The sequence below is a fragment of the Edwardsiella hoshinae NBRC 105699 = ATCC 33379 genome (assembly GCF_000474215.1).
GTDB lineage: Bacteria > Pseudomonadota > Gammaproteobacteria > Enterobacterales > Enterobacteriaceae > Edwardsiella > Edwardsiella hoshinae.
Genome location: NZ_BAUC01000031.1, coordinates 1 through 49,142 on the forward strand (window position 1 = coordinate 1; position 49,142 = coordinate 49,142).

Here is a 49,142-nt window from a genome sequence, read left to right on the forward strand (position 1 = left end):
ACCCCACAGATGAAGCCGCAGCCGTCGCAGGAAATACCTGCGGGGTTGGCGATGACCAGTTGTGCACGATCGCCGGCCACTTCCATGTAGCCGCGCAGTTGGCTCGGGTCGCTGGAGTTGACTTCGTTGAGGATGATGCGGGCGGTGCCGCGCGCCAGCCACGGGTTGCCTTGCACCCAGCCGCCCAACTGCGTCTGTGTGTTTATACGCGAATTGTTGAGGATGGCGCCTTGCGGGTCGACGTCGAATTGCTTGTAGGTGTTGCGCGAGATGCCAGCGGCGCTGGGCGTCTGGATATTCACCAGGGGGACTCCGTTGGCGGCCTCCAGTACCGTCGGGCGCTGATTCCCGGGCGCTCTCGGGTCGGCGACGACCTGGGCATGGGCCAGAGGGAGGATAACCGCCTGACCGAGCGCCAGCGCCAGCGCAAACCGTAAGGGGCTGACCGTGGCGAGGCACCGGCTGCCAGCAGCGGTGCTGCCGGCGCTGGCTCCTGGTCCGTTGCTGCGGACAATCTCGGCGACAACCTGGAACAGGCCCAACGCCCGGTTGAAAACGATGCGATAGAGGTTCTTGTTCATGTCGTCACATCCTTATGCTTGCACGAAATCAGTAGAACCAGCTGAGGCTGAAGCCAGTCGTGAGCGAGTCGCTCTTGAAGCCTCCGGGCTTGAAGAGCGGGGTGCCGGCGGAGAGATCCCAATAGAACCGCCTGGCACCGCCGCGCAGGCCGATGACCGAGCCGGCCAGGTTGCGCCCCCGGAGCCAGCGCGTGGACGGGCCGCCGACGTGGCCGTAGTCGGCACCGAAATAGAGCTCCTGACCGGCGCCAAGCAGCAGCCCCAGTTCGTTGCGCCAGACCCAGCCGCGCTCGCCCAGCAGGGTCAGTTCGCCGTCAAAGCCGCGGACGGTGTAGTGACCGCCGATGGAGAAGCGGTCTTGCGGGACGAGTGGCGTGCGCTCCCATTGCGCGCGCCAGCTACCGATGTAGCGGGCGCGTTGCGACCCGAGCGACAGGGGAACCATGAGCTGGGCGTCGGCGGTGATGACCTTCATCCGCGAGGTGCCTTCGCCGAAGTCCTCCTCGGGCGCCGGCATCGCGTTGAAAGCCCCCGTGCCGCGCCGGTAGGCCAGGCTCGCATCGAGCGTGCTTTCGCCCAGGTATTCGCGGTGCATCAGCCCTAGCTCCCAGCCGCCGGTGCGGCGGCGTTGGATCTCGACTTCGGTGTCGTCGATGAAGTTGTCGGACTTGCGCATCCAGCCACGCACGTAGAGGGTAGTCTTGCGCATGGCATCGCGATAGACGAGCCGCGACAGGCGCAGTTCGGCGTTGTCGCTGGTGCCGCTGTAGACATAGTCCTGGCTGTAGCCGGCGACGGTCTGCCGGTACTCGTAGCCGCTGATCGTGGCGCTGAGCGTCCAGTAGCCGTAGGGCACGCTGTAGTGCGCGGTGTAGCCCTTGGTGCCCTTGCTGTTGCCGTTGAAAACGTCGTGGTTGAGGTTGGCGTAGAACAGGTCGTTCCACATGAGGAGATCATCAAGCGAGACGGTCAGCTCGCCCTGGTGCTTGCCCGTCGCCTTGCTGCCGGTGTTATCCAGGGAAGCGGAAAGCCGGATCGGGGGAGAACGCTGCCGCCAGGCGATGACCAGGTCGCTTTCGCCGGGGCGGGCATCTTCGCCATCGGTCGGGACGATCTGGATGTCCGCCTCCACCGTCGGCACGCGCGTAAAGTTCTCCAGTGCCTGCTCGATGTCGCGCAGGTTGAGCAGATCGCCGCGCCTGGCCGGGACGGCGTTCCAGGCGGTGGCCTTGAGTGATGTGCCAGCGGCGAAGCGAATGGCGCGGATGCGGCCTGGAACGATCGTCAGGGTCAACGTGCCGGTGTTGAGATCCTGTGGCGCTGCCAGGACACGCGTGGTGATGAAACCGCGAGCGATGATGGCGTTCTGTACGCGAGCCATCACAACGTTAATTCCAGCGGTGCCCAGACAGCGACCGGTAAAAGGGTCGCTTCTCGGAGCCGCCGCCCTCAGCGCCCAAGAGAAGCGCTGAGCATCCTCGCCATCAAGCTGGATCTGCGAAATGCGAAAGCATGGCGTCTCGCCAGCGGGCAGGTGCCCAGGCGGCGGCGACGGCTCTGGCCACAACCGCACATCAGGCAACGCTTCCTGTTGCCCGCGCAGCACCCGCTCGCGCTCCTGCTGGCGCAGCACCTCCTGAACGGCACTGTCGTGCGTTTGCGCCTGGGCGACCGCCAACGGCGTGAACAGGCCCAACACCGTCCAATACGCTCGCCAGATCCAAGCCTCCATAGCCCATATCCCTTTGCAGCACATGCAATCAACCGCCCCGAATCCGGCCTGAGCCTTGCGTTCCGCCTGATCAGCACCGTTGTGGAGAATCGAGGATAGAAACGACCAGAGACGGCATGAAATGAGATAATTTTAAATATCGATACCAAAGCCAGATGTAGATATAACGCACTAGACGTCGGTGGTCAACTCTTGTACAAATCCTTCGCGCGCTCTTGGGCCAGGCGGGAGCCGTCGGAATTCGGTCACAGCGACCAATAGCCATGAGAGCCCGTTGGCCCATTCGGTTTCATCTGGCTCATGCCTTCTGGCGCTGAGCCAAGAAACCTCGTGGGAGAGAGACCATGACGCCGACCGTCCTCGTTGACCACCATCGTCCCGCTGGTGCCAGGCACCGATGAATTGGGCGCTTACAGAGGCGAAGTTATTCCCGTCTCCCAGAGACACGGCAAGCATTCGGGAGTCCAATTCTAGGGGATAGAGATGCGAACCAAGTTACTTGGATTAGTGATAGCACTTGGATCTATTACTTTTGCCAATGCTTCATCAACGCTGGAAATCACCGCTCCCTGGGCAGCGAAAATTGACAGTATTATCACACGTCCAATTAACGGGATGAAAACCGGAGATCGTGATGGGCAGATCGTGTTCCTATCCGAGATAGGATCAAACAACGCCCTTGGGCCGGCGTGAGGAGGGGATATCCCCCTGCCGACAGGATGGCAATGCTATCGGCCTCTGCGCGAACACGTGTTCAACCGCAAACGCATGCGTTCGGGTTGACGGCAGTGCGTATGCGGCAGCATCGCTGAAACCAACGTTACTGAGATTGCTGGCTGCCGCCAACAGCGCCTAAACTTCACCTCGCCGCTTCTGGCTTCGGCAGGAAACGTGGGATAGACATCGATCTAAGGAGAACCTCTCTGGCTTGCCCTAGAAAACGATAACAGAGACCAGGCCATGAGGCGCGCGAGTGATAGCCCCATTGTCATCGGTCTAGCTAGATGTTTTTCTGCGGCTTTACGCGGCCTATCCCAAGATAGGTCAGAGTCCTGGCATAGGCTTAGCGGCGACCTGAGGCGTCATACGCCTGGCTACACAACACAGTCGATTGATTGAAAGTCAGATAAGTCGAATTTTATTGGCAAGAAAATACCGAAAAAATCAATTAAATCGTTATGTGGTGGAAATTCAGCGGAGCACTGGAGAGGAGATTGGAGCGGGCGAAGGGAATCGAACCCTCGTATAGAGCTTGGGAAGCTCTCGTTCTACCATTGAACTACGCCCGCGATGTGCAAACCATTATAGTCACTTCCGCCGGCGCAGCAAGAGGCAATGATGCTAAGTGATGAATATTTCAGCATATATCATAGAACATCTCCGCATAGTCGAATTTATCGCCATGAACATCCCTATACGGCGAAGATAATCTGTCCTTAGCGTCGCCAACCGTCGTGCCCTGCCCTATCTATCGTTAAGCGCGGCTGCGATATCCGTCTGGCCTCGCTTGAGGAGACTAAATGGGATGAGGAGAATGGAAGCGAGCGCCCATGATGGTTAACCGCTGGATTCACGGATAAAAAAATCTATGGTCGCCCCCATTTTTGTAACACTGAGCGACGTTGATTGACGGGGTTAACTCTGATTCCAGCGCTGTTATTTGCTCAACAAGCTAAAATTAGCTTCGTGCCCGTGAATTTCTTCCGCAAAAGCGCCTTACCAGATTTATCCTGGCAGTGAACATGAAAAGGGGGTTTACTGAGATCGATACCAATAAGCGCAATGTGTTCCATGATGGCCTCTCCAGAAAGAAAAACACCCTGCCAGCGTGCCGCTCACAGGGTGGGGATGACCATCTCATTCGCCCCGGCTTGGCCGGGGCGGATACGCGCAGAGATCGACGCTTATTTCTGCGGACGCATCGCCGGGAACAGGATCACGTCACGGATGGTGTGGCTGTTGGTGAACAGCATCATCATACGGTCGATACCGATACCCAGACCCGCGGTCGGCGGCAGACCATGCTCCAGCGCGGTCACATAGTCTTCGTCATAGAACATGGCTTCGTCGTCACCGGCATCTTTGGCTTTCACCTGATCCAGGAAACGTTCGGCCTGATCTTCGGCGTCATTCAGCTCGGAGAAGCCGTTACCGATCTCACGGCCGCCGATGAAGAATTCGAAGCGGTCGGTGATGAACGGATTCTCGTCGTTACGGCGCGCCAGCGGGGAGACTTCTGCCGGGTATTCGGTGATGAAGGTCGGCTGGATCAGCTGGCTTTCGGCCGTCTCGTCGAAGATCTCGCACTGTACGCGACCCAGACCCCAGCTCTTCTCGATCTTGATGCCCAGGGATTCGGCGATCTTACACGCTTTCTCCATGTCATCCAGATCGGCAGAGGCGATGTCCGGACGATAGTGGCAGATGGCCTCTTTCATGCTCATCTTGATGAACGGCTTGCTAAAGTCAAAAGTCTGATCGCCGTACTGTACGACGCTGCTACCCAGCACATCCTGGCTGATGGTGCGGAACAGCTCTTCGGTCAACACGATCAGATCTTTATAATCCGCGTAAGCCATATAGAGTTCCATCATAGTGAACTCAGGGTTGTGACGCGGAGAGACACCTTCGTTACGGAAGTTACGGTTGATTTCGAACACCCGCTCGAAGCCACCGACCACCAGGCGCTTCAGATACAGTTCCGGCGCGATACGCAGGTACATGTCGATATCCAACGCATTGTGGTGCGTGATGAACGGACGGGCAGAGGCTCCCCCCGGGATCACCTGCATCATCGGTGTCTCGACTTCCATGAAGCCTTTGTTGACCATGAAGTTACGGATAGCCGCCAGGATCTTAGAGCGCGTACGGAAAGTTTCGCGGGAAGATTCGTTGGCGATCAGATCCAGGTAACGTTGACGGTAACGGGTTTCTTGGTCAGACAGGCCGTGGAACTTGTCCGGCAGCGGACGCAGTGCCTTGGTCAGCAGACGGATAGAGTGGCAGTGGATAGACAGTTCGCCAGTCTGAGTGCGGAACAGTTTACCACGCGCGCCGATGATGTCGCCCAGATCCCACTTCTTGAAGTGTTCGTTATATACGTCGTCTTTCAGATCATCGCGTGCGATGTACAGCTGGATACGACCGCCCATATCCTGCAAGGTAACGAAAGAGGCTTTACCCATGATACGGCGAGTCATCATGCGCCCGGCGACGGAAACTTCAATGTCCAGTGCTTCCAGCTCTTCCTTGCTCTTACCATCGTACAAGCTATGCAGCTTATCGGACGTGGTATCACGACGGAAGTCGTTAGGGAAAGCGACGCCTTCCTTACGCAGGGCTGCCAGCTTCTCGCGGCGAGTCTGCATTTCGTTGTTTAAGTCCAGAGCCTGTTCGGCGCCTTGTTGCTGTTGTTCAGACATAGTGTTTCCTCATAACCCGGCTTTTAAACTTGCCTCAATAAACCTATCCAGGTCGCCATCTAACACGGCCTGTGTATTACGTGTCTCAACGCTGGTACGTAAATCTTTAATGCGGGAATCATCCAGCACATAAGAGCGGATCTGACTGCCCCAACCGATATCGGACTTATTCTCTTCCATCTGTTGACGTTCAGCATTTTTCTTTTGCATCTCAAGTTCATAAAGCTTCGCTTTCATCTGCTTCATGGCTTGATCTTTGTTCTTATGCTGTGAACGGTCATTCTGGCATTGGGTCACCAGTCCGGTCGGAATATGGGTGATACGCACAGCGGACTCCGTCTTGTTGACGTGCTGACCGCCGGCGCCGGAGGCGCGATAAACATCGATGCGCAGATCCGCCGGATTGACATCGATATCGATATCGTCATCCACTTCAGGATAAACAAAGGCGGAGCTGAACGAGGTATGACGGCGACCGCCGGAATCGAACGGGCTCTTACGCACCAGGCGATGCACGCCGGTTTCGGTACGCAGCCAACCGTAAGCATAGTCGCCGCTGATTTTGATGGTGGCGGACTTCAAGCCGGCCACTTCACCTTCGGATTCTTCGATAATTTCGGTTTTGAAACCTTTGGCTTCTGCCCAGCGCAGATACATGCGCAACAGCATGCTGGCCCAATCCTGGGCTTCAGTGCCCCCAGAGCCGGCCTGAATGTCCAGATAGCAGTCGGCACTATCGTACTCGCCGGAGAACATACGGCGGAACTCCAACTGCCCCAATTTCACCTCGAGCTGATCCAGTTCGGCGACGGCCTCATTAAAGGTCTCTTCGTCGTCGGCTTCGACCGCCAGCTCCAGCAATCCGGCCACATCCTCCAGCCCCTGGTGCATCTCGTCGATGGTATTGACGATACTTTCGAGGGAGGAACGCTCTTTGCCCAGTGCCTGCGCACGCTCCGGCTCATTCCACACATCCGGCTGTTCCAGCTCGGCGTTGACCTCTTCTAGGCGCTCTTTCTTGGCATCATAGTCAAAGATACCCCCTCAGAACATCTGTCCGCGCAGACAGGTCCTGAATACGGTGTTTTACCGGATTAATTTCAAACATATGCTGTTATCTTCTATAAAAAGTACACTGGCCAGGAAAGAAAACTGCCACCCTACGCCCCGGCCAAGATGAAAAAACGTAAAGCAACGGGATATCGCACCATGTGATGGCGGATGGGCGGCATAATTGCCCCCGTTATCCCTACAGACTATAGCAACTCGTTTAGCGAAATGGCAGACCTTACGCAGAGATCCTGCACTGTTGCTATAAAATCCGGCACTTAACGCAACAGTTCAACGAATTTACTAATCTGTGCCCCTTCGTTATTAATTATGCTAATAAAATAAAGGGGTGATAAATATCACCCCTCTACAATACATGATTTTGTGCACACTGCCTCAACGCGGCCAGAGGTGCTCAATCATTAACTGTACACTGCGATTTCCACGGTACTCATTAACATCGAGGCGGTAGGCCAACTCCACCTCTCGTACACTCGCGTCCGGCCACAGTGTGGTGTCGACGTTAAAAGCGATGCCGTCCAATAACGGTCCCCCCGCCAACGGCTCCAACATCAACTTCAAGTGGCGCTCGCCCACCAGCCGTTGCTGGAGAACACGGAAACAGCCGTCGAAGGTCGGTTCAGGGAACGCCTGGCCCCAAGGCCCCGCCTCCCGCAACTGCTCCGCGACCGGCAGCGTCAGTTCCTCGCTGCAAAGCGCCCCATCCGACCAGACGACGCCTTCCAACTGCGCCGGGTCGAGCCACTCGCCGACCAAGGTCGCGAAGTGGCGGCGAAAATCCTCAAAGCGATCCGCCGCGATGGTGAGCCCGGCGGCCATCGCATGGCCGCCGAACTTCAGTAGCAAACCGGGATGCAACGTATCTAGACGCTCCAAGGCATCGCGCATGTGCAGTCCGGGCAACGAACGTCCAGAGCCTTTCAACAGGCCGTCCCCGGCCGGCGCGAAGGCGATCACCGGACGATAAAAACGCTCCTTGATGCGCGAGGCCAAAATGCCGACTACCCCCTGATGCCACTCGGGGTGGTACAACGCTAAGCCATAGGGGAGCTCAGTCAGGGTACGCTCCAGCGAGGCGCAGATCGCCAACGCCTCGCTCTGCATGCCCTGCTCTATCTCTCGCCGAGTCTGGTTAAGGTTATCCAAGTCACAGGCCAATGCCCGGGCTTGTGGCATATCCTCACTCAGCAGCAACGCGACCCCCAGTGACATGTCATCCAAACGCCCAGCCGCATTCAGACGCGGCCCCAGCGCGAACCCCAGATCACCGGCAGTGAGACGGGCGGCATCACGCTTCGCCACCTCGAGCAGCGCTCGAATCCCCGGGCGACAGCGTCCGGCACGGATGCGGCGCAACCCTTGGTGTACCAAGATACGGTTGTTGGTATCCAGCGCGACCACGTCCGCCACGGTCCCCAGAGCCACCAAATCGAGCAGCTCGGCCAGATTGGGCGCCGAGCACCCGCGCTGGGCGAACCAGCCCTGTTCGCTCAAATGACGCCGCAGCGCCAACATCAAATAAAAGGCGACCCCGACACCGGCCAGAGACTTCGAAGGGAAGGCGCAATCGACCAAGTTGGGATTGACGATAGCCTCCGCCGCCGGCAGCGTCGCACCGGGTAGGTGGTGATCGGTCACCAGCACGCGGATACCGCGCGCATGTGCCGCCTCGACCCCGGCGTGGGAGGAGACGCCATTATCGACAGTCATGATCACCTCCGCGCCCATCTCGGCAGCCTGGGCGACCACCTCTGGGCTAAGGCCGTAACCATCGTCGAAACGATTGGGCACCAGGTACTGCACGTGATCGCATCCCATGGCGCGCAGCGCCAACACCGATAAGGCGGTGCTGGTAGCCCCATCCGCATCAAAGTCACCGACGATCACCAGACGTAGGCGCTGTGTCAGCACCTGATACAATAACGCCACCGCTGCATCGATCCCCGTCAGTGACGTATAAGAGAGCAGTCCATTGACCCCACGCTCTAACTCCGCGGCGCTGCATACCCCGCGGTTCGCATACAGGCGGCGTAGCAGAGGCGGTAACGCATCCGGCAGGCGACTCTCTACCGCCGCCTCACGCCGGCATAGTCGTGTCTTGATCGCCAATGCCTTACCCTTTCTTCTGACTCATTTGCGCCTGGGCATCCAGCATCGCCAGCATCTCCTTCGGCCCCTGATAACCTGGAATCACCATCCCGTTACTCAGGACGATCGCCGGCGTCCCCTGAATGCCGAACTGTACGCCCAGCTCATAGTGGGACTTAATATTGATGTCACAAGTAGCCGGTGAGATCGCCTCTCCCTTCACGGCATCGTCGAAGGCTTTGCGACGATCGGCCATACACCAGATGGATTGCATATCTTTCTCGGCTTTCGAATCTAGGCCCTGACGCGGGAAAGCCAGATAGCGTACCGTGATCCCCAGATCGTTATACTCCTGAATCTGCGAGTGCAGCTTATGGCAGTAGCCACAGGTGATGTCAGTGAAGACCGTGATCACATACTTCTGTTTCGGTGCCTTATAGACGATCATCTCCGGCTCCAGCTTATTGAGACGCTGGAGCAATAGCTGATTGGTCACATTCTCCGGCACCGCGCCACTGACGTTATACATCGGCCCTTGCAGGATATACTTACCATCATCCGTCACATACAGCACGCCGCCCTCGGTGAAGACCGTCTTCAGGCCCGCTACCGGCGAAGGCTGGATCTGCGTCTGCTGGATCCCCAGCTTCTTCAACGACTGTTGGATAGTGGCATCGTCTGCCCGGGCCAGGCTGCTGACGGAGGCCGCCAGTAATGCCAACCAAATCACGCTTTTTTTCATAACCAATTCCTTTACATTGCCCTCCGCTCAAGCGCGGGGATGATGCTGTTGATGTAGCTGTCTGAGCCGCTCCGTCGCGACATGGGTATAAATCTGGGTGGTGGAAAGATCACTGTGTCCCAAAAGCATCTGTACGACACGCAAATCTGCGCCATGGTTCAACAGGTGGGTAGCGAAAGCATGGCGCAATACGTGCGGTGACAGGCGTTGCGTATCAATACCGGCCAACACGGCATAGTGCTTGATACGGTGCCAAAAAGTCTGCCGCGTCATCTGGCGCGCGCGGTTACTGGGAAACAATACTGCCACCGTCTGACCATTCACCAGCCAGGGGCGTCCATACTCCAGATAGTACTCGATCCAATAGATCGCCTCCTCCCCTAACGGCACCAAGCGCTCTTTGTTTCCCTTACCGATCACCCGTACCACCCCTTGGCGTAAGCTGACATCCTCCTGCCCCAAGCCCACCAACTCGGAGACGCGCAGACCGGTAGCGTACAGCAGTTCCAGCATCGCCTTATCGCGCAATTCCAACGGGTTATCGATCGCCGGCGCCTGTAACAAAGCCTCCACCTGTGCCTCGGAGAGATCTTTCGGCAGACGCTGCGGCAGCTTCGGCGCCGCCAACAACGCACTCGGATCATCGCTGCGCAACGTTTCACGGTACAGATACTGGTAGCAACGGCGCAGCGCGCTTAATAGGCGCGCAGAGCTGGACGCCTTATAACCGCCATCGACTCGCTGGGCGAAGAAATCCTGTAGATCCGTGTGCGACGCCGTCAGCAACGAGAGACCGTGATCGGCCAGCCACGCGGCGAGGGTACACAGATCCTGGCGGTAAGAGGACAAGGTATTTTCGGCCAGATTCTTCTCTAGCCACAGCGCATCCAAAAATTGTTCGATCAGCGCCTGATCCTGCTGCTGCACTCCGACTCCTCAATCCTCATGATGACCTTGCGCCGCGCCGCAGTACATGCGGCGCGGCATTGTCGGCCAGCCTACATGATGCCGGCAGTGGATTCAAATCTGTTACACTGACGTTATCCGCTCTAGCTAACCGGACAAATACACAATGAAAATCGGTCTTTTTTATGGCTCCAGCACCTGCTACACCGAGATGGCGGCAGAAAAAATTCGCGCTATCCTCGGTGCCGATCTGGTCACCTTACATAACATCAGAGACACATCAGTCACGGCGATGACCCAGTACGACATGCTAATCCTCGGTATTCCTACTTGGGATTTCGGCGAGTTACAGGAAGATTGGCAGGCGGTCTGGGATACCCTGCCGACCCTCGCCCTGCGGGGCAAGATTGTGGCGCTGTATGGCCTTGGCGATCAGTTGGGCTACGGAGAATGGTTCCAGGATGCGCTTGGGCTGTTGCACGACCAGTTGCTGCCCTTGGGCGTCAACATGGTGGGCTATTGGCCGACAACGGGCTACACGTTTAGCGCCTCACGCGCGACTTTAGATGAAGGACGGCTGTTTGTCGGCCTCGCCTTGGATGAGGCCAACCAATACGATCTCAGCGATGAGCGCCTACAGCAATGGTGCCAGCAAATCATGCTGGAGGCGGCGGAGCTGCTCTAACCTCCAGCGCTACGCGGCCCCGGGCGCGCAGCCCACAGTACGGGGAAAAAGAGGAAAGCCCCCCGAGCCATGCAGAGCACGCCCCGACGACTAGTCGTCTGCGCCGCGGGTGTTCAGTAATAGCGCGCGTAATTCACTCCACTCGTCGCGGCTCATGCTGTCTGCGGCCAACCACAGGCGTCGCCGACGCGCCGGCCCCGTACAGCTTTGCAACAGCAGCAACACCCCCATATCGCTGATCCACGGGCGGCGGGCTAGACGCCATTCACGCTGTTGCCAACGCCACTCTCCCGTCGCGTGGTATTGCAGCTCCCCACGATTGCGCGCGATCCGACGCTGGCTGCGGATACACTCGAAGATCACCGCCACCAGCAGCACCAGCCAGATGGCGCTGACGCCATAACTCTCCGGCCAAGGGGCCAAGAGAATCGCCAGCACCAACGCGCCATATCCCAGCAATGCGATCACCTGGGTACGCCAGGAGACATGGATATTACAGCACCATGGGGCCACGTGCTTTATTTCGCGTCTGAATCAGGGTAATCATTCGTGCCAGCTCAACATCCTCCGGTACGCCTTGGTTCATCAACCACTTGAATAACTCGGGATCGTCATAGCTCAACAGGCGGACAAACGTCTGCTTATCGGCATCGCTCATCGTCTCATATTCATGCTCGAAGAAGGGCATAATGGCGATGTCCAACTCCCGCATGCCACGGCGACATGCCCAGTGAACCCGTGCTTTATTATTGATATCCATGACTCATTCACTCCGGCTTAAAATTTAAATTTGCGCACTGATGGCAAAATACGGGGAAGGGGCCGCATTGTGCAGGCCTGATTTCACCCCGTCGCTAATCGTTCTCTATTCTAGCGTGAAAAAGAACTTCATTGCGGAAATCCCTTCACACTCCGTCATATTTTGCCGTACCTCAACGCGGCAATATTTGTTATCTGTGCGTTTTTCTTCTGAAGTTGTAATATGTTACGCAATACATCCGCCCGCGCTGACCGCATGCAGAGGTTATTCACGCGTGCTGAATCTCACGGCGGGGAGGCCGCCTCACGCGATGACAGCGCAACGCAATTATCCATTGGCATCGCATGCTGGCTCTCTTACCATGGACACGACTTCCGATATGACCTTACAGGGAACTATCATGAACCTTAACGCCCAATTCACCGCGCAGCCCGTGCTGGCCGCCGCCCAACTGCCCCTCACCCTGATGGCTCTCACCGACTGGCAACTGGTCAACGTCAGTGGCGTGGATGCACAGCACTACCTGCAAGGCCAGCTCACGCTCGATGTCCCAGCCTTAACGGCGCAGCAACATGCCTTGTGCGCGCACTGTGATGCCAAAGGCAAACTATGGAGTACGCTACGCCTATGGCGGCGCGGCGACGGCTTCGCCTATCTGCTGCGCCGCAGCGTGGCCGAACTCCAGTTGCTGGAATTGAAGAAATACGCCGTTTTCGCTAAGGTCACCCTCGCTAACGACCCGCAAGCGATCGTACTCGGTCTCGCCGGTGCGCAAGCCAGCGAGGCGCTGCGTGAGCTATTTAGCGATCTACCCGATGCCAACTGCCCGCTCCGCCAGGCTGCCCACAGCCAGCTGTTATTCTTCGCCGATCCTCAACCGCGCTACCTGGTAGTCTGCGACGATGAAGAGGAGGCGAAGCGCGTCATCCAACGATTGCGCGGCCGCGCACGCCTCAGCGACGGCGAACAATGGCTCGCATTGGATATCGAGGCGGGGTTGGCGATCATCGATGAGGCGAGCTGCGACCAGTTCCTGCCACAGGCGGTCAACCTCCAAGCCCTCGGGGGGATCAGCTTCACTAAGGGATGTTATAGCGGCCAAGAGATGGTGGCGCGTGCCAAATACCGTGGCGCCAACCGGCGCGCCCTGTTCTGGCTGCGTGGTAGCGCCGGGCGCTTGCCGCACGCCAGCGAGGATCTCGAACTGCGCTTGGGCGATAGCTGGCGCCGCAGCGGAACCGTATTGGCCGCGCAGCGTCTGGCCAATGGCGAGGTCTATATTCAGGCGGTATTGAGCAACGATCTTGCCGCTGACAGTGTATGGCGCGTCCGCGACGATGAACGCAGCCAACTGACGATCGCGCCCTTACCCTATACGCTAGACGACGCCGAGTAACGCCCTGACGCCCGCCGCCACCGGCGACGGGCGTGTCTTCTCGCTTGCGACTCACTCCCCGCGCGCGTAGGCCGCGGCTTGTAAGAATAACGCGTGCTCGGGCCGAATGCCGGTATACAAGACGAACTGTTCCACCGCCTGAATGGCGAACACTTCGGCACCGGTGATCACCGTCTTCCCTGCCGCGCGCGCCGCCTGTACCAAGGGGGTCTCGATCGGCTGCGCCACCACCTCGAAGATCGCACAGGCCTGGGCAATCCGCTCCAGGCTAAAGGAGCACGCGCTGGCAAACTCACTTCCCAACATACCGACAGGCGTGGCGTTGATCAGCAGATCAACCGAGGCCTCGGGAGGCAGCGTCTGACACCAGCGATAACCGTAGAGTTGCGCCAACTGTTGGCCGCTGTCGGCATTCTTCGCCACGATGTAGCCACGGCTAAACCCGGCATCCTTTAAGGCACAAGCGACGGCTTTGGCCATCCCGCCGCTACCATGCAGGGCAAAAGTCAGCGTAGGATCAAGGGCATACTGGCGCAACAACTGAGCGATTGCGATATAGTCGGTGTTATAGGCCTTGAGCCAACCGGCGCTATTGACAATGGTGTTCACCGAACCGATCCCCGCCGCCGAGGCGTCCATCTCATCCATTAGCGGGATCACCGCCTCCTTAAAAGGCATCGAGATGGCGCAGCCGCGCACGCCCAAGGCGCGCACGCCGCCGATGGCGGCCACAATGTCGTGTGTGGTAAACGCCTTATACAAGTAATCCAGATCGAGGGCGTCATACAGGTAGTTATGAAAACGCGTGCCAAAGTTACCCGGGCGTGCCGCCAATGACATGCACAACTGGGTATCCTTGCTGAGGTGTCGGGTCATGATTGCTCCTTGAAGAGGGAAAATGTGCGCTGTACGACGCCATCATCATCGCTTAAAACAGGTCGCGAAAAAACGGCTCGATTTTTTGCTGCGGTTCCTCTTTTTTCTTGCCGCGAGGCATAGACCGGCGGTGTTCCCCGCGCACGGTGCCCGCGCTTGCGCCATCCAGGCGCGCAAAAAGAACAGGCCCCGTCGAGACGGAGCCTGGATCACCGGAAATAGAGGAATTAGAAGTTGTATCCCACCACCAGGTAGTAACCCCAGCCGGTCGGATGCAGATCTTCACCCAGCGCCGCGCCCTCTTTCCACTGACCACCGTTATGGAAATAACGCGCCACCACCGAGTAGTGCCAATGGGTGTAGTTCAACGCCAGGATATGGCTGGAGGCGATGGAATTGTTGGAGCGCAGCTGATTACCGTTGGTGCCAGCGCCGGACTTATCGCCCAGACGAGAGCCGAAGTCGAAGTTGGTAAAGCCGATATAGCTCAGGTTACCGCCCCACAGCTCGGTCAACGGTACAAAGTATTTCACCTTGACGCGATAGCCGTCCCAGCTATTCTCGTTAGCCGCACCGTAGTTTTCCCACTGATATTTGCCGTACACGTTCAGTGACAGGCTCATCGGCAAGCCCGTGTCGATGTCCGTCCCCAGACCCATGTACCACGTGTTCTGACGATTATTGCTATTGTGTCCCATGTCGAAGACATAGTCGTTCGCGAAGTACCACTCCTTGAACGGACCAAAGCCCAGGTTCAGGCCGGTCAGCTTATCGATGGAGAAACGCGGCTCGATCTCCATAAACAACGGCGAACCTTTGTCCCATACCCCTTTATCGACGCTGTTACCGACACCGAAGAACTTCGGTACGTCGACATAACCATAGAAGTCGAGCCAATCTTTCTTGGCGAAGGCTTCGTACTCCAGATAGACATCATTGTTACGGAACGGCCCAAAACGCGTGTGATAACTGCCTACCACGTTGACGCTCTGGTGCCACCAATCAGAAAGATACTCGCCGTTGTTGTCTGCCGCCGTTGCATTCATGCTGGTGGTGGAAAGACAGGATAACAGCGCGCCCGCAGCTAAAATTGTTTTTTTCATATGAGTGCCACATACCTTAAAAAGCTCCCTACGCAGAGGGAGACAACGACAACATGTCAACATCGCCACAAATCAGCCATCACTCGCTCAGGTGCCTGCTCGCTGGCCACGCGCATTATAGAAATAAACGGATACAGAAAACTGTGATCCAGTAGGAGTTTTCCAAAAGCGTAATCGATTGCGTTCACGTTTGCGGAGAAATTCGCCGTAGAAATAATACAGTAATTGGGATTCCTATCAAATTAATAACTTGATGATTTTCTGTGCAAAATGTCTAACTTTTGGTTAAAAATCAGGTCAGTAAATTCAATGAGATAAAAATATTTCCGTTGAATAGCGGCTACCAGCCGCGCGCGCCCTACTCCTTCACACCGTATGCTGTTGTAAAAATAATAATCATGATGAATATCTGTGATTCTAGCCACATAAGGCAGCCGGCAGGATGGCGAGCATTCTGACTCTTTTTAGCGTACACGTGTACACTGGAATCATTCTCAGCTAACCTAGAGGAGTAAATTTTCAGCCGGTCAATCGCCGCCTAAAGCCGGTGAGCACTCTATGAGGTCAATAACGATGACAACGGTCAGCCCCCCCCTGCCGAGCTACTCTCTGGCGGAAGAGGTGGCGAATAGCATTAGCCACGGCATTGGGTTTATCTTGGGGATCGTCGGCTTGGTTCTGCTGCTGACGCACGCCATCGACAGTGGCGCTAACGCCACGGCCATCACCAGTTATAGTTTGTATGGTGGCAGTATGATCCTGCTGTTTCTCGCCTCAACGCTCTACCACGCCATCCCTCATCCGGCGGCTAAACGCTGGTTAAAGATCGTCGACCACTGCGCCATCTATCTGCTGATCGCCGGGACCTATACTCCGTTCCTGCTGGTCGGCTTAGACTCGCCGCTCGCACGCGGTCTAATGGTGGTGATCTGGTCGCTGGCGCTGGCGGGGATCATCTTTAAGCTGGCCTTCGCCCATCGCTTCAAGGTGCTGTCGCTGATCACCTATCTCACCATGGGCTGGCTATCGCTGATCGTCATCTATCAATTGGCGCTACGCCTAGCGGGGGGCGGGCTCATCCTGTTGGCCTTAGGGGGGATCATCTATACCTTGGGCGTCATCTTCTACGTCTGCAAACGCATCCCCTACAACCATGCCATCTGGCATGGCTTCGTCCTGGGAGGCAGCGCCTGCCACTTCTTCGCCATCTATCTCTATCTCTAACAACGACAACGGCGGCCGGGTTTCCCCGTCCGCCGTCTTCTTACCTCAACCTCACGACGATGAGAGTTGGCTTATTCTCCCTCCGTCGCCACTTCGCCATGACGGCGCGTCGTGATCTCACGCGTCAAGCGGATCACCACCGGTGACAACAGCAACAATGCCGCCAGGTTCGGCAACACCATCAGGCCGTTAAACATGTCGGCCATATTCCACACCAGCTCCACGTGGAAGAAGGACGCGATAAAAATAAAGACGATCACCAACAGCTGATAGACCCGTACCGCTTTCTGCGAGTTAAACAGATAACGTACGTTCGTCTCCGCATAGTAGTACCAACCGATGATGGTCGAGAAGGCGAAGAAGAACAACGAGGCCGAAATAAACAGGCTACCGAATTGGCCATAGACATAAGAGTAAGCCTGCTGCGTCACCGCGATCCCCTGGCCAGAGAAGACGCCTAAGAAAGAGGCTTGTGTCTGGCCGCCCTGCTGCCACATGGCCATCCCCGAGGTGATGATCACCAACGCCGTTAGGGTAACGATCACGCACACCACGAATACCCCCATCATCGCGATGAAACCCTGCTGCTCCGGGTGTTTCACCTTGGCTACCGCATGTGCGTGTGGCGTCGAGCCCATCCCGGCCTCGTTAGAGAACAGGCCGCGGGCGATACCGAAACGCATCGCCTGTTGAATGGCGATCCCAGCCCCACCGCCTAGCACCGCCTGCGGATTAAAGGCGGCGACGAAGATCGCCTTAAAGGCTGGCAAGATATAGTGGGCGTTCAAGCCCAAGATCAGTAATGCCCCGACCAGATAAAAGATCGCCATGGTCGGTACTACCTTTTCGGTGAAGGACGCGATACTACGCAGTCCGCCCATGATCACCCCGCCGGTCAGCAAGGCCAGCACCACACCGACGATCCAGCCCGGCACCCCTAACGATCCCTCAAAAGCAGCGGCGATCGAGTTGGATTGCACCATATTACCAATAAAGCCCAAGGCGAAGATGATCAGCACGGAGAAGAGCGCCGCCAACCATTTGCATTTCAGCCCTTGTTCAATGTAATAGGCTGGGCCACCCACCACCTGTCCCTGTTTATCGAAAGACTTATATTTCTGCGCCAGGATCGCTTCGGCATAGATGGTCGCCATACCGAGAAACGAGGAGACCCACATCCAGAAGATGGCGCCAGGACCACCGGCAACGATCGCTGTCGCCGGACCGGCTAAGTTACCCGTCCCCACCTGACCGGCGATCGCCGTGGCAACCGCCTGAAATGAACTCATTCCTTGCTTATCCGCCTTCGCACCGGATAACGACATACCGCCGAAGAGGGCACGGAAGCCGGAGCCAAAATGGCGGATCTGGATGAACCCCAGACGCAGGGTATAATAAATCCCCGTGCCGCAGAGTAAAAAAATCAACAGTTCATCCCACAACAGACTATTAATGCGATTAACCCACTGTGCCAAAAAGTCCATACCTGTCATTACCCGTTTTTATTTTACCTGTCGGTGGATAGGGCGTTTAACGGGGAATAGTCTGCCGCCGTCGCCTGATGAACGGGCGCGGTGATCTCAACCGAATAAACGCAGGAATTGTGCGTCGCCGCCGCCGTGCAGGAAGCCTCTACAGGAAATGGCAACAGCTCACGATGAGAACTCTATCACACTTTCCCGCGAGGAATAGTCGGGGAAATGAGCCAGTGATGCATGAATAAAAGTGATGATAAGCGAAAGTAATAACAGGCGATAAAAACGTAACACTTTGTTTTAAATTAACTTTACCGCAAAAAGCGTTATGCACACCGTTCGACGGCGAGAGAAGAATTAATTAGAAAATTTCATTCGAGAAAATCGTGCGCAGACTGAGCGAGAGGGAACCACGGGGCGTGAAACGACGCCCCTCAGGCGAATGAGGGGCGCAACCATAACACCGCTACGCCCCACAGGCAAATCAGCACGCGGCTTACCGTCCGAAGCCACGTGACGGTCGAGCAAATGGGTTGCCTCCCCGCTCACCTTACGCTTATGCCCAGTCACTCACCGGTGGGCAAGCACATTGCAAATGACGATCGCCATAGACATCATCCAAACGCTTCACCGCCGGCCAGTACTTATTGTCACGGCTCTGGGGACTCGGGAACACCGCCAGATCGCGACTATAGGGGTGCGTCCACTCGCCAGTGAGCTCCGCCTGGGTATGCGGCGCGTTGACCAGCGGGTTATCCTGACGCGGCCACTCGCCAGCCTCGACCCGAGCTATCTCGGCGCGAATAGCCAGCATCGCCGCGATAAAACGATCCAATTCGCGCTTATCCTCCGATTCCGTCGGCTCCACCATCAAGGTACCGGCGACCGGGAAAGACATCGTCGGTGCATGAAAACCATAGTCAATCAAGCGTTTGGCGATATCCATCTCACTGATCCCGCTGCTCGCCTTCAATGGACGCAGATCCAGAATGCACTCATGCGCCACATAGCCCGCCTGCCCGCTGTACAACACGGGGTAGGCGGCACGTAGACGCTGGGCGATATAGTTGGCGTTCAGGATCGCCACCGCGCTGGCCTGCCACAGTCCCTCTGCCCCCATCATACGGATATACATCCAACTGATGGGGAGAATCGAGGCGCTGCCGAACGGCGCGGCGCTGACCGCTCCCTGGCGCGTCGTCATGCCCGGGATATGCACCACCGGATGGCCGGGAACGAAAGGCGCCAGGTGCGCCTTGACCCCAATCGGCCCCATCCCCGGCCCGCCGCCGCCATGAGGAATGGCAAAGGTCTTATGCAGGTTGAGGTGTGACACATCGGCGCCGATATAGCCAGGGGTGGTGATGCCGACCTGGGCGTTCATGTTAGCACCATCCAGATAGACCTGCCCGCCATACTGATGAACGATCTGGCACACCTCTCGAATGGTCTCCTCATAGACGCCGTGCGTCGAGGGGTAAGTCACCATGATCGCCGCCAACGTCTCCCCTGCCGCCGCGGCCTGGCACCGCAGATCATGCAGATCGATATTACCGCGCTCATCGCAGGCCACGACCACCACCTCCATCCCGGCCATCTGCGCCGAGGCCGGATTGGTGCCGTGAGCCGACGCCGGGATCAGGCAGCGGATTCGCTGCCCCTCACCCCGGCTCTCATGATAACGGCGGATAGCCAGCAACCCGGCATACTCCCCTTGCGCCCCAGAGTTGGGTTGCAGGCAGACCGCATCATACCCCGTCAGTTGCGTCAGCCAGCCTGCCAGCTGATTCAGCAGGATCTGGTAACCACGTGCCTGCGCCGGCGGACAGAAGGGATGCAACTGTGCGAAGGCCGGCCAAGTGATCGGGATCATCTCGGCGGCGGCATTCAGCTTCATGGTGCAAGAGCCCAGCGGGATCATCGCCTGATCCAACGCCAGATCGCGCCGTGCCAGACGATGCATATAACGCATCAGGGCGGTTTCGCTGTGGTAACGGTTAAATACCGGGTGCGTCAAGATCGGCTCGCTGCGTAGCAACGCGGCGGGAATACTGCCTTCGCTCGCCTCCTGCGCCAAGATATCCAGCGTGTCGATGTCCAAGCCATGACCATCGCCAAGTAGGATGGCGAACAGCGCCGCCAGATCGTCGCGCGTGCTACACTCGTCGAAGGCGATGCCCACCGCACCGTCCAGATCACCGCGCAGGTTGATGCCGAAGCTCTGCGCCCGCGCCAACACCGCCGCCTTATCCGCCACGACAACCGTCAGGGTATCGAACCAACTGTGGTTACGCAGCGTCATCCCCTTCTGTTGTAGCCCCAACGCCAAGATGTCTGCCAAACGATGCACGCGCTCGGCGATGCGCCGCAATCCCTGAGGGCCGTGATAGACCGCATACATCCCGGCGATGTTAGCCAGCAGCACCTGAGAGGTACAGATGTTGGAGTTGGCCTTCTCGCGCCGAATGTGTTGCTCACGCGTCTGCATCGCCATACGCAGCGCCGGATTTCCGGCGGCATCACGCGCCACGCCAATGATACGTCCCGGCATGGCACGCTTGAATTCGTCCCGGCAGGCGAAGAAGGCAGCGTGGGGGCCGCCGTAGCCCATCGGAACCCCGAAACGCTGGGCCGAGCCAAACACCACGTCGGCCCCCTGCTGCCCCGGCGCCTGCAACAGCACCAGCGCCAGCGGATCGGCCGCCATGCAACAGATCACGCCTCGCTCACGCAGCGTCGCCATCAACGCGCGGTAATCGTGCAACTGCCCATCGCTACCGGCCTGTTGTAGCAGCACTCCGAACAGATCGCGCTGCTCGATGGCCTGGCGTGGATCGCCGATGATCACCTCGATCCCACAGCACTGCGCCCGGGTGCGGACCACATCGATCGTCTGTGGGTGTACATCCTGAGCGATAAAGAACACGTTAGCCTGCTTTAACCGGCTGGCACGGCGCGCCAACGCCATCGCCTCTGCGGCGGCGGTCGCCTCATCCAGTAACGAGGCGGAGGCCAGCGCTAGCCCAGTAAGATCCAGCGTCATCTGCTGAAAATTGAGTAACGCTTCCAGGCGGCCTTGGGATACCTCAGGCTGATAGGGGGTATAGGCGGTGTACCAACTGGGATTCTCCAGCATGTTGCGCAAGATCGCCGGCGGCGTCTTCACCCCGTAATACCCCATACCGATAAAGGATTTGTAGATCTGATTCTGTTCGGCGATCGCCTGCAATTCGCTCAATGCCTGTTGTTCGTCACAGGGCGCACCGATGGGGGGTGCGGCGGGCAGTTGAATGTCGACGGGAACCAGGCGAGCGATCAACGTCGCCAGATCCGGTGCGCCGATCTCCGCCAGCATTTGCTGCTGTTCAGCCGGCGTCGGGCCGATATGGCGGGCAATAAAAGCATCGCTGTTTTCCAGCGTAGAGAGAGTCTGCGTCATGGCTTATGCATTCCTTGGTCGCGCCGCTGCCCGGCGCCCGGCATCGCATTGATCGAGACCGCCCGCGCAGGACGGTCCGGGGGGAGGGACTACGCCTCCAGCGTGCGCTGATACTCATCGGCGCTAAGCAACGTCGCATAGTCGGCAGGGTCGTCCGCCCGGATCTTAAACAACCATCCCGCTTGATAGGGCTCGCTATTGACCAGCTCCGGCGCCTCCACCAGCGCCTCATTCACCGCCACGATCTCGCCGGCCAGCGGGCTATAGATGTCAGACGCCGCCTTAACCGATTCGGCCACGGCGCAGTCGGCGCCGGTTTCAACGTGCTCTCCCACCTCCGGCAGATCCACAAACACCATATCCCCCAATAGGGATTGGGCATGATCGCTGATGCCAACGCAAAAGATCCCCGCTTCCTCGGCGCGCACCCACTCGTGAGACGCGGTATATTTCAACTCTGTCGCTACATTGCTCATCGCCATCCTCTCCTGGAATTGAGTATTGTCTCGTTTGTTTGTCGACTGAGACGTCGGACGCCTCAGGTTAAATCAGACTGCGACCCTGGCGCACAAAGCCCGGTTTTACTAGCGTGACCGCGACCTCACGTCCACGAATAGTGATGCGCCCCTCGCTGCCGACCCCCTGCGGTACGCGGGCCAGCGCGATGCCACACCCCAAGGTCGGCGAGAAAGTACCGCTGGTGATCACCCCCTCCGTCCTCTCTCCCGACGCCGTCCAGAGGCTCACCGTCATGCCGGCACGTAACACCCCTTTCTCCCGCATCACCAAGCCGACCAATTGCGCATGGGGCTGATGGCGCTGACGCAATAATGCGTCGCGACCGATAAAATCGCGCGTCTCCGGCTGCCAGGCGACGGTCCACGCCATATTGGCCTCCAGGGGCGAGATCTGCTCATCCATCTCCTGACCATACAGGTTCATCCCCGCCTCCAGGCGCAGCGTGTCGCGCGCCGCTAAGCCACAGGGACGGACTCCGGCCTGCGCCAGGCGCTGCCAGAAGGGCTGCGCATCGGCCAGTGGCAAGGCGATCTCATAACCATCCTCCCCGGTATAACCGGTGGTGGCGATAAACAGCGTATCGATCTGACGGGCGAAGAAGGGCTGCATGTCGGCCAATGCCAGCCGTTGCTCGGCCCCCAACAATGACGCCACCCGTTCACGGGCGTGCGGCCCCTGTACCGCGATCAACGCCAGATCGTCGCGCACCCGCAAGACGATGCCGAAACGAGGGGCGTGCTCGCCGATCCAAGCCAGATCCCGCTCACGCGTAGCCGAATTGACCACCAGACGGAAATTGTTTTCCGCCAGAAAATAGACGATCAGATCGTCGATCACTCCGCCGCTGGCATTTAACATCGCGCTATACAGCGCCTTACCCGGCTGCGTCAGGCGCGCCACGTCGTTCGCCAGCAAGTGGCGCAAAAAGGCGCGTACATTGGGGCCGTGTAAATCCACGATGGTCATGTGCGACACATCGAACATCCCGGCATCGCGCCGCACAGCATGGTGCTCCTCCAACTGGGAGCCATAATTCAGTGGCATCATCCAGCCATGAAAGTCCACCATCCGTGCGCCATCGGCCACATGTTGCTGATAAAGCACTGTCTGTTTTGTCATTCTCATCCTCGACTGAGTAACGCGGCTTACGCCACACGCGCAGGAATGCCGCAAAAGGGCGGCTACGCAAACGATGACATCGCTCCGACGGTAGCACCGAAAAATGGGATTAACCATAAGATAAAATAGGTGTAACGCGCTCAGCGCACACGGAAGCACGCGATCGATGATGCAGAATATTTCGCCTTAAAAATGCGCACGGATGCACACAATTAACATTTGCGCTGCATTTTTATTGCCGATAAATAACCTTATCGGCTTAATAAGCCGCATAAAACGGCGCAGGAAAAGGGGGATATCGCAAGAAAAATTAATGCGAAAGTCGACATGACATTAGAATATTTCACGCGAGGGCGGCCGAAGCCGCCCCGTGTCTAGCGTATCTCGCTAGCGCCGGTCTGGAGGATCGCCGGCAAATCCGCCAACCCCATGGCATGGCGTACCAGCTGTGGCTTGATACCCGGCAGACGATCGGCCAAGGTCAGCCCCAGGTCTCGCAGCAGCTTCTTAGCCGGATTCGCGCCGGCAAACAGGTCATGGAATCCCTGCATCGCCGCCAACATCAGCGCCGCACTCTGCTTGCGTCGCCGCTCATAACGACGTAGGTAGAGATGATGACCGATATCCTTGCCCTGAGCCTGGAGACGCCGCAGCTCACCGGCCAACTCCGCCGCATCCATCAAGCCGAGGTTGACCCCCTGTCCGGCCAACGGGTGGATGGTATGCGCCGCATCACCCATCAGGGCCAGGCGGTGGCCAGCAAAGCTGCGCGCATAGCGTCCCCGTAGCGGGAACAGCTGCCGCTCGCTACGGCAATGACATAAGCCGAGACGATGATCGAAGGCGATGGTCAGCTCACGCTCGAACGCCTCGTCGTCGGCCGTCTGCAAGCGTTGTGCCTCGCTAGGCGGCAACGACCAGACGATGGAGCAGAGGTGGGCATCGCTCAACGGCAGGAATGCGAGTATCCCCTGCGAGCGGAAGATCTGCCGCGCGATCCCGCCATGCGGCTGCGCGCAATGAATGGTCGCCACCAAGGCATGCTGTTGATAATCCCAGAACGTCAGTGGCACATCAGCCAACTGGCGCAGTTGGGAGTGCGCACCATCAGCCGCAACGACCAAGCGCGCGCTGAGCATCATCCCATCTGTCAGCGTCAAAAACGCTTCATTCTCGCCCCAAGCCACCTGGGCCACGCTAGCCGGCGTCAACATGGTGATCGCCTTGTCTTGCTCGGCGCGCTGCCACAATGCCTGCTGCACCACCTGATTCTCGATGATGTGTCCTAGATGGGAGTGACCATAGGCGTCGGCGTCGAAAGCGATACGGCCAAAGCTGTCCGCCTCCCAAACCTCCATGCCGCGGCAAGCACTCGCCCGCTGCGCCAAGATCGTCGGCCAGACGCCGAGTTGTTGTAACAGACGCTCGCTGGCGATATTCAACGCCGAGACGCGCAGCCCCTCCGCCGCCGGCGGGGGGGGACGTTGCTCGACAACGGCGATACGCAGTCCGCTGCCAGAAAGGGCGTTGGCCAGCGCTAGCCCCACCATGCCGCCACCGACGACAATGAGATCGAATGATTGCATAACTTCCTGTCTTCCCAAGCAAAAAGGCTTAGCGCGCGACCTGGCCCAACATGCGCCGCACCAGCGGTGTACCCAGCGGCGGCAACAGTGCCAAGGCCATCAGGGCCAGATTACGCCCGGCCACCAGTGACGGCAGACGATTGGCAAATAGGCGCACCAGGCTGTCGGTCAACGCCACCGTCGCCTGACAATCGGGCTGACGACGGCGCTGATAGTCGGCCAAGGTCGCGTAACCGCCGGGATCCTGCCCCGATAGCCAAGCGCTACTCAGCGTCTCCGCCAACGTCATCACATCGCGCAGTCCCAGATTAAACCCCTGGCCGGCGATGGGATGCAGCGTCTGCGCTGCATTCCCCACCAGCACCAGACGATGGCTGACATGAGCCTGCGCCTGACGCAACGCCAGCGGATAAGCGTCACGTCGCCCACAGCGCGTAAAACGCCCCAAACGCCAACCGAATGCCTGCTGTAACCGCGCCAAGAACGTCGCCTCGTCCCACTGTGCCGCCTGCTCGGCCTGTTCAGGCGGCAGACACCACACCAGCGCGCTACGCCCCTCGCTCATCGGCAACAGCGCCAACGGCCCATCGGCGGTAAAACGCTCGAAGGCCCGACCGCGATGCGCCTCGCTAGTCGCGACGTTGGCAATCAACGCCGTCTGCGCGTAAGACTCACGATGCCAATGCATGCCGCACATCGTCGCCAACGCCGAGGCCGAGCCGTCGGCGGCCACCAGCAACTGACCGGACAGGCTACGCCCATCCGCCAACCAAGCCGTCACCCCCGCGGCCTGTCGCTCGACCCGCACCACCGTCGCCGGACAGTGCAACGTCACCCCGGCAGCCGTCGCCAACAGCCGGAATAACTGCTCGCCAGCCCGATGCAGCTCCACCACCTGCCCCAAAGCGGGCAGATCGTAGGACGCCGCATCCAGCCACAATGCGCCAGCATGACCGCGATCGCTGATCTGCACTTGATTGATGGCCGTCGCGTGCGCCGCCAAAGCGGGCCAGATACCGATCCGGGCCAACTGCTGGCAGGTGCCCTGTGCCAAGGCGATGGCGCGTGCATCGAAACCGGGGTGCGCCCCTGAGCCCGGGGCGATAGACTCCACCAACGTGACGGGACAACGCCCCGCGCTCAGCGCCGACAGCGCGAGAGCCAGCGTTGCGCCCGCCATGCCGCCTCCGGCGATGATGATGCTCATTCGACGCCGCGTGCCGCAGCCATCAATGCCTCGATCTCGTCGATCGACTTGACCACCCCCGCCGTCAGGATCTCACAGCCTGTTTCGGTGATCAGGATGTCATCCTCGATGCGCACCCCGATGCCGCGATAGGCCGGGGGAACGTCAGCATCCGGCGCGATATACAGCCCCGGCTCACAGGTAAGTACCATCCCCGCCTCAAGCACCCGGTCACGCGCCGGCGTGGCATAGTCACCGACATCATGCACATCCAGCCCCAACCAATGCCCTAGGCCATGCATAAAGAAGGCGCGATAGCGCTGTTCGTCGATCAGCGTCTCCACCTCACCCTGTAGGATGCCGAGTGCGACCAACCCCTGCACCATCACCCGCACCGCCGCCTCCTGGGCAAGACGAATGCTGCTGCCAGGACGATAATGCGTGATCGCCGCCGTCATCGCGTCCAGCACTAACTGGTAGATCTGGCGCTGGGGCTCACTAAAACGCCCGCCGACCGGGAAGGTGCGAGTAATATCCCCGGCATAGTGGCGATATTCTGCACCGGCGTCGACCAGCACCAGACTGCCATCACGCATCGGGCTTTCATTCTCGGTGTAATGCAGGATGCAGCCGTTTTCGCCACTGCCGACGATAGTATTGAAGGAGGGAGAACGGGCACCATGGCGGTTAAACTCGTGCAGCAGTTCGCCCTCTAACTGATACTCATACATGCCCGGGCGGCATTTCTCCATCGCTCGCGTGTGCCCTAGGGCGGTGATCTCGGCGGCGCGCCGCATCACGGCGATCTCCTCCGGCGACTTAAACAGGCGCATCTCATGCACCCAGGGACGCCAATCTGTCACCGTTGCCGGTGCCCGCAAATTCTGGCGCGCACCTCGCCGCAGCGTCTCCAGCGCGGCAAACACCAAGTCATCGGCGAAGGCATACTCGCCCTGGGCGTGGTACACCACATCCAGGCCGTTCAGCAACAGCGGCAACTGCTCCGCGACCTCGCCGTACGGCAAGGCCCGATCGATATTCAAACGCGCCGGCGCCGCCTCTTGTCCAAGCCGGCGTCCAAACCAGACCTCCGCCGTCACGTCACGCACCCGGTTGAACAACACGCTGTGGCTGTGGTTTTCGTCGCTCTTGATCAGCACCAACAGCGCCTCCGGCTCATTGAAGCCGCACAGATACCAAAAGTCGCTATTTTGACGATAGGGATACTCATTCTCAGCGTTACGGCAATGAACCGGGGCAGCAAAAAACAGCGCGGCACTGCCCGACTGCATCTTCGCCAGCAATGCCTGGCGGCGACGCTGATACTCTTGCGGGGTCATATCCATCTCCTGAAAATCGGCAAGTAAATGATACGGCTGGCACGCCGCCGACGCGGTGCGCCCCACGACACAAGCCAGTGACGGCCATGGGCTCAGTAAAGCTGTGCGTGCCATGGCGCCTCTCCGTGCGCGCGTGAACAATACGCATAAGCTCTAGACTACCACGAGAGGAAAAACAAAGGGTAAGGCAAATAGCATCGACGGCGTATGCTGTCGATAACCCGGGGAGTGCGCCTCATTGACTCGCTCGGACGCCAACATCGGCGTCCGAGCGAGTCATCGCGTCACGACACGAGGCCGTGGGCGCTAGGCGACGTTAGTGCAGTTGAGGCGCTAGCGGTGCCGCATCCGGCTGACGGAATTCGCCGTGGCACAGCATGGCGGCCATGCGTACATATTCGGCCACTTCTTCCAAGGAGTGGGCCAGCTCCTCCTGATCCTCGTCCTCATCGTAGCCCAACTGGGCGATGCTACGCAGATCGTCGATCGACTCGCCCACCTCGCCCTTCACCTGGCCCAGCTTGCTCTGCATCATCCCCAGTCCCAGTAGGAAGTGATTCACCCAGCCAGCCAACGCATCGGCGCGTTCGAACACCGTGGCCGCCTCTTCCGTCGGCAGCAGCAGTTGAAAGGCGAACTCATCCCCCTCTAAGGCATCGCGCGTCTGGGTATAGAGCGCCTGTAGCGGCTGGGCGAGCGACGCCGAGAAGGCCGTCCCCTCATTAGTCAAATCATGCACCAGCGTCAGCCAACTGGCGTCACGGTTGCCGCCACACAACACTCCGCTCACTAAACCATGCATCTCGGCGGCGGTCAGCGCCACCCCCTGTTGCTGTAGGGCCTGCGTCAGTACGGCGTAATCCGCCAAGCTATTCTCTGTAGACATACGTATTGGTCATCGTTGACAGGTAAAGTTCGTGTTATGCTACCACCAAGATGAGTCGCTATACCAGAAAGGGCCGTATCGCAAGCCGAGGGCTTGTCACTGCATAGCGGGGTAGATATAGTTAGCGCCCACAGCGTTCCCGGGGGGACGCGGCGCAAAATCGAGCGGGAAGGTAGTATGTCTGCACAGCCGGTAGATATTCAAATTTTTGGCCGCGCACTGCGTGTTAATTGTCCGCCAGAACAACTGGATGCTTTGAACCAAGCCGCGGAGGATCTGAATCAGCGGTTGCAAGATCTAAAAGTTCGCACTAGAGTCACCAATACGGAACAACTGGTCTTCATTGCGGCGTTGAATGTGTGTCACGAACTGGCACAGGAGCGGTTGAAAACCCGCGATTATGCCGCCAATATGGAGCAAAGGATCCGCATGTTGCAGCAGACGATTGAGCAGGCGCTGCTGGAGCAAGGACGCATTACTGAGCGTCCGGGTACTTCTTTTGAGTAAAAACTAACTTACTGATTATACAACAAAATTTACAAAGAAAAGCGTTCCATAAAATGTAAGTTGTGTTAGTATAATTAGTAAGAAAGCAGCAAGATTTCAAATTTCTCTGAGGTGTTCGTGCGCGGGCCAGTCCCCTGAGCCGATATTTCAAACCTTAAGAATGTAGCGCTCCACAACCGGTGAGCAGGCTCGGTCTCCGAGAAGCCTTAAAGTTGCGACGTTGCGTTCACCTTGAACCGCGGGTTCAAGGGTTACAGCCTGCTACGGCACCTCGGAGATTCCCTAATACGCTTATCCTGCCACGGAGCCGACTCCATGCCCCAGGAGCCTGCGTCGCTCTCTCGTCATCACATTCGGCAACAACAACGCGCGTTGCGGCGCTCACTCTCGCCGGCCCAACAACGTCACGCGGCTTTCGCTCTCCGGGATCGCCTACTGGCACAGCCTTATCTGGCACGCCCCTGCCGCATCGCCCTTTATCTGCCCTTTGACGGCGAACCCGATACGCGCCCGCTGATCGCCGCCTTATGGCAACGCGGTCACCAGGTGGTTCTCCCGGTATTACACCCCTTTACCCGCGGCCAACTGCTATTTCTGCGCTACACGCCGGAAACGACGATGCGGCGCAATGCCTTTGGCATCAGCGAACCCGACTTGGATGCGACGCGCGTCGTTCCCCTGACACGCCTAGATCTGATGCTGACGCCGCTGGTCGCCTTCGATGCGGCAGGCAATCGGCTGGGTATGGGCGGCGGCTTCTATGACCGGACCCTGGCCCAATGGCGCCAACGGCGGCAACACGGATTCGGCCCCTATCCCATCGGGATCGCACACGACTGTCAGCGTGTCGCGGCGCTAACCGCTGCCGACTGGGATGTTCCCCTGCCGGAGATCGTCACCCCCTCGGCACACTACCGCTGGCCACAGGCCGGGGCGCCGTGGCAAGCAGTACACGCCTCCCCATCACCTGGCTAGCCCTACAGGCCGTCCCTAAGAGACGGCCCGCAAACCTTAATACAGCAAACGTGCCCGTACGGTACCGGGAATGGCACGCATGCGTTGCAGTGCGGCCTCGGCACGCTCTACCTCCGTTTCGACGTCGATCACCACATAGCCGATGGTCGGCGTCGTTTGCAGATACTGCGCGGCGATGTTCACCCCTTCTTCGGCAAAGATCTGGTTGATAGCCTTCAGCATTCCTGGGCGGTTTTCGTGGATATGCAGCAGACGGCTGACATGCTCCTCATGCATCGGCAAGGAGACTTGCGGGAAATTCACCGCCGACAGGGTCGAGCCATTATCAGAATACTTGGCTAGTTTCCCGGCCACCTCCACCCCGATATTCTGCTGGGCTTCTTGCGTTGAGCCGCCAATATGCGGAGTCAGCAGCACGTTATCGAAACGGCACAACGGTGAGATGAAGGGATCGTTGTTGGTCGCCGGCTCCGTCGGAAAGACATCGACGGCGGCGCCGCTGAGATGACGGCTTTCCAGTGCCTGACATAGGGCATCGATGTCCACCACCGTACCGCGAGCGGCGTTGATCAGGATGGCGCCCGGTTTCATCCGCGCCAGTTCCGCCTCAGCGATCATCCGGTGAGTCGACGCCGTCTCTGGAACATGCAGCGACACCACATCGCTCATATTTAGCAGTTCGGACAAGTGGCGCACCTGGGTGGCATTGCCCAGCGGTAACTTGCCTTCGATGTCATAAAAATAGACATCCATGCCAATCCCTTCCGCCAAGATCCCCAGTTGGGTACCGATATGGCCATAGCCGATGATCCCCAGCTTTTTACCTCGCGCTTCATAGCAACCAGCCGCTTGCTTGTTCCATTCGCCACGATGGGCACGGGCATTGGCCTCGGGAATATTACGCAGCAGCAGCAGGATCTCCCCTAGCACCATCTCCGCCACTGAGCGGGTATTGGAGAAGGGCGCGTTAAATACCGGCACGCCGCGCTGCTGTGCCGCGGCCAGATCCACCTGGTTGGTACCGATGCAGAAACAGCCGACCGCCACCAACTTCTCTGCGGCGGCGAACACCTCTTCGCTCAATTGGGTACGCGAGCGCAGCCCAATAAAGTGCGCGTCGCGGATCGCCGTACGCAACGCGGCGCTATCCAGCGCGCCCTTATGGTATTCGATATTGTGATAACCGGCGGCCCGTAACGCCTCGACGGCGCTTTGGTGTACGCCTTCCACCAGCAAAAACTTGATCTTATCCTTATCCATAGAAACTTTTGCCATGATCTACCCTATTGTCCGAAAAAGCGTATGTGTTATGTCAGCAGTTTGTACAAACTCTAGTCAACATAACAAAATTTACCTCGGCGGCAAGCCATGGCGGCAGCGTACGCCCGACGAATACGCAGCACTAGATAGAGAAAAGTTGCGGAAAATTTTAATAAACAACGAGCTATCAGCGGGAAAAATTGAAGGACGGTAATTCTGTGATAGATGTCACCGAATTCTCGGCAGTAAGAAAAAAGCGCCCGCCGGATACGACGCCCCAGGGAGACGGGGCGCCGAGACGCAATCAGGCCGTCAGGGTTTTCACCCCATCCGCGCAGCCAACCAGCACCACATCGGCCCCCCGGTTAGCAAACAGCCCGACCGTCACCACACCAGCGATGGCGTTGATGGCGTTTTCCAGCTTGCACGGCTCCATGATTTGCAGATTGTGTACATCCAAAATCACGTTGCCGTTATCGGTAAGTACCCCCTGGCGGTATACCGGCTGACCACCGAGTTTCACCAACTCACGCGCCACGTAGGCTCGCGCCATCGGGATCACCTCGACGGGCAGCGGAAAATTACCCAGGATGTCGACCTGCTTCGAGGCATCGACGATGCAGATAAATTTCTTCGCCACGGCGGCAACGATTTTCTCGCGCGTCAGGGCTGCACCGCCCCCCTTGATCATCTGCATGGCGCCATTAATCTCATCGGCACCATCCACATAGATATCCAGCGTATCCACCTCGTTAAGGTCAAACACCGGGATACCTAGGCTCTTCAGCTTGGCACTCGACGCGTCGGAGCTAGAGACGGCGCCCTCGATCTGCCCCTTCATGGTCGCCAGCGCATCAATAAAATGAGAGGCGGTGGAGCCGGTGCCAACCCCTACAATCGTACCGGGCTGCACATACTTCAATGCAGCCCAACCCACTGCTTTCTTCAATTCATCCTGCGTCATACCGTATCCTATGGACTTTGCTACGAAAACGTGTGCGTATTATAGAGCAGCGCACGAAAATACCCCACTATGGGAGCGCAAATTTACGCCCACGTACTGTGTTTTTCCCGTTGCACCTCCCTATTTTATCCGCGACAAGCGGAAAAATGTGGCATATTGCGGTAACGGCAATGCCTCCAGCCGCCACGCGGCGCCTGACTAGAGCCTCTCTCTCGGCGAGGGGGAGCGTTCGCTTGTGCCGTTTTCCAACGTGAGCAATTGCGCTTTACCGATAACAAAAAATGGAACCAAGGGGATAAAGACCATAATGAAACGCCCGGACTACCGGACCTTGCAGGCACTGGACGCTGTCATCCGCGAGCGCGGCTTCGAACGCGCGGCACAGAAACTTTGCATCACACAGTCGGCGGTATCGCAACGCATCAAGCAACTGGAAAATCTCTTTGGCCAGCCACTGCTGGTGCGTACCGTACCACCGCGTCCGACCGAGCAAGGACAACGCCTCCTCGCGCTGCTGCATCAAGTCGAGTTGTTGGAAGAGGAGTGGCTGGGTAACGATAACAGCAGCGATGGCCCCCTGCTGCTCTCGCTGGCGGTCAACGCCGACAGTCTGGCGACATGGCTGCTGCCCGCGCTCAAGCCGGTATTGGCCGACTCGCCGTTGCGCCTTAACTTGCAGGTCGAGGATGAGAGCCGCACCCAGGAACGCCTACGGCGCGGTGAGGTGGTCGGGGCGGTGAGTTTGCAGCCTCAGCCGTTGCCCAGTTGCCTGGTGGATCGCCTCGGGGCCTTAGACTACCTGTTCTGCGCCTCGCCCGCCTTCGCCGCGCGCTACTTCCCCAACGGGGTAACACGCTCCTCCCTACTCAAGGCGCCAGCGGTCGCGTTCGACCATCTGGACGACATGCACCAAGCCTTCCTACAGCAAAACTTCGAACTGCCGCCAGGCAGCGTTCCCTGCCATATCGTCAACTCCTCCGAAGCCTTCGTCCAGTTGGCCCTCCAAGGCACCACCTGCTGTATGCTGCCGCATCTCCAGGTCGAACGAGAGCTGCGTGAAGGGGTCTTAATCGATTTGACGCCGGGAATGGTGCAGCGCCGTATGCTCTATTGGCACCGCTTCGCGCCAGAGAGCCGCCTGATGCGCCGCGTCACCGATGCCTTGCTCAGCCACGGCCGTAACGTCCTGCGCCAAGACTAAGCGGCCGCTCAAGGGGCTATACCCAAACGGGATCGCACGCGATCCCGTGTTCCCTGGCGATGCTTTATTGATTCAGATTGAACACCACCTCGACGCGATCATCGAAGTGAATGGTCTGCTGCTCATAGGTCTGCGCCGCCGACGTCTGGTTAGCGGATGGCGCAGCCGCATACATACGCGTCACCGGCTCCGGTTGGAAGTTGGAGACATGGTAACGAATGCTATACACCGGCCCCAACTTGACGCCAAATCCCTGCGCCAGTGACTCAGCCTGGGAGATGGCATTCTTGATCGCCATCTGGCGCGCCTGCTCGCGATAAACCTCTGGCTTGGCGACACCCAGCTCGACGGAGCGGATCTCGTTGAGATTCGCCTTGAGCGCCCCGTCCAGCAGGCTGTTTAGCTTATCGAGTTGGCGTAGCGTGACCTGCACGGTGCGCACCGCACGATAACCCTTCAGTTGGCTCTTACCATCCTTCTGGTAATCATATTCCGGCATGGTATACAGGTTGGCGGCGCTGATATCCTGCGTCTCAATGCCGTTACGCTTCAAAAAGTCGAAATATTTCGCCACCCGTTGGTCGACCTGCGACTTGGCACCGGCGGCATCCTTCGCACTGGCGCTGACCTGGAAGGTCAGGGTCGCCATATCGGGGACGGCGTCAACACTGGCGGTGCCCGACGTCACCACATGCGGACCTTCTGGCATCTCGGCGGCCTGCGCACTCAGCGCCACCCCACCGACACCCATCATTGCGGCCAAGGCCAATACTGTTAGTTTCACGCTTATCCTCCGCTTTACTGCCTCGTTGCCTGGGAAGCCGCCCTGCGCCACTCGCCGGCACCGCGTGCCTCCCGGCCATTTACCGCCACCCGTAGGCGGTATACTCTCCAGTAGCATAGCGCGCCAACGGCATGTCGGGTATCGGATAATTGCCTACTGTGGCCATCCCTGACGCGCCAATTCCAGCGCAATGAACCACATGACCGCACCGACCAACAGATTGATGGCCCGTTGGGCCCGCGGACGCTGCAACCAGGGGGACAGTCGGGCGGCTAGCAGCGCTAGGCTAAAGAACCACACCACCGAGGCCGTCACCGCCCCAAAGGCAAACCAACGCCGCGGCTCCGCCAACAACTGCCCGCCGAGGCTGCCCAACACCACAAAGGTATCCAGATAAACATGCGGATTGAGCCAGGTCACCGCCAGCAGAGTGATGATGATACGCCAACGCCCCTGCTGTAACAGGCTATCGTCCCGTTCGTTCGCCGCCGGACGCCAGGCCGCCCGCCAGGCACCCCAACCATACCACAGCAGAAACGCCACCCCACCCCAGGTCACGCCCTGCAACAACAACGGAGAGCGCAGTAACAGCGCGCTGCCGCCGAAGACGCCGGCACAGATCAACACCAGATCGCTTAAGGCACACAGGCTGGCAATGGTCAGATGATGATGACGTCGAATGCCATGATTGAGCACGAACAGGTTCTGCGGTCCCAAGGGCAAAATCAGGGCCGCCCCCAGAGCGAAGCCCTGAGCAAAGACAGAGAACATGGTTGATATTTCCTGAAAAATTGGCTGAAAGGCATCATAATCAGCCGCCGCAGCGAGGGGAAATGGGGATTTCTTATCGGGGATTAGATCGACTTATCGTCACTGGCCGAGGCTCGCCCAGCCAGTGACGGTGTAGATTACTCGGCGCGGGCCTTCGCGGCCGATGTACGGTACAGATGCACATCCATCTGCGGGAAAGGAATGCCGATGTCATTGGCATCCAACGCGCGTTTAAAGTTCTCCATCAGGTCAAAATAGATGGCCCAGTAGTCGGCGTTGTTGCTCCAGACACGCACCACAAAATTGAGCGAAGAGGCGGCCATCTCGTTCAAGCGAATGGTCACGCCATCGTCATGCAGAATGCGCGTATCTGCCGCGACGACCTCACCGAGCACGCGCTTAACCACGTCGATATCGGCATCATAGGCTACACCGACCGTGATATCGATGCGCCGCTTCGGTTCACGGGAGAAGTTGATGATGTTACCGGCGATGATCTTACCGTTGGGCACCACGATAATCTTGTTGTCGGCGGTTGCCAGAGTCGTCGAGAAGATCTGCACCTCACGCACCGTCCCCACCACACCGCCTAAATCCACCACCTCACCGGCGCGGAACGGACGGAACAGAACCAGCAGGACACCGGCGGCGAAGTTGGACAGCGAACCTTGCAACGCCAGACCAATAGCCAAACCGGCGGCACCGATCACCGCGATCACCGAGGTGGTCTGTACTCCGAGTCGCCCCAACGCGGCGATAATAGTGAAGGCCAAAATCCCGTAACGGACCATCGCCGCCAAGAAGTGCACCACCGTGACATCCAGACCGCGCGCCTTCAACAGACGGGTCAGCGTCGAGGAGATACCGCGCGCGACCAGTGAACCGACGATCATGATCACCACCGCGGCGACCAGATTAACGGCATAGCTCAACAGCAGATCCTGATTGCGCAGGAGCCAGCTGCCCGCGTTTTGGATCCCATTTACCACATCCAATTCTTTCATCGTATGCTTTAACCTCCAATCTTATTGTCTGCCCGCGGCCTCACTCGTCGACGGCACAGGCAAAAGCAGGCCACAGCTCGTGGCCAAAACCCATGCAGAGTAGCTAACAATCGCCAGAGACTCCACATTTCATTCACACCAATAATCTGAAAATAAAAAGCCATTAATGATGTTTTATTTACTCTCAGACTCCGCGCGCACACCATAAAAAAACCCCGCCGAAGCGGGGTTATTCAACGACATGGCAGGATTACAGCACGTCGATGCAGTTCAGCTCTTTGAACGCCAGTTCCAAACGCTCGATCATCCCGTTCTGGCCGGCACGCAGCCATACACGCGGATCGTAGTATTTCTTGTTCGGCTTATCGTCGCCTTCTGGGTTACCCAGTTGACCCTGTAGATAGCCTTCGTTCTTCTGGTAATACTTCAGCACGCCTTCCCAGGTTGCCCACTGGGTATCGGTGTCGATGTTCATCTTCACCACACCGTAGCTGACCGCTTCTTTGATTTCTGCTGCGGTAGAGCCGGAGCCGCCGTGGAACACGAAGTTCAGGCTGTTGTGCGGCAGGTTATGTTTCTTGGACACATACTCCTGAGAGTTTTTCAAGATCACCGGCGTCAGTTGCACGTTACCCGGCTTGTACACGCCGTGTACGTTGCCAAAAGAGGCGGCGATGGTGAAACGCGGGCTGATGGCGCTCAGTTTGGTGTAAGCGTAATCCACGTCTTCCGGCTGGGTGTACAGCGCGGAGTTGTCCAGGTGGCTGTTGTCCACGCCATCTTCTTCACCGCCGGTGCAGCCCAGTTCCAGCTCCAGGGTCATGCCGATCTTGGCCATGCGAGCCAGGTACTGAGAGCAGATTTCGATGTTCTCTTCCAGAGACTCTTCAGACAGATCGATCATGTGGGAGGAGAACAGCGGCTTACCGGTCGCGGCGAAATGCTTCTCACCGGCGTCCAGCAGCCCGTCGAGCCACGGCAGCAGCTTCTTAGCACAGTGGTCGGTATGCAGGATCACCGGAACACCATAGTGCTCGGCCATCTGATGCACGTGATGCGCGCCGGAGATCGCGCCAAGGATGGCCGCCTGCTGACCTTCCAGCTTCAGCCCTTTGCCGGCGATGAAGGCTGCGCCGCCGTTGGAGAACTGAACGATAATCGGGGCGCGTACTTTCGCTGCCGCTTCCATGACTGCGTTGATGGAATCAGTACCGACGCAGTTTACCGCCGGCAGCGCGAACTGGTTCTCTTTCGCTACCTGGAATACTTTCTGAACGTCATCGCCAGAGATGACACCCGGTTTAACAAAATCAAAGATTTTAGACATGTCTAATCGTCCTGTTTCGTGGGCGTGAGTGTTTTCCAATCGGAACAACATTACCGCGCGCCAGGGCGCGATAAAACAACGGGAGGCACGCGGGCCTCCCGTTAACGGGTATTACTGCTTGGCGCGCTCTTCGAGCATCACCACGGCCGGCAATTTCTTGCCTTCAACGAACTCCAGGAAGGCGCCGCCGCCGGTGGAGATGTAGGAGATCTTGTCAGCGATGCCGAACAGATCGATCGCCGCCAAGGTATCACCGCCGCCCGCGATGGAGAACGCGTCGCTCTCGGCGATGGCATTAGCCACGATTTCGGTTCCTTTACGGAAGTTCGGGAACTCGAATACGCCGACCGGACCGTTCCACAGGATGGTCTTAGCGTTTTTCAAAATAGCGGCCAACTGCTCGGCGGAGGCGTCGCCCAGATCCAGCACCTGCTCATCATCTTTGATTTCGCTGACGGATTTCATCGTCGCCGGCGCGGTTTCAGAGAACTCAGTGGCCACACGCACATCGGTCGGTACCGGGATGTCGCAGGTGGTCAGCAGTTTCTTGGCTTCCGGGATCAGATCGGCTTCATACAGGGATTTACCGACATTGTGGCCTTCCGCAGCGATAAAGGTGTTGGCAATGCCACCACCGACGATCAGCTGGTCGGCAATCTTAGCCAGGGAGTCCAACACGGTCAGCTTGGTGGAAACTTTGGAACCGCCGACGATGGCGACCATCGGACGCGCCGGATTGCTCAGCGCTTTGCCCAGCGCTTCCAGTTCAGCAGACAGCAGCGGACCGGCACAGGCGATCGGCGCAAACTTGCCCACGCCATGGGTTGAAGCCTGAGCACGGTGTGCGGTACCGAAGGCATCCATCACGAAGACGTCACACAGGGCGGCGTACTTCTTAGACAGTGCTTCGTCGTCTTTCTTCTCGCCCTTGTTGAAACGGACGTTCTCCAGCACCACCAATTCGCCCGGAGCGACATCGACGCCATCCAGGTAATCTTTAGCCAGACGCACCGGCGCGCTCAGATGATCGTTGAGGTAATTCACCACCGGCAGCAGAGAGAACGCTTCGTTGTACTCGCCTTCGGTCGGACGACCCAGATGGGAAGTCACCATCACGCACGCACCCTGTTTCAGCGCCAGCTCAATGGTCGGCAGGGACGCACGGATACGCGCATCAGAAGTCACTTTACCGTCTTTAACCGGAACGTTCAGGTCCGCACGGATCAGGACGCGTTTACCCGCCAGATCCAAATCGGTCATCTTAATTACAGACATGGTGAATCCTCTCATTGATTCTCTAAAAGTTGCTTTAAGCTGTGTCGCCGCGCACGGCTACGACGCAGTAGAAACTGCCCGGGACATCGCCAGCGTGGTATCCAACATCCGGTTGGCGAAGCCCCACTCGTTGTCACACCAGACCAACGTTTTAATCAAATGCCGACCACTTACCCGCGTCTGGCTGCCGTCCACGATGGCGCTGTGCGGGTCGTGATTAAAGTCGGTCGAGACCAGCGGTAATTCTGTGTAATCAACTATACCATGAAATGAGGTGGATGCCGCCTTTTGCAGCACGTGGTTCACCTCGTCGACCTGCACCGCCGTCCGCACATTGACGCTGAGATCGATGGCCGTCACATTCAGGGTCGGCACGCGCACCGAGATCGCCTCGAAGCGATCGCGAAACTGTGGCAACACGCGCGCGATACCGGCCGCCAGCTTGGTATCCACCGGAATGATCGAATGGCTGGCCGCGCGAGTGCGGCGTAAGTCCGGGTGATAGGCATCGATCACCGGCTGATCATTCATTGCGGAGTGGATGGTGGTCACCGCCCCCGATTCGATACCAAAGGCATCATCCAGCACCGTAATCACCGGGATGATACAGTTGGTGGTACAGGAGGCGTTCGAGACGATGCGATGACTCGCCTGTAGGCATGCCTGATTCACCCCGTACACCACCGTCGCATCAAGGTCATGGCCACCGGGGTGGGAAAACAGCACCTTCCTAGCCCCCGCCAGAATATGAGCTTCACCATCCGCCCGGCTGCCATAAACGCCGCTACAGTCCAGAACGATATCCACCTGCAACGCGTCCCACGGCAATGCCGCGATCTGCGCTTGATGCAACAGGCGGATACGATCGTCCCCGACCCATAACCAATCATCTTGCTGACGCACCGGCCACGCGAAACGGCCATGGCTGCTATCATACTGCAACAGATGCGCCATGCCTGCCGATGCCGCTAACTCGTTAATCGCGACGACGCGGATCTGCGCTCGCCGCCCCGACTCATACAACGCCCGTAGCACATTACGCCCGATGCGTCCAAACCCATTGATGGCGATACGTAAGGACATCTCACTCTATTCCTCATCCGGCAAAAGAGGCTCCAGAGTAATCGATGCCTGCGGCGCGGGGATGGCTTCTTGCAGCAAAAAACGCCGCTGTCCCCATCACTTCGTCACCACTCTCCCCATCAACTGAAACGCTTCAGCTAAGAATAAACCAAACCTCGGACAAAGAAAATACGGTAGGAGAAAAGGGCGTAGCTTGAGGGGAGATTTGGATGGAAACGTGCATCTCATCACAAATTTAGTCTGAAAAATAGCAAGAGCAACACGACGATGACCATAACGTCCCAAAAAAACGGGGCCGTAGCCCCGTCTATCATTAAACCGTGATGGCGAGGCCTTAGTTCAGCAGTGCGCGCGCCTTGGCCAACACGTTATCGACGGTGAAGCCGAACTCAACGAACAGCTGTTCAGCCGGCGCAGACTCACCAAAGGTGGTCATACCGACGATAGCGCCGTTCAGACCGACGTACTTGTACCAGAAGTCGGCGATGCCGGCCTCAACCGCCACACGAGCGCTGACGGCAGACGGCAGCACCGCTTCACGATAGGCGGCATCCTGCTTGTCGAACACTTCCGTTGACGGCATGGAGACCACACGCACCTGGCGCCCTTCTGCGCTCAGTTGGGCGGCGGCTTTCATCGCCAGTTCCACTTCGGAACCGGTGGCGATAAAGATCAGCTCCGGCTGGGCGTCACAATCCTGTAGGATATAAGCACCACGCTCGATGTTGGCCAGTTGCTCGGCAGTGCGCTCCATCTGCGTCAGGTTCTGACGAGAGAAGATCAGCGCAGACGGCCCATCCAGACGCTCGATAGCCTTCTTCCAGGCCACGGCAGATTCGACCTGATCACACGGACGCCAGGTGTTCATGTTCGGCGTGGTGCGCAGGCTCGCCATCTGCTCGACCGGCTGGTGCGTCGGGCCATCTTCACCCAGACCGATGGAGTCATGGGTGTAAACCTGAATGTTGCGGATCTTCATCAGCGCCGCCATACGCATGGCGTTACGGGCATATTCCATAAACATCAGGAAGGTCGCGCCATAGGGGATAAACCCACCATGCAGTGCGATACCGTTGATGATGGCGGTCATGCCAAACTCGCGCACGCCGTAGTGAATGTAGTTGCCCGCGGCATCGTCATTCAGCGCCTGGGAGCCGGACCACATGGTCAGGTTGCTCGGTGCCAGGTCGGCAGAGCCGCCCAGGAATTCCGGCAGCAGTTTGCCGAAAGCTTCCAGCGCGTTCTGAGATGCCTTACGGCTGGCGATCTTGGCCGGGTTGGCCTGCAACTGTTCGATGAACTTACGGGCTTCACTGTCCCAGCTAGCCGGCAGTTCACCGTTGATGCGGCGTTTGAATTCGGCAGCCAGCTGCGGGAACGCGGCCTGATAGGCGGCGAAACGCGCGTCCCAAGCCTGCTCTTTGGCCTGACCGGCTTCCTTGGCATCCCACTGCGCGTAGATTTCCTGCGGGATGACGAACGGCGGGTAGTTCCAGCCCAGTTGCTCACGGGTCGCGGCGATCTCGGCGTCGCCCAACGGCGCGCCGTGAGAGTCGTGGCTCCCGGCCTTGTTCGGCGAGCCGAAACCGATGATGGTCTTGCACATCAGCAGAGACGGCTTGTCGCTCACGCTGCGTGCCGCTTCGATAGCGGCCTTGATAGCTTCGCTATCGTGACCATCGACGTCACGCACCACGTGCCAGCCGTAGGCCTCGAAACGCTTGGCGGTGTCGTCGGTAAACCAACCGTCGACGTGACCGTCGATGGAGATACCGTTGTCATCGTAAAACGCGATCAGCTTGCCCAGCTTCAGGGTACCGGCCAGAGAGCAGACTTCGTGCGAGATGCCTTCCATCATGCAACCGTCACCCATAAAGGTATAGGTGAAGTGGTCGACGATATCATGCCCCGGGCGGTTAAACTGCGCGGCCAACGTACGCTCGGCAATGGCCATGCCGACGGCGTTGGCAATGCCTTGGCCCAGCGGCCCGGTGGTGGTTTCGACGCCCGGGGTATAGCCGTATTCCGGGTGACCCGGGGTCTTGGAGTGCAGCTGACGGAAGTTTTCCAGCTCGGACATCGGCAGATCATAGCCGGTGAGGTGCAACAGGCTGTAGATCAGCATCGAACCATGGCCGTTAGACAGCACAAAACGGTCGCGGTCGGCCCAGTGCGGGTTGGCCGGGTTATGGTTCATGTAATCACGCCACAGGACTTCGGCGATATCCGCCATCCCCATCGGGGCGCCCGGGTGACCGGATTTGGCCTTCTGCACCGCATCCATGCTCAGGGCACGAATAGCATTGGCAAGCTCTTTACGAGAGGACATGTTCTACTCCAAGTCGGATTGTATGAAAACAAGGGTTCGCCGTATTGTCTCAGACTCGGAGTGAAAACGGCAATCCTTATCGTGGTGCGGCCAGAGGGAGAGGCCACAAATCCACGATCAGGCGCGTTCACGCCGCCTCACAGAGAGACCGATGCGCTACGGCTTAGCATCGCGGCCTAGGGTAACATACCCGTCTCTCTCGCCAGACAGACAGCGCACCGTGATGGCGCTAACTCGGCATTTTATTGCGCTATCCAGTACCGTGCACCACGGTCGCTTTAGCTCCACGGCGTTATCTTGCGTCATTATTCAACAAAAACTTTCCTTTTCTTTTGATTGTACGTTATGCGATCACTATCGCGGTCAATCAATGTTTCAAATTGTTATCTTTGCTTTCGAACAATAAAAAAGGAAGCGATTATGTCTCTCTCACGACGCGAGTTTTTGCAGCGTACCGCCGGCGGGATCGCCGGCGTCGCCCTCGGCGCACCGGCGCTGGCTGCTGACGGTGCCACAGCTAACACATCACAGCGGGCGACGCCCCCGCGTAACATCGTCATCATCACTGCCGATCAGTTGGCGCGCCGCGCCGTCGGCGGCTATGGCAATCCGCAAGTCACGACCCCGGCCATCGACAGCCTGATCGCCCGTGGCACCCGCTTCGAGCACGCCTACTGCCCCTATCCGCTGTGCGCGCCATCACGCGCCTGCTACTGGACCGGGCGCCTGCCGCATCAGACCGGGGTGATCGCCAACGACAGCCCCAACATTCCACAAGACATGGTGACGCTGGGCGAACTGTTCAGCCAGGCTGGCTATGAATGCCGCCACTTCGGCAAACGCCACGACTACGGCGCACTGAAGGGCTTCGACTGCGCCGAACAGATCGAGTTACCCTACGACAGCCCCGCTGCCTACCCGGTCGACTACGATACCCGCGAAGACGTCTATTGCCTGCAAGAGAGCCTCAAGTATATCGATACCCTAAAGGGACGCAGCAGCGACCATCCCTTCATGCTGGTGGTCGAATTCAATAACCCGCATAACATCAACGGCTGGACCGGTGCCTTCGCCGGTCCGCACGGCGAGATCGAGGGACTGGGGCCTTTACCTCCGCTGCTGGATAACTTCGACACCGCCGCCGATCTGGCTAACCGTCCTCAGGCCATCCAGTACGCCTGCTGCACCCATAACCGTGTGATGCAGGCCGCCAACTGGAATGAGCTCAACTTTCGCCAGTACCTCAAGGCCTACTATCACTTCACCGCCCTAGCCGACGACTGCATCGGCCAGGTGCTGGCGGCACTGCGCGCCGGCGGCCACGGCGACGACACGCTGGTGGTTTTCTTCGCCGATCATGGCGACGCGATGGGGGCACACCGTCTGGTGGCGAAGATGAATTGGTTCTATGAGGAATCGACCAACGTCCCGTTGGTCTTCGCCGGCCCCGGCATCCGCCCCCAGGCCAGCAGCGATCATCTCACCTCGCTGTGCGATCTGCTGCCAACCCTGTGCGACTACGCCGGTATCACGCCGCCGCCGGGGCTGTATGGCCGCTCCCTGCTGCCGATCCTACGTGGCGAGCAGCCGCAGGCGTGGCGCGATGAGGTCATCACGCAATGGAATACCGACCGCAACGTGGACGTTCAACCGGCCCGCATGCTGCGTACCGATCGCTACAAGTACATCATCTATAAGGAGAATGAAGAGGAAGAGCTGTACGATCTACACCTGGATCCCGGTGAGACGCGCAACCTGGCTCACTCAGCGCAGCATCAGGAGCAACGGCGCGCCTTACGTGCGCGTTTCGACGAGTATGTCCGTAACCAGGTCGATCCCTTCTACAGCCAAGAGGCGATCATCGACCGCCGCTGGCGTAGCCATCCTGTCGGCTATCAGCACCATCAGGGACAGACCAGTATTCAGGTCTACCAGAAGGAAATCCGCCCGTTGATCATGAACAAGGAGTTCGAGAAGGCGCGCGAGATCCGCCTGGCGCTCTACCGCCAGGCCCGCGCCTCCTACGGCGGCGCAGGTTAACCGTTCCTGTGCCGCTCGCCGCCAGGGCATAAAAAAGGCCGGGCATCGCCCGGCCTCGACGCTTGCGGCGCGAGGATTACTTCTTCGCCGCCTGAATATACAGCATCTCCAGCGCCAGGGTCGCCGCCGCCAGGGCGGTGATCTCCGACTGGTCATACGCCGGCGCCACCTCCACCACATCCATCCCAACGATGTTCAGATCTTGCAGCCCACGCACCAGTTTCAGGGCGCGATCGGAGGTCAGGCCGCCGATCACCGGCGTGCCGGTGCCCGGGGCATGAGCCGGGTCTAAACAGTCGATATCGAAGGTCAGATAGACCGGCATATCGCCGACGATACGTTTCACCTCAGTCAGGGTCGCCTCGACGCCGCGATCGTTCACCTGAGCGGCATCCAACACGGTGAAGCCGTTATCCTGATCGTATTCGGTACGGATGCCGATCTGCACCGAATGCTGCGGATCGATCAACCCTTCATTGGGCGCATGGAAGAACATGGTGCCGTGATCGAACAGGCTACCGTGAGCATAGGTATCGGTATGGGCGTCGAAGTGAACCAGCGCCATTTTACCGAAGTGTTTGGCGTGCGCGCGCAGCAGCGGCAAAGTCACGAAGTGGTCGCCGCCGAAAGTCAGACAGCGCTTGCCACTGGCGAGTAGACGCTCGGTATGCGCCTGCAAATTGTCGCTCATCTCCTGGGCGTCGCCGAAGCTGAACACCACATCGCCGCAATCCACCACCTTCAGGCGATCGCGCATGTCGAAGTTCCACGGCCAACGCTTGCCTTCCCAGGCCAGGTTGGTGGAGACCTGACGGATCGCCGCCGGTCCGTGACGCGCACCGGCGCGGCCGGAGGTGGCCATGTCGAACGGCACCCCGGTGATCACCCAATCGGCATCGCCGTCATACGGCATGAAGTCCAACGGCAGACGCAAGAAACCGAAGGCGTTGGAGACCAAAGAGTTATCAGGTTTATGCCCGAGAGTACACATACTCGCTCCTCATATAAATCCCGCCGCCGTGGCTCAAGACCAGACGGACTGGCGGCGTCGCGATGAAAAAAAAATCCCTCCCGCGTCGTTGGCCCGACGAGGAAGGGATTATCTGTTCGCTTGACAGCGTATTGCCGCCGATTATGGCGGCAAGCCAGCGGGACTGCAAGCCCGCCAGCCATCTTGCGTTCAGCGGCGCACTCCTGTGGCGCTTACTCCTCTTCCAGGTAGGTGTACCCGTACAACCCCGCCTCGAATTCTTCCAGGAATTGCGCCTGTAACCCCTCATCCAACTGCGCGGCACGCACCTGATCGCGGAAGTGCGTCAGCAACACCTGCGGATCGAGCTGCACATACTCCAACATCTCTGCCACCGAGTTGCCGTCGTAGGATTCGTCCACCTCGACGCTGCCATCTTCAAACACATACACATCGACCGTGGCGGTATCGCCAAACAGGTTATGCATGTTGCCGAGGATCTCCTGGTAGGCACCGATCATGAAGAAGCCCACCAGCGGCGGATCCTGCGGATCATACTCCGGCATCGGCATGGTGGTCGCCACCCCGTCGCCATCGATATAGTGATCGATGGTACCGTCCGAGTCGCAGGTGATGTCCAACAATACGGCACGGCGCGTCGGCACCTTATCCAGTCCACTGAGCGGTAGCACCGGGAACAGCTGGTCGATCCCCCAAGCATCCGGCATCGATTGGAACAGGGAGAAGTTAACATACAGCTTGTCGGCCATCCGCTCTTGCAGTTCATCGATGATCGGGCGGTGGGCGCGATTACTCGGATCCAACTGCGTCTGTAGCTGATTACAGATGGCCAGGTACTGCTGCTCGGCCCAGGCGCGTTGGCTCAGGCTGAGTATGCCGTGGGCGTACTGGCTGTGAACGTCGTGCAGATCGAGCTGGCTGTCATGCAACCACTCACGCAGTGAACGGCGGCCGCCCGGCGTCTGCATCTCCTCCCAGGTCGCCCACAGGCTCTGCAAGGCACGCGGGGCATCGCTAGCCGGCGGCTGTGGCTGCGGAAATTCATTACGTTCCACACCGATGATGTTGGAGACCAACACCGTATGGTGCGCGGTCACCGCACGTCCCGATTCGGTGATCACCGTCGGGTGCGGTAGACCGTGTTCATTACAGGCATCGCCTATGCCCCAGATCACGTTGTTGGCGTATTCGTTCAGGCCATAGTTGACCGAGCAGTCCGACTGGGAACGCGTCCCTTCGTAATCGACCCCCAAGCCGCCGCCGACGTCGAAGCACTGGATATTCACCCCCAGTTTGTGCAGTTCGACATAGAAACGTGCCGACTCGCGCACCCCGGTGGCGATGTCACGAATGTTGGCCATCTGCGAACCGAGATGGAAATGCAGCAGTTGCAGACTCTCCAGGTGCCCAGCCTGACGCAACGTCTCGACCAGATGCAATACTTGGGTCGCCGACAGGCCAAACTTAGACTTCTCACCGCCGCTCGACTGCCACTTACCGGAACCCTGCGAGGCCAGACGCGCTCGTACGCCGAGGCGCGGCACCACGTTCAGGCGCTGCGCCTCTTCCAGCACCAGGTTAATCTCGCTCAGCTTCTCGATGACCAGATAGACCTTATGCCCCAGCTTCTCGCCAATCAGAGCCAGACGAATATATTCGCGATCCTTATAGCCATTGCAGACGATGACACTACGCGTCATGCCAGCATGGGCCAGCACCGCCATCAATTCGGCCTTCGATCCCGCCTCCAGCCCCAACGGTTCACCGGAATTGACCAGCGATTCGATCACCCGACGTTGCTGATTGACCTTGATCGGGTACACCAGGAAGTAATCCCCCTGATAACCGAATGCGGTTCGGGCGCGTCGGAAGGCGGCGTTGATCGAGCGTAAACGGTGTTGCAGGATCTGCGGGAAGCAGAACAGCGCCGGCAGGCGCTGCTGGCGATCGGCCTGGATCTGCAACGCCAACGCCGTCAGATCGACTCGTGCCTGCGGCACATCGGGATCGGGACACACGGAGATGTGGCCCAGCTCATTCACATCGTAATAGTTGCCACCCCAATAGGCGACGTTGTAGGTGCTCAGCATCTTGCTGGCATTACTATCGCTCATGGCGACCTCCTGCATGGAACGCAACGGGGAAGTATCGACCGCATCTTGCGGATACTGTGCAATCAGATCAGACACGAGCGACTCCTTCGATGGCAGTGTGGCTAACCTTTGCGCCCGTCACTATCGCAGCATCATCTGCATAGAACAACCCACACGCCGGGATTTTTGGCGTGACCACAAAGCTCAGCGCCGGACGAAATACCGGGCCGATATTAGTATAAGAACAAAACACGTCGTTCACTCCGTGGGTCGGGGAAACCGCCAGTAACGGCACACCCCCTATGAATACATGCCTGTAGCCGAACGCCACAGGTTACCCTGGTTCAGTCATCAGATGCCGTAAACGGCGCACGAATCCTGAGGTAGACCCAAGCCTTCATCTCAAGGATGAATAACATCGGGAAAAAGCAAGAAATGAGGATAAAAAGGAAGGAAGGCGCGTTGCGCAAAACGCGTCGCCATGACGCAGAACGCTGCCGGGAGCAGCACGTTTCACCACAGCCTCAACACGGATCATTACCTGAACCACCTCCATCGCTGCCATTTAGCACGACAGCACTTCAAAGTTAACAGCATGATAAAACTGACAGTATGGATACCCATACCCTCCTCGGCCGGAAGTGGGACACATAGCCGCCCCGAAATGCGCCGCCTGACGTCGCGATCGACGCCGAAAAGCAGCAACAAGCCGGTTAAAGCGTGATGTACCGGTAAGCCGCGCGCCGTTTATACCGACAACCGAGCAAAAAAGCAAAATGAAATTATTCTCCCTAGCGCTCACCGGCGTCGCCTGGGCGCTAACGCGCCTTTATCGTGCGTTTACGCAAAAAAAGGGGTGGAAAAAACCTCGTGGCTTCGCCTAAAATAGCCGTCCAGATGTTAATCCATCTATACTTTTTAACCGATAAACTGCTTAACGGCTTTGCCTGAGGGGCGTTGCAGGAAGCATCAGACAGCAGTGGGAGGCGCGCGGCGTATCCCCCTGATGGCTCACCCCATGCAGCACGCAGTGTCAACGCAGCGCAGTAGAATCAACCCGTCTTTTGAAGGTAAAGAACACCATGGCCAAACACCTTTTCACCTCCGAATCCGTCTCTGAAGGACATCCGGATAAGATCGCCGACCAAATCTCCGACGCCGTGTTGGATGCCATCCTGGAACAGGATCCCAAGGCACGCGTCGCCTGTGAAACCTATGTTAAGACCGGGATGGTCCTGGTCGGCGGTGAAATTACCACCAACGCTTGGGTCGACATTGAAGAGCTGACCCGTAAGACCGTGGCCGACATCGGCTATGTCAGCTCCGATATGGGCTTCGATGCCAACTCCTGCGCAGTGCTGAGCGCCATCGGTAAGCAGTCTCCGGACATCAACCAGGGCGTCGATCGCTGCGACCCGCTGGAGCAGGGTGCCGGTGACCAGGGCATCATGTTCGGTTACGCCACCAACGAAACCGACGTACTGATGCCGGCCCCGATCACCTATGCCCACCGTCTGATGGAGCGCCAGGCCGAAGTCCGCAAGAATGGCACCCTGCCGTGGCTGCGTCCGGATGCCAAGAGCCAGGTCACTTTCTTATATGACGATGGCAAGATCGCCGGTATCGATGCGGTGGTGCTGTCCACGCAGCATGCCGATAGCATCGGCCAGAAAGAGCTACAGGAAGCGGTGATGGAAGAGATCATCAAGCCGGTTCTGCCGGCTGAATGGCTCTCCGCCGCCACCAAATACTTCATCAACCCGACTGGTCGCTTCGTCATCGGTGGCCCGATGGGCGACTGTGGCCTGACGGGGCGTAAGATCATCGTGGATACTTACGGTGGTGCCGCCCGTCACGGTGGCGGTGCCTTCTCCGGTAAGGATCCGTCCAAGGTCGACCGCTCTGCCGCCTATGCCGCACGCTATGTCGCCAAAAACATCGTCGCCGCCGGCCTGGCCGAGCGCTGCGAGATCCAGGTCTCCTACGCCATCGGCGTCGCCGAGCCGACCTCCATCATGGTAGAAACCTTTGGCACGGAGAAAATCGCGCAAGAGCAGCTGATCCAGCTGGTGCGCGAATGTTTCGATCTGCGTCCGTACGGTCTGATCCAGATGCTGGATCTGATCCAGCCTATCTATCGCCAGACCGCGGCCTACGGCCACTTTGGCCGTGAGCAGTTCCCGTGGGAGAAGACCGACAAAGCGGCGCTACTGCGCGATGCTGCCGGCCTGAAATAAGCCCTCAGCCCCAGCAGGCGCTCAGGCGCCTGCTGGGGTTGCGCAGCCTCTCGCGACGCACGCCTCGCCCCTGCCCGCTCGTCTACCGTCTACCGTCTACCGTCTACCGTCTACCGTCTACCGTCTACCGTCTACCGTCTACCGTCTACCGTCTACCGTCTACCG

General features: G+C 58.5%; 39 protein-coding genes, 1 tRNA gene, 1 other RNA gene and 1 pseudogene. 10 read left to right on the forward strand and 32 right to left on the reverse strand.

The genetic code is table 11. From position 1 onward, the window contains the following. Positions 1-581, reverse strand: a 581-nt coding sequence (locus EHO01S_RS17620; protein ID WP_035370603.1) for a two-partner secretion domain-containing protein, incomplete at its 3' end; no start/stop codon positions are given. 28 nt (positions 582-609) lie between these two features. After that, entirely contained in the window at positions 610-2,313 is a 1,704-nt protein-coding gene (locus EHO01S_RS13005; protein ID WP_024524361.1) for a ShlB/FhaC/HecB family hemolysin secretion/activation protein, read from the reverse strand. A gap of 483 nt (positions 2,314-2,796) precedes the next feature. Between EHO01S_RS13005 and EHO01S_RS18900 the strand changes: the two genes are divergently transcribed. Beyond that, a complete protein-coding gene (locus EHO01S_RS18900) occupies positions 2,797-3,006 on the forward strand; it encodes a hypothetical protein (RefSeq protein ID WP_148707542.1) in 210 nt (69 codons plus the stop codon). 522 nt (positions 3,007-3,528) lie between these two features. Here the strand turns inward: EHO01S_RS18900 and EHO01S_RS13010 are convergent. The 7 genes and pseudogenes from EHO01S_RS13010 to xerD all read right to left on the reverse strand — a co-directional run bounded on the left by EHO01S_RS13010 (position 3,529) and on the right by xerD (position 10,563). Beyond that, positions 3,529-3,602: transfer RNA gene (locus EHO01S_RS13010), tRNA-Gly, on the reverse strand. A 387-nt stretch (positions 3,603-3,989) separates the two neighbouring features. Continuing rightward, positions 3,990-4,106, reverse strand: a pseudogene (locus tag EHO01S_RS18905) (IS110 family transposase); the annotation flags it as partial. A 111-nt stretch (positions 4,107-4,217) separates the two neighbouring features. Continuing rightward, positions 4,218-5,735 carry a lysine--tRNA ligase gene (gene lysS, locus EHO01S_RS13015; protein ID WP_024524362.1) on the reverse strand — a complete coding sequence of 506 codons (1,518 nt, stop codon included), beginning with the start codon at positions 5,733-5,735 and terminating at the stop codon, positions 4,218-4,220. 9 nt (positions 5,736-5,744) lie between these two features. After that, positions 5,745-6,843, reverse strand: a protein-coding gene (prfB, locus tag EHO01S_RS13020; protein WP_115314440.1) for a peptide chain release factor 2 whose coding sequence is annotated in 2 segments (ribosomal slippage) — positions 5,745-6,767 and positions 6,769-6,843 — 1,098 coding nt in all. Because the reading frame shifts where the segments join, the coding sequence is not laid out codon by codon here. 338 nt (positions 6,844-7,181) lie between these two features. Further along, positions 7,182-8,915: a single-stranded-DNA-specific exonuclease RecJ gene (recJ, locus tag EHO01S_RS13025; RefSeq protein WP_024524364.1), complete on the reverse strand. Its 1,734-nt coding sequence runs from the start codon at positions 8,913-8,915 to the stop codon at positions 7,182-7,184. 4 nt (positions 8,916-8,919) lie between these two features. Further along, positions 8,920-9,636: a bifunctional protein-disulfide isomerase/oxidoreductase DsbC gene (dsbC, locus tag EHO01S_RS13030; protein WP_024524365.1), complete on the reverse strand. Its 717-nt coding sequence runs from the start codon at positions 9,634-9,636 to the stop codon at positions 8,920-8,922. 27 nt (positions 9,637-9,663) lie between these two features. After that, positions 9,664-10,563 (reverse strand): site-specific tyrosine recombinase XerD, encoded by a 900-nt coding sequence (xerD, locus tag EHO01S_RS13035; protein ID WP_024524366.1) that lies wholly within the window; start codon positions 10,561-10,563, stop codon positions 9,664-9,666. A 145-nt stretch (positions 10,564-10,708) separates the two neighbouring features. On the opposite strand from xerD, the gene fldB reads away from it, so the two are divergent. Then, on the forward strand, positions 10,709-11,227 hold the full coding sequence (gene fldB / locus EHO01S_RS13040) for a flavodoxin FldB (RefSeq protein WP_024524367.1): 519 nt from the start codon (positions 10,709-10,711) through the stop codon (positions 11,225-11,227). A gap of 90 nt (positions 11,228-11,317) precedes the next feature. Here fldB and EHO01S_RS13045 read toward each other — a convergent pair whose 3' ends face one another. Then, entirely contained in the window at positions 11,318-11,740 is a 423-nt protein-coding gene (locus tag EHO01S_RS13045) for a protein YgfX (RefSeq protein WP_024524368.1), read from the reverse strand. Further along, positions 11,721-11,987 (reverse strand): FAD assembly factor SdhE, encoded by a 267-nt coding sequence (gene sdhE, locus EHO01S_RS13050; RefSeq protein ID WP_024524369.1) that lies wholly within the window; start codon positions 11,985-11,987, stop codon positions 11,721-11,723. The genes EHO01S_RS13045 and sdhE overlap by 20 nt, the downstream gene beginning before the upstream one ends. A gap of 400 nt (positions 11,988-12,387) precedes the next feature. Here sdhE and ygfZ point away from each other — a divergent pair, with 400 nt between their 5' ends. Further along, positions 12,388-13,383, forward strand: coding sequence for a tRNA-modifying protein YgfZ (gene ygfZ / locus EHO01S_RS13055; protein WP_024524370.1), 996 nt, complete (start codon positions 12,388-12,390; stop codon positions 13,381-13,383). Between the two features lie 51 nt (positions 13,384-13,434). On the opposite strand, the gene EHO01S_RS13060 is transcribed toward ygfZ, so the two are convergent. Next, complete coding sequence (locus EHO01S_RS13060) at positions 13,435-14,259, reverse strand: shikimate 5-dehydrogenase (protein WP_024524371.1); 825 nt, start codon at positions 14,257-14,259, stop codon at positions 13,435-13,437. A gap of 227 nt (positions 14,260-14,486) precedes the next feature. Then, positions 14,487-15,362, reverse strand: a complete 876-nt coding sequence (locus EHO01S_RS13065) for a nucleoside-specific channel-forming protein Tsx (RefSeq protein WP_024524372.1) — start codon at positions 15,360-15,362, stop codon at positions 14,487-14,489. Between the two features lie 573 nt (positions 15,363-15,935). On the opposite strand from EHO01S_RS13065, the gene trhA reads away from it, so the two are divergent. Next, positions 15,936-16,586 (forward strand): PAQR family membrane homeostasis protein TrhA, encoded by a 651-nt coding sequence (gene trhA, locus EHO01S_RS13070; protein WP_024524373.1) that lies wholly within the window; start codon positions 15,936-15,938, stop codon positions 16,584-16,586. 71 nt (positions 16,587-16,657) lie between these two features. On the opposite strand, the gene EHO01S_RS13075 is transcribed toward trhA, so the two are convergent. From EHO01S_RS13075 to EHO01S_RS13110, 8 genes are all read right to left on the reverse strand, one after another. Beyond that, positions 16,658-18,070: an alanine/glycine:cation symporter family protein gene (locus EHO01S_RS13075; protein WP_024524374.1), complete on the reverse strand. Its 1,413-nt coding sequence runs from the start codon at positions 18,068-18,070 to the stop codon at positions 16,658-16,660. A gap of 547 nt (positions 18,071-18,617) precedes the next feature. Next, a complete protein-coding gene (gene gcvP, locus EHO01S_RS13080; RefSeq protein ID WP_024524375.1) occupies positions 18,618-21,500 on the reverse strand; it encodes an aminomethyl-transferring glycine dehydrogenase in 2,883 nt (960 codons plus the stop codon). A gap of 89 nt (positions 21,501-21,589) precedes the next feature. After that, complete coding sequence (gene gcvH, locus EHO01S_RS13085) at positions 21,590-21,976, reverse strand: glycine cleavage system protein GcvH (protein ID WP_024524376.1); 387 nt, start codon at positions 21,974-21,976, stop codon at positions 21,590-21,592. Positions 21,977-22,043: 67 nt separating this feature from the next. Further along, positions 22,044-23,138, reverse strand: a complete 1,095-nt coding sequence (gene gcvT / locus EHO01S_RS13090; protein WP_024524377.1) for a glycine cleavage system aminomethyltransferase GcvT — start codon at positions 23,136-23,138, stop codon at positions 22,044-22,046. A gap of 374 nt (positions 23,139-23,512) precedes the next feature. After that, positions 23,513-24,724 carry an FAD-dependent 2-octaprenylphenol hydroxylase gene (ubiI, locus tag EHO01S_RS13095; RefSeq protein ID WP_024524378.1) on the reverse strand — a complete coding sequence of 404 codons (1,212 nt, stop codon included), beginning with the start codon at positions 24,722-24,724 and terminating at the stop codon, positions 23,513-23,515. Positions 24,725-24,752: 28 nt separating this feature from the next. Beyond that, complete coding sequence (gene ubiH, locus EHO01S_RS13100; RefSeq protein WP_024524379.1) at positions 24,753-25,931, reverse strand: 2-octaprenyl-6-methoxyphenyl hydroxylase; 1,179 nt, start codon at positions 25,929-25,931, stop codon at positions 24,753-24,755. Further along, a complete protein-coding gene (pepP, locus tag EHO01S_RS13105) occupies positions 25,928-27,250 on the reverse strand; it encodes a Xaa-Pro aminopeptidase (RefSeq protein ID WP_024524380.1) in 1,323 nt (440 codons plus the stop codon). Before pepP ends, ubiH begins: the two co-directional genes overlap by 4 nt. A 316-nt stretch (positions 27,251-27,566) precedes the next feature. Beyond that, a complete protein-coding gene (locus EHO01S_RS13110) occupies positions 27,567-28,136 on the reverse strand; it encodes a YecA/YgfB family protein (protein WP_024524381.1) in 570 nt (189 codons plus the stop codon). 177 nt (positions 28,137-28,313) lie between these two features. On the opposite strand from EHO01S_RS13110, the gene zapA reads away from it, so the two are divergent. From zapA to EHO01S_RS13120, 3 genes are all read left to right on the forward strand, one after another. Continuing rightward, a complete protein-coding gene (gene zapA, locus EHO01S_RS13115) occupies positions 28,314-28,643 on the forward strand; it encodes a cell division protein ZapA (RefSeq protein WP_005282128.1) in 330 nt (109 codons plus the stop codon). A 100-nt stretch (positions 28,644-28,743) separates the two neighbouring features. Beyond that, positions 28,744-28,925: non-coding RNA, 6S RNA (gene ssrS / locus EHO01S_RS18410), on the forward strand. Positions 28,926-28,958: 33 nt separating this feature from the next. Then, positions 28,959-29,618, forward strand: a complete 660-nt coding sequence (locus EHO01S_RS13120; RefSeq protein WP_024524382.1) for a 5-formyltetrahydrofolate cyclo-ligase — start codon at positions 28,959-28,961, stop codon at positions 29,616-29,618. A 36-nt stretch (positions 29,619-29,654) separates the two neighbouring features. Here EHO01S_RS13120 and serA read toward each other — a convergent pair whose 3' ends face one another. After that, positions 29,655-30,893, reverse strand: a complete 1,239-nt coding sequence (serA, locus tag EHO01S_RS13125) for a phosphoglycerate dehydrogenase (RefSeq protein WP_024524383.1) — start codon at positions 30,891-30,893, stop codon at positions 29,655-29,657. Between the two features lie 289 nt (positions 30,894-31,182). Further along, positions 31,183-31,842 carry a ribose-5-phosphate isomerase RpiA gene (rpiA, locus tag EHO01S_RS13130; protein ID WP_024524384.1) on the reverse strand — a complete coding sequence of 220 codons (660 nt, stop codon included), beginning with the start codon at positions 31,840-31,842 and terminating at the stop codon, positions 31,183-31,185. 307 nt (positions 31,843-32,149) lie between these two features. On the opposite strand from rpiA, the gene EHO01S_RS13135 reads away from it, so the two are divergent. Then, positions 32,150-33,043: a LysR family transcriptional regulator ArgP gene (locus EHO01S_RS13135; protein ID WP_024524385.1), complete on the forward strand. Its 894-nt coding sequence runs from the start codon at positions 32,150-32,152 to the stop codon at positions 33,041-33,043. Positions 33,044-33,107: 64 nt separating this feature from the next. On the opposite strand, the gene EHO01S_RS13140 is transcribed toward EHO01S_RS13135, so the two are convergent. From EHO01S_RS13140 to tkt, 7 genes are all read right to left on the reverse strand, one after another. Continuing rightward, positions 33,108-33,827 (reverse strand): oxidative stress defense protein, encoded by a 720-nt coding sequence (locus tag EHO01S_RS13140; protein WP_024524386.1) that lies wholly within the window; start codon positions 33,825-33,827, stop codon positions 33,108-33,110. A 153-nt stretch (positions 33,828-33,980) separates the two neighbouring features. Then, the gene (gene argO, locus EHO01S_RS13145) at positions 33,981-34,598 is read right to left on the reverse strand and encodes an arginine exporter ArgO (RefSeq protein WP_024524387.1); all 618 of its coding nucleotides are present in this window, start codon (positions 34,596-34,598) and stop codon (positions 33,981-33,983) included. A 137-nt stretch (positions 34,599-34,735) separates the two neighbouring features. Next, entirely contained in the window at positions 34,736-35,602 is an 867-nt protein-coding gene (gene mscS, locus EHO01S_RS13150) for a small-conductance mechanosensitive channel MscS (protein WP_024524388.1), read from the reverse strand. Between the two features lie 250 nt (positions 35,603-35,852). After that, a complete protein-coding gene (fbaA, locus tag EHO01S_RS13155; protein ID WP_024524389.1) occupies positions 35,853-36,929 on the reverse strand; it encodes a class II fructose-bisphosphate aldolase in 1,077 nt (358 codons plus the stop codon). Positions 36,930-37,040: 111 nt separating this feature from the next. After that, the gene (gene pgk / locus EHO01S_RS13160; protein ID WP_024524390.1) at positions 37,041-38,204 is read right to left on the reverse strand and encodes a phosphoglycerate kinase; all 1,164 of its coding nucleotides are present in this window, start codon (positions 38,202-38,204) and stop codon (positions 37,041-37,043) included. Between the two features lie 57 nt (positions 38,205-38,261). Continuing rightward, complete coding sequence (epd, locus tag EHO01S_RS13165) at positions 38,262-39,287, reverse strand: erythrose-4-phosphate dehydrogenase (protein WP_024524391.1); 1,026 nt, start codon at positions 39,285-39,287, stop codon at positions 38,262-38,264. A gap of 334 nt (positions 39,288-39,621) precedes the next feature. Then, positions 39,622-41,616: a transketolase gene (tkt, locus tag EHO01S_RS13170; RefSeq protein WP_024524392.1), complete on the reverse strand. Its 1,995-nt coding sequence runs from the start codon at positions 41,614-41,616 to the stop codon at positions 39,622-39,624. A gap of 420 nt (positions 41,617-42,036) precedes the next feature. Between tkt and EHO01S_RS13175 the strand changes: the two genes are divergently transcribed. Next, positions 42,037-43,656: a sulfatase family protein gene (locus EHO01S_RS13175; RefSeq protein WP_024524393.1), complete on the forward strand. Its 1,620-nt coding sequence runs from the start codon at positions 42,037-42,039 to the stop codon at positions 43,654-43,656. A gap of 76 nt (positions 43,657-43,732) precedes the next feature. Here EHO01S_RS13175 and speB read toward each other — a convergent pair whose 3' ends face one another. Both speB and speA read right to left on the reverse strand, forming a co-directional pair. Beyond that, positions 43,733-44,647: an agmatinase gene (gene speB / locus EHO01S_RS13180; RefSeq protein ID WP_024524394.1), complete on the reverse strand. Its 915-nt coding sequence runs from the start codon at positions 44,645-44,647 to the stop codon at positions 43,733-43,735. A gap of 212 nt (positions 44,648-44,859) precedes the next feature. Continuing rightward, the gene (gene speA, locus EHO01S_RS13185; RefSeq protein ID WP_232238268.1) at positions 44,860-46,776 is read right to left on the reverse strand and encodes a biosynthetic arginine decarboxylase; all 1,917 of its coding nucleotides are present in this window, start codon (positions 46,774-46,776) and stop codon (positions 44,860-44,862) included. A 1,046-nt stretch (positions 46,777-47,822) separates the two neighbouring features. Between speA and metK the strand changes: the two genes are divergently transcribed. Further along, entirely contained in the window at positions 47,823-48,977 is a 1,155-nt protein-coding gene (gene metK, locus EHO01S_RS13190; RefSeq protein ID WP_024524396.1) for a methionine adenosyltransferase, read from the forward strand. Positions 48,978-49,142 lie beyond the last annotated feature (165 nt).

Bases quoted from the DNA above. Each gene is read 5' to 3' on its own strand.
- EHO01S_RS13005 (WP_024524361.1), bottom strand. From the start codon at position 2,313: ATGGAGGCTTGGATCTGGCGAGCGTATTGGACGGTGTTGGGCCTGTTC.
- EHO01S_RS18900 (WP_148707542.1), top strand. From the start codon at position 2,797: ATGCGAACCAAGTTACTTGGATTAGTGATAGCACTTGGATCTATTACT.
- lysS (WP_024524362.1), bottom strand. From the start codon at position 5,735: ATGTCTGAACAACAGCAACAAGGCGCCGAACAGGCTCTGGACTTAAAC.
- dsbC (WP_024524365.1), bottom strand. From the start codon at position 9,636: ATGAAAAAAAGCGTGATTTGGTTGGCATTACTGGCGGCCTCCGTCAGC.
- fldB (WP_024524367.1), top strand. From the start codon at position 10,709: ATGAAAATCGGTCTTTTTTATGGCTCCAGCACCTGCTACACCGAGATG.
- sdhE (WP_024524369.1), bottom strand. From the start codon at position 11,987: ATGGATATCAATAATAAAGCACGGGTTCACTGGGCATGTCGCCGTGGC.
- ygfZ (WP_024524370.1), top strand. From the start codon at position 12,388: ATGAACCTTAACGCCCAATTCACCGCGCAGCCCGTGCTGGCCGCCGCC.
- EHO01S_RS13060 (WP_024524371.1), bottom strand. From the start codon at position 14,259: ATGACCCGACACCTCAGCAAGGATACCCAGTTGTGCATGTCATTGGCG.
- EHO01S_RS13065 (WP_024524372.1), bottom strand. From the start codon at position 15,362: ATGAAAAAAACAATTTTAGCTGCGGGCGCGCTGTTATCCTGTCTTTCC.
- trhA (WP_024524373.1), top strand. From the start codon at position 15,936: ATGACAACGGTCAGCCCCCCCCTGCCGAGCTACTCTCTGGCGGAAGAG.
- EHO01S_RS13075 (WP_024524374.1), bottom strand. From the start codon at position 18,070: ATGGACTTTTTGGCACAGTGGGTTAATCGCATTAATAGTCTGTTGTGG.
- gcvP (WP_024524375.1), bottom strand. From the start codon at position 21,500: ATGACGCAGACTCTCTCTACGCTGGAAAACAGCGATGCTTTTATTGCC.
- gcvH (WP_024524376.1), bottom strand. From the start codon at position 21,976: ATGAGCAATGTAGCGACAGAGTTGAAATATACCGCGTCTCACGAGTGG.
- gcvT (WP_024524377.1), bottom strand. From the start codon at position 23,138: ATGACAAAACAGACAGTGCTTTATCAGCAACATGTGGCCGATGGCGCA.
- ubiI (WP_024524378.1), bottom strand. From the start codon at position 24,724: ATGCAATCATTCGATCTCATTGTCGTCGGTGGCGGCATGGTGGGGCTA.
- ubiH (WP_024524379.1), bottom strand. From the start codon at position 25,931: ATGAGCATCATCATCGCCGGAGGCGGCATGGCGGGCGCAACGCTGGCT.
- pepP (WP_024524380.1), bottom strand. From the start codon at position 27,250: ATGACCCCGCAAGAGTATCAGCGTCGCCGCCAGGCATTGCTGGCGAAG.
- EHO01S_RS13110 (WP_024524381.1), bottom strand. From the start codon at position 28,136: ATGTCTACAGAGAATAGCTTGGCGGATTACGCCGTACTGACGCAGGCC.
- zapA (WP_005282128.1), top strand. From the start codon at position 28,314: ATGTCTGCACAGCCGGTAGATATTCAAATTTTTGGCCGCGCACTGCGT.
- EHO01S_RS13120 (WP_024524382.1), top strand. From the start codon at position 28,959: ATGCCCCAGGAGCCTGCGTCGCTCTCTCGTCATCACATTCGGCAACAA.
- serA (WP_024524383.1), bottom strand. From the start codon at position 30,893: ATGGCAAAAGTTTCTATGGATAAGGATAAGATCAAGTTTTTGCTGGTG.
- rpiA (WP_024524384.1), bottom strand. From the start codon at position 31,842: ATGACGCAGGATGAATTGAAGAAAGCAGTGGGTTGGGCTGCATTGAAG.
- EHO01S_RS13135 (WP_024524385.1), top strand. From the start codon at position 32,150: ATGAAACGCCCGGACTACCGGACCTTGCAGGCACTGGACGCTGTCATC.
- argO (WP_024524387.1), bottom strand. From the start codon at position 34,598: ATGTTCTCTGTCTTTGCTCAGGGCTTCGCTCTGGGGGCGGCCCTGATT.
- mscS (WP_024524388.1), bottom strand. From the start codon at position 35,602: ATGAAAGAATTGGATGTGGTAAATGGGATCCAAAACGCGGGCAGCTGG.
- fbaA (WP_024524389.1), bottom strand. From the start codon at position 36,929: ATGTCTAAAATCTTTGATTTTGTTAAACCGGGTGTCATCTCTGGCGAT.
- pgk (WP_024524390.1), bottom strand. From the start codon at position 38,204: ATGTCTGTAATTAAGATGACCGATTTGGATCTGGCGGGTAAACGCGTC.
- epd (WP_024524391.1), bottom strand. From the start codon at position 39,287: ATGTCCTTACGTATCGCCATCAATGGGTTTGGACGCATCGGGCGTAAT.
- tkt (WP_024524392.1), bottom strand. From the start codon at position 41,616: ATGTCCTCTCGTAAAGAGCTTGCCAATGCTATTCGTGCCCTGAGCATG.
- EHO01S_RS13175 (WP_024524393.1), top strand. From the start codon at position 42,037: ATGTCTCTCTCACGACGCGAGTTTTTGCAGCGTACCGCCGGCGGGATC.
- speB (WP_024524394.1), bottom strand. From the start codon at position 44,647: ATGTGTACTCTCGGGCATAAACCTGATAACTCTTTGGTCTCCAACGCC.
- speA (WP_232238268.1), bottom strand. From the start codon at position 46,776: ATGCAGGAGGTCGCCATGAGCGATAGTAATGCCAGCAAGATGCTGAGC.
- metK (WP_024524396.1), top strand. From the start codon at position 47,823: ATGGCCAAACACCTTTTCACCTCCGAATCCGTCTCTGAAGGACATCCG.